This is a genomic window from Niveispirillum sp. KHB5.9, from assembly GCF_048066115.1.
Lineage (GTDB): Bacteria > Pseudomonadota > Alphaproteobacteria > Azospirillales > Azospirillaceae > Niveispirillum.
This window is the reverse complement of the sequence record NZ_JBLTYX010000001.1, coordinates 745,408-803,078: the sequence shown is the minus strand read 5'-3', so window position 1 is coordinate 803,078 and position 57,671 is coordinate 745,408. Positions and strand designations below refer to the sequence as shown.

General features: G+C 67.0%; 46 protein-coding genes (2 of these 46 only partly in view). 20 read left to right on the top strand and 26 right to left on the bottom strand.

Annotated features, from left to right (window positions below):
* Positions 1–1,397, top strand: partial view of a beta-glucosidase gene (locus ACM9HJ_RS03185; protein WP_416570231.1) — the 3' portion only. Its footprint begins 793 nt before the window's first position; only the last 1,397 of its 2,190 coding nucleotides appear in the window; its start codon lies off the left edge, out of view; its stop codon occupies positions 1,395–1,397.
* A gap of 65 nt (positions 1,398–1,462) precedes the next feature.
* On the opposite strand, the gene ACM9HJ_RS03180 is transcribed toward ACM9HJ_RS03185, so the two are convergent.
* The 7 genes from ACM9HJ_RS03180 to ACM9HJ_RS03150 form a co-directional block, all read right to left on the bottom strand.
* Positions 1,463–2,092: an isochorismatase family protein gene (locus ACM9HJ_RS03180; protein WP_416570230.1), complete on the bottom strand. Its 630-nt coding sequence runs from the start codon at positions 2,090–2,092 to the stop codon at positions 1,463–1,465.
* Positions 2,093–2,182: 90 nt separating this feature from the next.
* Positions 2,183–3,355 (bottom strand): alpha/beta hydrolase, encoded by a 1,173-nt coding sequence (locus ACM9HJ_RS03175; RefSeq protein ID WP_416570229.1) that lies wholly within the window; start codon positions 3,353–3,355, stop codon positions 2,183–2,185.
* Between the two features lie 61 nt (positions 3,356–3,416).
* Complete coding sequence (locus ACM9HJ_RS03170) at positions 3,417–5,897, bottom strand: TonB-dependent receptor (RefSeq protein WP_416570228.1); 2,481 nt, start codon at positions 5,895–5,897, stop codon at positions 3,417–3,419.
* Positions 5,898–6,154: 257 nt separating this feature from the next.
* The gene (locus ACM9HJ_RS03165) at positions 6,155–7,465 is read right to left on the bottom strand and encodes an amidase (protein WP_416570227.1); all 1,311 of its coding nucleotides are present in this window, start codon (positions 7,463–7,465) and stop codon (positions 6,155–6,157) included.
* Complete coding sequence (locus ACM9HJ_RS03160; protein WP_416570226.1) at positions 7,462–8,865, bottom strand: phenylacetate--CoA ligase family protein; 1,404 nt, start codon at positions 8,863–8,865, stop codon at positions 7,462–7,464. The genes ACM9HJ_RS03165 and ACM9HJ_RS03160 overlap by 4 nt, the downstream gene beginning before the upstream one ends.
* 22 nt (positions 8,866–8,887) lie before the next feature.
* Positions 8,888–10,258, bottom strand: a complete 1,371-nt coding sequence (locus tag ACM9HJ_RS03155; protein ID WP_416570225.1) for an MmgE/PrpD family protein — start codon at positions 10,256–10,258, stop codon at positions 8,888–8,890.
* Positions 10,255–11,625, bottom strand: coding sequence for an MmgE/PrpD family protein (locus ACM9HJ_RS03150; protein WP_416570224.1), 1,371 nt, complete (start codon positions 11,623–11,625; stop codon positions 10,255–10,257). The genes ACM9HJ_RS03155 and ACM9HJ_RS03150 overlap by 4 nt, the downstream gene beginning before the upstream one ends.
* A 172-nt stretch (positions 11,626–11,797) precedes the next feature.
* Between ACM9HJ_RS03150 and ACM9HJ_RS03145 the strand changes: the two genes are divergently transcribed.
* Complete coding sequence (locus tag ACM9HJ_RS03145; RefSeq protein ID WP_416570223.1) at positions 11,798–12,514, top strand: GntR family transcriptional regulator; 717 nt, start codon at positions 11,798–11,800, stop codon at positions 12,512–12,514.
* Positions 12,515–12,516: 2 nt separating this feature from the next.
* On the opposite strand, the gene ACM9HJ_RS03140 is transcribed toward ACM9HJ_RS03145, so the two are convergent.
* The 3 genes from ACM9HJ_RS03140 to ACM9HJ_RS03130 are packed head-to-tail and all read right to left on the bottom strand — an operon-like array spanning position 12,517 to position 14,273.
* Entirely contained in the window at positions 12,517–13,299 is a 783-nt protein-coding gene (locus ACM9HJ_RS03140) for an enoyl-CoA hydratase/isomerase family protein (RefSeq protein ID WP_416570222.1), read from the bottom strand.
* A gap of 7 nt (positions 13,300–13,306) precedes the next feature.
* On the bottom strand, positions 13,307–14,101 hold the full coding sequence (locus ACM9HJ_RS03135; protein ID WP_416570221.1) for a GntR family transcriptional regulator: 795 nt from the start codon (positions 14,099–14,101) through the stop codon (positions 13,307–13,309).
* Between the two features lie 40 nt (positions 14,102–14,141).
* The gene (locus ACM9HJ_RS03130; RefSeq protein WP_416570220.1) at positions 14,142–14,273 is read right to left on the bottom strand and encodes a hypothetical protein; all 132 of its coding nucleotides are present in this window, start codon (positions 14,271–14,273) and stop codon (positions 14,142–14,144) included.
* Between the two features lie 367 nt (positions 14,274–14,640).
* Here ACM9HJ_RS03130 and ACM9HJ_RS03125 point away from each other — a divergent pair, with 367 nt between their 5' ends.
* On the top strand, positions 14,641–15,879 hold the full coding sequence (locus ACM9HJ_RS03125) for an MFS transporter (RefSeq protein WP_416570219.1): 1,239 nt from the start codon (positions 14,641–14,643) through the stop codon (positions 15,877–15,879).
* 191 nt (positions 15,880–16,070) lie between these two features.
* Here ACM9HJ_RS03125 and ACM9HJ_RS03120 read toward each other — a convergent pair whose 3' ends face one another.
* From ACM9HJ_RS03120 to ACM9HJ_RS03095, 6 genes are all read right to left on the bottom strand, one after another.
* Positions 16,071–19,574, bottom strand: coding sequence for an ABC transporter permease/M1 family aminopeptidase (locus ACM9HJ_RS03120; protein ID WP_416570218.1), 3,504 nt, complete (start codon positions 19,572–19,574; stop codon positions 16,071–16,073).
* Positions 19,575–19,578: 4 nt separating this feature from the next.
* Entirely contained in the window at positions 19,579–20,451 is an 873-nt protein-coding gene (locus tag ACM9HJ_RS03115; protein ID WP_416570217.1) for an ABC transporter ATP-binding protein, read from the bottom strand.
* A gap of 21 nt (positions 20,452–20,472) precedes the next feature.
* On the bottom strand, positions 20,473–21,177 hold the full coding sequence (locus ACM9HJ_RS03110; RefSeq protein WP_416570216.1) for a hypothetical protein: 705 nt from the start codon (positions 21,175–21,177) through the stop codon (positions 20,473–20,475).
* Positions 21,174–22,076: an ATP-binding cassette domain-containing protein gene (locus ACM9HJ_RS03105; protein ID WP_416570215.1), complete on the bottom strand. Its 903-nt coding sequence runs from the start codon at positions 22,074–22,076 to the stop codon at positions 21,174–21,176. Before ACM9HJ_RS03105 ends, ACM9HJ_RS03110 begins: the two co-directional genes overlap by 4 nt.
* Positions 22,073–22,468, bottom strand: coding sequence for a GntR family transcriptional regulator (locus tag ACM9HJ_RS03100; RefSeq protein ID WP_416570214.1), 396 nt, complete (start codon positions 22,466–22,468; stop codon positions 22,073–22,075). Before ACM9HJ_RS03100 ends, ACM9HJ_RS03105 begins: the two co-directional genes overlap by 4 nt.
* A gap of 89 nt (positions 22,469–22,557) precedes the next feature.
* A complete protein-coding gene (locus ACM9HJ_RS03095; protein ID WP_416570213.1) occupies positions 22,558–23,514 on the bottom strand; it encodes an alpha/beta fold hydrolase in 957 nt (318 codons plus the stop codon).
* Between the two features lie 228 nt (positions 23,515–23,742).
* Between ACM9HJ_RS03095 and ACM9HJ_RS03090 the strand changes: the two genes are divergently transcribed.
* From ACM9HJ_RS03090 to ACM9HJ_RS03060, 7 genes are read left to right on the top strand one after another with little or no spacing between them, the layout of a single operon-like run.
* Positions 23,743–26,376, top strand: a complete 2,634-nt coding sequence (locus ACM9HJ_RS03090; protein ID WP_416570212.1) for a TonB-dependent receptor domain-containing protein — start codon at positions 23,743–23,745, stop codon at positions 26,374–26,376.
* A gap of 11 nt (positions 26,377–26,387) precedes the next feature.
* Positions 26,388–29,621, top strand: a complete 3,234-nt coding sequence (locus ACM9HJ_RS03085) for a family 78 glycoside hydrolase catalytic domain (RefSeq protein WP_416570211.1) — start codon at positions 26,388–26,390, stop codon at positions 29,619–29,621.
* Positions 29,618–31,105 carry a carboxylesterase/lipase family protein gene (locus ACM9HJ_RS03080; RefSeq protein ID WP_416570210.1) on the top strand — a complete coding sequence of 496 codons (1,488 nt, stop codon included), beginning with the start codon at positions 29,618–29,620 and terminating at the stop codon, positions 31,103–31,105. The genes ACM9HJ_RS03085 and ACM9HJ_RS03080 overlap by 4 nt, the downstream gene beginning before the upstream one ends.
* Positions 31,102–31,992 (top strand): alpha/beta hydrolase, encoded by an 891-nt coding sequence (locus tag ACM9HJ_RS03075; protein WP_416570209.1) that lies wholly within the window; start codon positions 31,102–31,104, stop codon positions 31,990–31,992. Before ACM9HJ_RS03080 ends, ACM9HJ_RS03075 begins: the two co-directional genes overlap by 4 nt.
* Entirely contained in the window at positions 31,989–33,608 is a 1,620-nt protein-coding gene (locus ACM9HJ_RS03070; protein WP_416570208.1) for a tannase/feruloyl esterase family alpha/beta hydrolase, read from the top strand. Before ACM9HJ_RS03075 ends, ACM9HJ_RS03070 begins: the two co-directional genes overlap by 4 nt.
* Positions 33,605–33,922 (top strand): hypothetical protein, encoded by a 318-nt coding sequence (locus tag ACM9HJ_RS03065; protein WP_416570207.1) that lies wholly within the window; start codon positions 33,605–33,607, stop codon positions 33,920–33,922. Before ACM9HJ_RS03070 ends, ACM9HJ_RS03065 begins: the two co-directional genes overlap by 4 nt.
* 8 nt (positions 33,923–33,930) lie before the next feature.
* Complete coding sequence (locus ACM9HJ_RS03060) at positions 33,931–36,453, top strand: glycoside hydrolase family 3 protein (protein WP_416570206.1); 2,523 nt, start codon at positions 33,931–33,933, stop codon at positions 36,451–36,453.
* A gap of 196 nt (positions 36,454–36,649) precedes the next feature.
* Here ACM9HJ_RS03060 and ACM9HJ_RS03055 read toward each other — a convergent pair whose 3' ends face one another.
* Positions 36,650–37,255 carry a TetR/AcrR family transcriptional regulator gene (locus ACM9HJ_RS03055; RefSeq protein WP_416570205.1) on the bottom strand — a complete coding sequence of 202 codons (606 nt, stop codon included), beginning with the start codon at positions 37,253–37,255 and terminating at the stop codon, positions 36,650–36,652.
* Positions 37,256–37,374: 119 nt separating this feature from the next.
* On the opposite strand from ACM9HJ_RS03055, the gene ACM9HJ_RS03050 reads away from it, so the two are divergent.
* The 3 genes from ACM9HJ_RS03050 (at position 37,375) to ACM9HJ_RS03040 (ending at position 40,734) form a co-directional block, all read left to right on the top strand.
* Positions 37,375–38,856, top strand: a complete 1,482-nt coding sequence (locus ACM9HJ_RS03050) for a flavin-containing monooxygenase (protein WP_416570204.1) — start codon at positions 37,375–37,377, stop codon at positions 38,854–38,856.
* On the top strand, positions 38,853–39,665 hold the full coding sequence (locus ACM9HJ_RS03045; RefSeq protein WP_416570203.1) for an SDR family NAD(P)-dependent oxidoreductase: 813 nt from the start codon (positions 38,853–38,855) through the stop codon (positions 39,663–39,665). Before ACM9HJ_RS03050 ends, ACM9HJ_RS03045 begins: the two co-directional genes overlap by 4 nt.
* Positions 39,666–39,750: 85 nt before the next feature.
* The gene (locus tag ACM9HJ_RS03040; RefSeq protein ID WP_416570202.1) at positions 39,751–40,734 is read left to right on the top strand and encodes an MBL fold metallo-hydrolase; all 984 of its coding nucleotides are present in this window, start codon (positions 39,751–39,753) and stop codon (positions 40,732–40,734) included.
* 11 nt (positions 40,735–40,745) lie between these two features.
* Here ACM9HJ_RS03040 and ACM9HJ_RS03035 read toward each other — a convergent pair whose 3' ends face one another.
* The 5 genes from ACM9HJ_RS03035 to ACM9HJ_RS03015 all read right to left on the bottom strand — a co-directional run bounded on the left by ACM9HJ_RS03035 (position 40,746) and on the right by ACM9HJ_RS03015 (position 44,568).
* A complete protein-coding gene (locus ACM9HJ_RS03035) occupies positions 40,746–42,194 on the bottom strand; it encodes an ATP-binding protein (protein ID WP_416570201.1) in 1,449 nt (482 codons plus the stop codon).
* An 86-nt stretch (positions 42,195–42,280) separates the two neighbouring features.
* Positions 42,281–43,174 (bottom strand): hypothetical protein, encoded by an 894-nt coding sequence (locus tag ACM9HJ_RS03030; protein ID WP_416570200.1) that lies wholly within the window; start codon positions 43,172–43,174, stop codon positions 42,281–42,283.
* 200 nt (positions 43,175–43,374) lie between these two features.
* A complete protein-coding gene (locus ACM9HJ_RS03025; RefSeq protein WP_416570199.1) occupies positions 43,375–43,620 on the bottom strand; it encodes a type II toxin-antitoxin system mRNA interferase toxin, RelE/StbE family in 246 nt (81 codons plus the stop codon).
* Positions 43,592–43,765: a hypothetical protein gene (locus ACM9HJ_RS03020; protein ID WP_416570198.1), complete on the bottom strand. Its 174-nt coding sequence runs from the start codon at positions 43,763–43,765 to the stop codon at positions 43,592–43,594. Before ACM9HJ_RS03020 ends, ACM9HJ_RS03025 begins: the two co-directional genes overlap by 29 nt.
* 71 nt (positions 43,766–43,836) lie before the next feature.
* Positions 43,837–44,568: a response regulator gene (locus ACM9HJ_RS03015; protein WP_416570197.1), complete on the bottom strand. Its 732-nt coding sequence runs from the start codon at positions 44,566–44,568 to the stop codon at positions 43,837–43,839.
* 224 nt (positions 44,569–44,792) lie between these two features.
* Between ACM9HJ_RS03015 and ACM9HJ_RS03010 the strand changes: the two genes are divergently transcribed.
* Genes ACM9HJ_RS03010 through ACM9HJ_RS02980 form a run of 7 tightly spaced genes read left to right on the top strand, consistent with a single transcriptional unit; the run spans position 44,793 to position 51,752 of the window.
* Positions 44,793–45,110, top strand: coding sequence for a TrbC/VirB2 family protein (locus tag ACM9HJ_RS03010; RefSeq protein ID WP_416570196.1), 318 nt, complete (start codon positions 44,793–44,795; stop codon positions 45,108–45,110).
* Positions 45,110–45,388, top strand: coding sequence for a type IV secretion system protein VirB3 (locus ACM9HJ_RS03005; protein WP_416570195.1), 279 nt, complete (start codon positions 45,110–45,112; stop codon positions 45,386–45,388). The genes ACM9HJ_RS03010 and ACM9HJ_RS03005 overlap by 1 nt, the downstream gene beginning before the upstream one ends.
* A gap of 11 nt (positions 45,389–45,399) precedes the next feature.
* Positions 45,400–47,796 carry a VirB4 family type IV secretion/conjugal transfer ATPase gene (locus ACM9HJ_RS03000; protein ID WP_416570194.1) on the top strand — a complete coding sequence of 799 codons (2,397 nt, stop codon included), beginning with the start codon at positions 45,400–45,402 and terminating at the stop codon, positions 47,794–47,796.
* The gene (locus ACM9HJ_RS02995) at positions 47,793–48,992 is read left to right on the top strand and encodes a type IV secretion system protein (RefSeq protein WP_416570193.1); all 1,200 of its coding nucleotides are present in this window, start codon (positions 47,793–47,795) and stop codon (positions 48,990–48,992) included. Before ACM9HJ_RS03000 ends, ACM9HJ_RS02995 begins: the two co-directional genes overlap by 4 nt.
* Complete coding sequence (locus tag ACM9HJ_RS02990; protein ID WP_416570192.1) at positions 48,989–49,726, top strand: TrbG/VirB9 family P-type conjugative transfer protein; 738 nt, start codon at positions 48,989–48,991, stop codon at positions 49,724–49,726. Before ACM9HJ_RS02995 ends, ACM9HJ_RS02990 begins: the two co-directional genes overlap by 4 nt.
* On the top strand, positions 49,726–50,796 hold the full coding sequence (locus tag ACM9HJ_RS02985) for a TrbI/VirB10 family protein (protein WP_416570191.1): 1,071 nt from the start codon (positions 49,726–49,728) through the stop codon (positions 50,794–50,796). The genes ACM9HJ_RS02990 and ACM9HJ_RS02985 overlap by 1 nt, the downstream gene beginning before the upstream one ends.
* Positions 50,793–51,752 carry an ATPase, T2SS/T4P/T4SS family gene (locus tag ACM9HJ_RS02980; RefSeq protein WP_416570190.1) on the top strand — a complete coding sequence of 320 codons (960 nt, stop codon included), beginning with the start codon at positions 50,793–50,795 and terminating at the stop codon, positions 51,750–51,752. Before ACM9HJ_RS02985 ends, ACM9HJ_RS02980 begins: the two co-directional genes overlap by 4 nt.
* On the opposite strand, the gene ACM9HJ_RS02975 is transcribed toward ACM9HJ_RS02980, so the two are convergent.
* The 4 genes in view from ACM9HJ_RS02975 to ACM9HJ_RS02960 are tightly spaced (at most 60 nt apart) and all read right to left on the bottom strand, a layout consistent with a single transcriptional unit that may run on beyond the window.
* Positions 51,753–53,039, bottom strand: a complete 1,287-nt coding sequence (locus ACM9HJ_RS02975) for an MFS transporter (protein WP_416570189.1) — start codon at positions 53,037–53,039, stop codon at positions 51,753–51,755.
* Positions 53,036–54,589, bottom strand: coding sequence for a serine hydrolase domain-containing protein (locus ACM9HJ_RS02970; RefSeq protein ID WP_416570188.1), 1,554 nt, complete (start codon positions 54,587–54,589; stop codon positions 53,036–53,038). The genes ACM9HJ_RS02975 and ACM9HJ_RS02970 overlap by 4 nt, the downstream gene beginning before the upstream one ends.
* 31 nt (positions 54,590–54,620) lie before the next feature.
* A complete protein-coding gene (locus tag ACM9HJ_RS02965) occupies positions 54,621–55,724 on the bottom strand; it encodes a dipeptidase (protein WP_416570187.1) in 1,104 nt (367 codons plus the stop codon).
* Between the two features lie 60 nt (positions 55,725–55,784).
* Positions 55,785–57,671 carry the 3' portion of a TonB-dependent receptor gene (locus ACM9HJ_RS02960; protein ID WP_416570186.1) on the bottom strand. 351 nt of this gene lie beyond the right edge of the window, so 1,887 of the gene's 2,238 nt are visible here — the last part of the coding sequence; its start codon lies off the right edge, out of view; the stop codon is at positions 55,785–55,787.

The window sequence follows — 57,671 nt, the reverse complement described above, 5'->3', positions numbered from 1 at the left end:
GGGATTGGGGCTACAAGGGCTGGGTCATGTCGGATTGGGGGGCCGTGCATGCCACCGACTATGCGCTGAAGGGCCTGGACCAGCAGTCGGGTGAACAGCTTGACCAGCAAGTGTGGTTCGGGGAGTTGCTGAAGCAGGCCTCGGTCGCCGGGACCGTGCCGGCCGCGCGCCTGTCCGACATGTCGCGGCGCATCCTGCGCTCCATGTTCGTGGCCGGCCTGTTCGATGGCAAACCCTCCAAGCCGCAGATCGACGCCGCCGCCCATGCCGCGATTGCCAAGAGCGTGGCCGATGAAGGCATCGTGCTGCTGGCCAACAAGGGCGTGCTGCCGCTGGCGGCGGGCAAGAAGGTCGTGGTGATCGGCAACCAGGCCGATGCCGGCGTGCTGTCGGGGGCGGGTTCGTCGCAGGTGACGGGCATCGGCGGCAATGCCCGGGTCGTGCCCATCGGTGGCGACGGCCCGATGGCCATGTGGGGCCGCCAGGTGTTCCACGCCTCCTCGCCGCTGAAGGCCCTGCGTGCCGCCATGCCCGGTGCCACGATCACCTTCGCCGACGGCCGCTATCCGGCGGAAGCAGCAGCGGCAGCCAAGGCGGCCGACATCGCCATCGTCTTCGCCACGCAATGGATGGCGGAAGCGGTTGATGCCTACGACCTGTCGCTGCCGCAGGGCCAGGACGAGCTGATCCGGGCGGTGACGGCGGCCAATCCCAACAACATTGTCGTGCTGCAGACGGGCGGGCCGGTGCTGATGCCCTGGCTGGATCAGGCCGGTGCCGTGGTGTCCGCCTGGTACAGCGGCCAGAAGGGGGGCGAGGCCATTGCCGATGTGCTGACCGGCAAGACCAATCCGTCCGGCCGCCTGCCGGTGACCTTCCCGGCCAGCCTGGACCAGTATCCCCGCCGCGACCTGCCGGGCTGGGGCCTGCCCAAGAAGCAGCAGTTCGACGTGGTCTATGATGAAGGGGCCGATGTCGGCTATCGCCGCTTCGCCGCACTGGGCATGAAGCCCCTGTTCCCGTTCGGCCATGGCCTGTCCTACACGACCTTCGCCTATGACAAGCTGCGGGTGAAGGGCGGCGATACGCTGACCGTCAGTTTCCAGGTGACCAATACCGGCAAGCTGGCGGGCAAGGACGCGCCGCAGGTCTATCTGACCGGAGCAGGGGGCCAGAAGCTGCAACGCCTGATCGGGTTCGACAAGGTGGATCTGAAGCCGGGAGAAAGCCGCACCGTGACCGTGAAGGCCGACCCACGCCTGCTGGCCAATTTCGATGAGGCCGGGCGGCAGTGGCGTGTTGCCGGCGGCACCTATCAGGTGACGGTCGGTGCTTCGGCGGAAAGTGTGACCCTGTCCGGTCAGGCCAAGGTGTCCAAGCAGACGCTGAAGCCGTAACCGACATTCAGTCGATTACGCGAAAGGGCCGGTGGAGATTTCCGCCGGCCCTTTTCATTTCAAGATCAGCGGCCCAGGTGGGTGAGCGCTTCGTCCAACCCGATCACATCGGCATATTTGGCGTTCAGGTCGAACAGGTTGGCCTCATGCACGCGGGTATCACGGTCGCCGACCGCGTCGCGCACCACCAGCGGCACGAACCCGTGCTGGCAGGCATCCAGGGCCGAGGCGCGAACGCAGCCGGACGTGGACAGCCCGGCGATCAGCAGCGTGTCGATGCCGCTCGATGCCAGGGTGGAGGCCAGCGAGGTGCCGAAGAAGGCGCTGGCATATTGCTTGGTGATCACCGGTTCGTGGGGCAGGGGTTCCAGCCCTTCGGCGAAGGCGGCCCATTGCGGGTGCTTGTCGCGCTCGAAGCAGGACAGCGCCTTGACCTTGCGGAAGAACACGCCGCCATCCACGCCGCCGGGCGTATAGACGACATTGGTGTGGATCACCGGGATGCCGGCCGCACGGGCCGCCTGCAGAAGAACCTCCGCTGCATCGCGTGTCTTCTCCACCCCGGCATAAAGCGGGCAATCCTTTTCCAGATACGCCTTCACGAAATCGATGATCAGCAGGGCAGGGCGCTTGCCCCAGCCCAGGCGGTTGCCGAAGCCGGCCTGTGCGTAATCGGCATTCAGGTCCGTGGCCATAGTCGGTGATCTCCCCGGTTCAAAAGCAAACGGCCTTCCCCGATACGCTGCGGGGAAGGCCGTGACGTGTCCGTTCAGTGACGTTGTCCGTCAGTTGAACAGCAGCGGCGCGATCTGTTCCAGATATGCGCGCCAATTGATCCAGGTGTGGCCGCCACCGGTCTCCACGTTGGTGTATTTGATCCCGTGATCCTCCAGGATCTTACGGAAGGGGGGCGCCATGGTGATGACGAAATCCTCCTTGCCGATGGCATAGAAGACCAGCCCGCCAGCCTTTGCACGGGCCTTCAGGGCGGCTTCGTTCACCTTGCGGTACTTGGCCGTCTGCTCCTCGCTCATCATGCCGATGGAGAACACGCCGATGGAGCCGAACACGTCGGGACGCGGCAGGCCGAACATGATCGTGTGGGCCCCGCCCATCGACAGCCCGACCATGGCGCGGGTCTTTACTGCCGCCTTGGTACGGAAATGCTTGTCGATATAGGGGATCAGGTCCTTGTGCAGGTCGTTGCCGAAATCGGTGTTCTCCATCCCCTGCACACCCTCGCGGGCCGGGGTATGGCCTTGGGGCATGACGATGATCATCGGCTTGGCCTTGCCGGCCGCGATCAGGTTGTCGAGGATGTAGTTGGCATTGCCCTTCATGGTCCAGGCGTCGTCGCTGTCGCTGTAGCCATGGACGAGATAGAGGACCGGATAGGTTTCCTTGCCGCCTGCCTCGTACCCCGGCGGGGTATAGACATGGGCGCGACGGGTGATGCCGCCCAGGCTGGTCGAGGGATATTCCACCACCGACACCAGGCCGTGCGGCACATCGGCCTTGTAGAACTGGTTGGCCGTGGCGGCACCGGGAAGCTGGAAAATCGATTGCACGCCGCCGAAGGCCTCGGCGAAGCGGGTGCCGCGCGGATCGGCAATGCGCAGCCCATCGACCTTGAAATTATAGGTATAGACGCCCGGATCGACGGCGCCGGCCGTGGTGGCCACCCAATAGCCTTCCCCATCCTTGGTCATGGGCAGGCCCGGCGGCTTGCCATCCATGCCGGTGGGAACGGTCTTCATCTCCTGCGGCAGGGCCACGACGTCGCGCGCATCCTTGGCGCACAGGCGGAAGATGACGCGGCCATCGGCCAGGACCTCGACGGAGGTATATTCCAGCGGCGGCTGGAAGAAGGTGCGCTCCTCACACGGGGCGGCATTGGCGGTGACGGCACCCAAGACCAGGGGCAGGGCCGTCAGGGCCGGAAGAATGAACTGGCGCATGTTCGCTCCTGAAAGGCGGATGCCCCGGGGGCAGCGTTGTCCCCCGGGGCATGGCAAAGGATCAGAACTTGTACTTGGCCTGGACACCCAGGGTACGGCCCTCACGCAGGCCGACATTCACCGTGGAATAGGTGAAGGAGGGTGCGGGCGTGAACAGGATGTTGTCGTTCACCGTGGTGTAGCGGCGAGTGTCGAACAGGTTGTTGGCGAACACATCCACCGATACCGCGCCCACGGTCACGCCGGCACGGGCGTTGAACACATGGGTCTCCTGGGTCTTCAGGACATTGCCCACGTCGGACCAGACGCCGGACTTGTAATTATAGTCCAGACGCGCGAACCAGGCCGCATCGTCCCAGGTCGCGACATAGCCGTTCAGCAGAATGCCACCGGCGGCCGAGTATTTGGACGTCGCCGGCAGCTCATTGCCGGAGAAGTCGTTGGTGCCGACCAGGAAGGTGACCAGCGGTGCGTTGTAATCCTTGATCTTGCTGTCATTCAGCGCACCGGCCGCCGTCAGCGTGACCATGTTGGTCAGGCGGAAGCTGCCGTCGAATTCCAGACCCTTCATGTCGGAATTGCCGCTGTTGATCGTGCCGAACACGCTGCCGAAGCCGCCGGTGGGGGTCACAAAGGTCTGGATGACTTGGTTCAGCTGGTCACGCCACTGCGAGTAATAGGCGGCCAGGGCATAACGCAGGCGATTATTCATCGCCGTGCCCTTCAGGCCGATTTCATAGGTGGTGACCTTTTCCGGCTTCACGAACAGGTCGATGCCCAGGCCCTTGGCGATGGTGGCTGCCTGGCCAGTATAGGAAACGACGCCGGCATTCAGCGAGGCGGGGTTCACGCCCTTGGCCACCGACGCATAGGTCATGACCTCATCGGTCCACTGGTACTGGGCGATCAGGCGGGGCAGGAAGTTCTTGTACTTCTGCTGGCCCAGCTTGGACCCGGCCTGGTAGGTGCCGACCGGCACGAAGGTCGGGTCGGTCACCACCACATTGGTGATGGGCGAGATATAGGCGTAGAGCTTGTCGATCTGGTAGCGGCCCTCGACGCTGGTCGTCAGCTTGTCGGTGATGTCGTAGGTGACACCGAAGAAGCCGCCCAGCGTCTTGGATTCCGTCTTGCCGGACGGGGTGACCTGCTTGTTCAGGATCATGTTGTCCAGCGTGTCGACCGTGCGGCGGCCATTGGCGCTCAGGTATGACAGGCCGGCCACGAAGCGCAGCGCCTCGCCATCATCGTAGCTGGTGCGCAGCTCCTGGGAGAAGTCCTCGGAGATATTCTCCACCAGATAGGCCGAGCTGAAATAGGAGCGCAGGCCGTTGGTCGCGGTATAGGCCGGGTTGGCGATGCCGGTGCTGTCGTAGTTGCCGATATCCGACAGCGAGCCCCATTCCTCGTGATTGTAGCCGGTCAGCGAGCTGACGGTGAAATTCGTGTCCGGAATCTCGTAATCGACAACCAGATGGGCATGGCGGTAATCACGCACCAGGCCATATGCGTCAACGCTGTCATCCTGGTCGATCAGACGGTTGGTGGTCACCGCCAGCGCATTGCGCACGAAGCTGTCGACCGTGTAATTGCCGGCCGGCGTGGTGGCCGGCAGTGACGGAACCGTGCCGCACATGAAGGGATTGAAGCCGGCCAGGGTACAATTCTGCTGCGCCGGCACGACGACGCGGCCGGTGCTGTCGGTGACCGCACGCGCGCTGATCAGGCCCAGCGGCGCCGGGCCATCATCATCGTGGGAGATCAGGCCGAAGGCCTTGATCGTCAGGTTCTCGTTGGGCGTCGCCACGATCAGCAGGTTGCCGTTGGTGGAGGACTGGTCACCCAGCGTCTGCGACGGGTTCGCGCGGTTCTTATAAGTGCCGTCCTTGGAGGTGTGGTCGCCGGCGATGCGGAAGGACAGCTTGTCCTCCATCAGCGGGCCTTCCAGCTCGCCCTGGATGCGGCGGTTATTGTGGGTGCCGATCATCGTGGTCAGGCTGCCGCCGAAATCGTTGCCCGGCTCCTTGTTCACCACGTTCAGCGCGCCGGCGAAGGTGTTGCGGCCGAAATAGGCCGACTGCGGCCCGCGCAGCAGCTCGATCCGCTCCGGGTTCGACACGCTCATCACCGCGGTGGGGGAGGAGACGGGAACGCCGTCGATGAAGGTGGCGACGGGCGTGCTGTCGGTCGTGGCCGGGGTGAAACCGCGCAGGATCAACTGCTGGAACGACCGGTCGCCACGGCCGGAGCTGTTATTGTTGATGTTGAAGCCCGGCGTCTGTTCCGACAGGTTCTGGACGGACGTGATGCCGCGCTGTTCAACCTCTTCCGATGTGACGGCGGTGACGGATACCGGCGTCTTCAGGATGTTTTCCGACCGCTTGCGGGCGGTGACGATGATTTCCTCAAGCTGCAGCGGCGCGTCGTCGGATTTGGATGCTTCCTGTGCGATGGCGGGGCCGGCGGACATGGTCATGCCGAGCGTGATCATCAGGGCCAGACGGGACGTGCCCAGCTGGCTGGCGGACTTTACTTCCTTCATTATCGTCTCCCAGTTCAAAAAGTATCCCACGGTGATTTCACGCGGCTTGATTTTCGCGTGTCATGTCCACAGCTCCGCCGGCGCGGGGAATTTCTCATTCCACACGGTTTCATTGCTTCACATGCCTGTCGGAGTTCTGGATATTTTTAGTTAATTCGATGATGGGTTCTGGTTGCAAACCGCTCAAGATATTGTCCGGACTTATCCACCACGTGGTCAGGCGCGCAGCCTTTCGGGGGCTGCCTGCCATGCATGGCTCAGCCCAGGGAAGCCGCCACGCCCAGCACGATGGACGGGTCTTTCCCGATCACCTGCACCGACAGTGGCAGGCCGTCCGGTGACCGGCCGAAGGGCACGGCGACGGCGGGACAGCCGATGAAATCGGCCAGGGCGGTGAAATCCGCCTGGTTGGCGGGTACCGGCTGGCCGAAGGGAAAGGCGGTTTGCGGGGCGGTGGGCAGCAGCACGGCATCGACCTGTTCCAGCCAGGCCATGCCGGCGCACCGGATCGCGTCCAGCCCCTGATAGGCGGCCGCTATCCTTGTGGCCGGCTGCCGTCCGCCCCAACGCAGCAGGCCCAGGAATTCGGGGGAGAACCCATCCTCGCTGCGCGCCAACTGTGCCTCATGGGCATTCAGCCCCTCCACCTCCGACACCAGCAGGCCCAGGCGGCGGGCCTGGCCGGACTGGTAAGCGTCCAGATCGGCGCTCACCCGCTGCATGCCGGCCAGCAGCAGCAAGGTCGCGGCCTCATCGCGTGCCTTCCAGATGAAATCGGGAGCCTCCACACGGGCCCGCCAGTTGGGTACGGCCAGCCGCAGCCCTTGCAGGCTGGGCGAGGTTGCGGCGCCGGCACCGGCATGGGCGGCAATCAGGGCGCAGTCGATGACGGTCCAGCCATGAACGCCGACATGGTCCAGACTGGTCGATAGCGGAATGACCCCGTCCAGGCTGATGACATGACGGGCAGGCTTGTATCCGGCCAGCCCGCAATAGGCGCTGGGGATGCGCACCGATCCCATCGTGTCCGACCCCAGCGCCGCCGCCGCCAGCCCGGCGGCCACGGCGGCGGCCGACCCGCCGCTGGACCCGCCGGCCGTATAGCCGTCGCGCAATGGATTCTGCGTGCGCCCGAACCAGACATTGTCGGTGGTCGCACCCAGGGCGCCCTCATGCATGTTGGCCACACCCAGGATCACCGCACCCGCCGCCCGCAGCCGGGCCACGCAATCGGCATCCTGCTGGGCGATACGAGTGCGATAGGCGCCGATACCGGCGTGCCAGAAGGCCCCGGCGACGGCGATATTGGCCTTCACCGCGATGGGGGCGCCGTCGATTTCCGACAACGGCTTGCCGGCCCGCCGGCGGGCAGCGGAGGCGGAGGCATCGACCATAGCCTGTTCCGCCAGCACCTGATTATAGGCCCCGACCGTGCCATCCAGCGCCGCGATACGGTCCAGATAGAACCGCGTCACGGCCAGGGGATCGCTGTCACCCCGCCGGTACAGGCCGGCCAAGCCAGCCACCCCGGCGGCGATGACCGGGTGCTGCTGGCGCGCGTCGGTCATTTGAACCGCTCGTCGATCAGGCGGATAGGCTTCTGGCGGACATCGATCTGGGTCAGGGATGCGGTGGCGCGGTGGTCGACCAGTTCCACCGCCACCTCGATCCCGATCTTCTGTTTCAGCACGGCGCGGCTGCGTTCGGCCACGTCCTGGCGGTCATCGCCGCTGGCGCTGGTTTCGGCGACCACCACGAACTCGTCCCGGCCGGCCCCGTCGCGCACCGCCTTGCAGATATATTCGCCGGTGATCCCCGCCACGCCGTTCAGCATGGGGCCGATGGCCTGGGGGAAGATATTGATGCCGCGGATCTTCACCATATTGTCCGACCGGCCCAGGAAGCCCTCGATCCGCTTGAACTCCACATCGATGGAGGATCGGCCGGCGCGGACCTGGGTCACGTCATGGGTGTTGAAGCGGATGATGGGGTGGACATCATCCTTGTAGAGGCAGGTGACGACCATGTCGCCCAGCGCCCCGTCGGGCACGGCGGCACCGGTGTCGATATCGCACACCTCCAGATATTGCGCGTCCTCCATGACATAGAGACCGTCACGGTCCGGTCCCTCGCCGGCGATGCAGCCGGTGTCGCCCACGCCGTACCAGTCGAAGCACTCCGCCCCGCCCCAGGCGCGGGACAGGCTATCCTTGTCCTCCTTGCCCAGATGGCCGGAGATCATGCGGATATTCAGGTCGCGGACGGGGTCGATGCCCTGTTCGCGCGCCACCTCCGCCAGTTTCTTGATGTAGTCGGAGAAGCCGACGATCACCGTCGCCCCAAATTCCTTCATCAACTGCACCTGCTGGGCGGATCGGGTTTCCACGCCGGTGCCGGCCGACATGAAGACCGACGAGGTCCAGTGCAGCACGCTCTCGCGCACATAATGGCCGCCATTGATCATGCCGTGGCCATAGACGGAATGGACCACGTCGTCGGGCCGCATGCCCTGGAACCGGTAGAGCCGGCCCAGCAGCAGGTTCTGCGCCTCGCGCCCCTTGGCACCGAACAGCAGTACCTGGGGCTTGCCGGTGGTGCCGCTGGTGGTGTGGAAGACCACGGGCGGGCGCTCGCCGGGCGGATAGCTGGAAAAGGCGGAGAAATCGCCGAAGGGCGGGGCGATTTCCAGGCTGGCCATGATGTCCGCCTTGTCGAACATCGGCAGGCGGGGCAGGTCGGCGATGGAGCGGATATCGCCTTTCTCGATCCCGGCCTTGCCCCACAGGCGCTGATAAAAGGGGGTCGCCCAGGCGCGGGCCACGCAGCGCATGAACAGACGGTTCTGATGCGCCGTCAGCTCATCCCGGCTGGTCTTCGTGGCGAAGCGCACGAAATCCGCACCGATGGGATGATCCTTCTGCAAGGCATCCCAGTCCACGGCGTTGAAATAGGTCCTGTGCCCGTCCATGGGTACCCGTCTCCCGTTTTCTTCAATCCGGCAGGCCGGCGGCACTGCGCAGCAGGCGGGCCATGTCGGTCTGGTGTTCAAGCCTGTCGATGGCGTCGATCAGCGGATCGGCAAGGTCTGTGGCGCCGGCGAATTCCAGACAGGCGCGGAACTTGCGCAGATGCTGTTCGCGGCTGAGCGGTGTCGTCGGGCTGCCCAACTGGCTGTCGATGCGGGCCTGCACCATGCGACCATCGGTCAGCACCGCTTCCGCCAGGGCCGGGGTGAAGGCCGCCGGGTCGGGATTGGCATCCGCGACGACACGGATGCGCGATCCCAGCGCGTGCAACGCCGGGTCGGACAGGCGGCCGGGCACGAAATCCGCCAGCCCTACCGTACCGCGCGTCAGCACCACCGCCCCCAGCCAGGCGAAGCACAGCCGGGCGTAATTGGCCGTCAGCGCCGCCGGGTAGACGGGCAGGGGGCGTCCCACCAGCCGGTGGATCAGGGGCGGGGCGGTATAGGTCAGGCTTTCCAGATTGGCTGCGGTGACGCCATGGTCGCGCATCAGGCTCTGCAGCGCCACGATGGCGCCATGGGCGGCACGGCCGGTGGGGAAGGGCTTGTGGCTGACCTCGGCGATCCGCCAGTCCTTGCCCAGCATGGGCAACAGGGGCGTGAGGTCGCTCTCGGTTTCGAACATCGTGAGATAGCCGAAGGGACCATCAATGCTGCCGATGGTGCCGGGAACGCCGGCCAGGGCCAGATCAATGGCCATCAGGCTGGCCTGCGCCGCATGGGCCACCTGGATGGGCAGACCGGGCTTGCCCTCCACATGCGCCTGCATGGTGCCAGACGCAAAGGCCAGGGCATGGCCGAAGGCGCTTTGCGTTGTCGCCACATCCAGCCGGCGCAGCCGCGCCATGGCGGCGACGCAGCCGAAGATGCCGGCCGTGGCCGGGCGGAAGAATTTCACCCCGGTTTTGGCCGCCACCCCAAGTGTGGCGGCGATATCGACGCCGGCGGCCATGGCGGCGCCGAATTCCGCACCGGTGACGGGCAGCGGCTGGCGCGCGGTATCGGCCATCAGGGCCGCCAGCACCGTGGCCAGCGGATGCACCACCGCCGGCTCATGCACGCAGTCGAACTCCTGGGCATGGATCTGGTAGGCGTTGATGAAGGCCGCCTGCGGGGCCGACAGGATGGCGGCGCGGCCCAGCACGGGTGCCGGCCCGCCATTGCCCCAGCCCTGGGTCACGGCCCCGATCTGGGCCGCGAACGGCGCCCTGGCGCCGGCGATGCCGACCCCCAGCGTATCCAGCAGGAAGATGCGGACCGCATCCTGCGCCCCCGCCGGCAGGGCCGCCCATTCCACCGACAGCGCGTGCCGCGCCAGAACCTCAGATGCACTCACGCCTCACCCCTTTCCACATGGACCGGCCATCCGGTCGGCAGGGGGCGGCCTTCGGCCAGTTCCAGGCATTCCGTGATCAGGATGCCGATGGCCGTCGCCTCCATGCCCGCGGCCTGCATCAGATTGCGCGCCTTGTCGATGGCACGGTCGATGGACAGCGGGTTCTCCGGATCGCCCAGGGCGTCCGGCTGCTCATGGACCAGCAGATCGCCATTGGTCAGGTTGACGACCAGCCGGGCCCCGAAATGGTTCGGATAGGCCCGGGCATAAGGTTCGCCAACCGTGACCTTCACCCGCGACCGCAGCGTGGCGACGAACGGATCGGTGATCATGTCCGGATCGAAGGCGGCCAGCGGCGGCGGCCCGCCCAGCAGGGTCACGGCCACGGCATGCTGAAGGGAGAATTTCGCCTCGATCACGCTGCGCGGGGTCGGGCGGTCGCAGAAGCGCAGCGCATCGCCATAGGTCTGGATGGCGATGCCCGCCACCGCATGCGCTTCCAGCCGGTCGCGACCCGCCTTGGCCAGCAGGGCCAGGGCCGCATCGATGACCGGATGGGCATGGCGGCAGGCGGGCCAGGGTTTCAGGCTGACATCGGCGATGCACCATCCGGCCGGGCTGGTACCCGCCAGCAGGGCACCGGGATCGGCACCGGGGGCCGCGGTGGCGGCGAACAGCCCTTCCGTTCCCTCCAGAATGCGGCCGGGACCCCGCAGGCCGGCGGCGGCCATACGGGCTGCCAGCAGCCCGTCGCCGGCCGCCTGGGCATTGTGGATCTGCTTGGCGTTGGATTGCGGATCGTTGCGGGTTTCCCACAGGCCGCCGGTCCGGGTGGCGGCCAGCGCCATGGCCTGGGCCATGCCGTGGCGATCCAGGCACAGGATGTCGGCGCAGGCCGCTGCCGCCCCCACCGTGCCGGCACTGGCCGTGGGATGCCAGTAACGGTAATGCCCGTCGCCCAGCGCCCGGCCCAGGCGGATCGCCGCCTCGTACCCGCGGGTGATGGCGTCCAGCAGCCGGGTTGAATCGGCCCCCGTCTCCTGCGCCAGGGCCAGGGCGGCGGGGATGATGACGGGACCGGGATGCAGCCGGGCGCGCTTGTCGACGTCGTCCATCTCATAGATGTTGCCCAGCACGCCATTATAGCGCGCCGCCGCCTCCGCCCCGGCACCGCCCGCCCTGCCGACAAGGGTGCAAGGCCCGCCCCGGTCATCCAGGAAAACGCCGGCCAGCGCACCGGCGACGGGTGCCGTCGCCCCGATCACCGCGCAGCCCGCCCAGTCAAGCAGGTGCAGGGCGGCGCGGCGCCGCATCACGGTCGGTACCGGGCGGCAAAGATGGTCGGCGAAATGGGCGATCAGCGTCATGGCGTCCCTTTTGTCCGGACATAATTGCATCTATCACGCTGCCCAGGCCGCGGCGGGACGACTTTCGGTGCGGCCATCCACCAGGTGGTGTCGCGGGGGATACAGGTGGTTGACGGCATGGTTGGCGCATGGCCTTGATCGTTGAACGACCAGTCGATCAGGGAAATGCGCCTTGGCTGCCGCCCCCCTTTATCAGCAGATCGCGCAGTTGCTGCGGGCGGCCATCGCCAGCGGCACCTACAAGGTGGGTGACCTGCTGCCGACGGAGCAGGAACTGTGCGCCATCCACAACATTTCCCGCCACACGGCCCGTGACGCGCTGCGCCTGCTGACGGAAGCGGGGCTGGTGGCGCGCCGGCGGCGGGCGGGTACGGTGGTGACGGCGCCGACCGAACCGGCCCTGTTCGTGCAGCCCCTGGGCGGATTTCAGGACCTTCTGCAATATGCGCGTGATGCCCGGCTGACCATCCTGGCCTATGAGCCGGCGCCGCCCGACGGCATGGTCCTGGGGATGGGGCTGGATCCGGCCGGCTGGCTGGAACTGCGTGGGCAGCGATGGGATGGCACCACCATTGTCGGCATCACCCGCGTGCTGATCCGCCGCGACTGCGCCCCCACAAGGGCGGAGATCGAGGCCCACCGCACCATCGCCGACGCGATCGAGGCGCTGTTCGGCATTTCCGCGATCCGCATCGACCAGCAGATCAAGGCCATGATCCTGGACGCGTTCCTGGCCCCCCTGGCGGGGTGCGAGCCGGGTACGGCGGCCTTGCGCACGCGTCGTACCTATCACGATGCCAAGGGCGAGCTGTTCTTGGCCAGCGAGAGCGCCCATCCCGCCGACCGGTTTGTCTATTCGATGAGCTTCAATCGGGAGCGCAGCGAGTAGCCTTATCCGAAGGTGAAGTTCGCCGGGCGCTTCTGGCGGAAGGCATCGCGCCCCTCGATAAAATCCTCGCCTTCGATCGCGTCCAGGAATTCCGCCACCGTTTCCGGCGTGTCGGTGACCTGTCCGCCCAGGACGCGGTTGATCATGCGCTTGGTGGCGCGGGCGGAATATTGGCTGGCTTGGGTGATCTGGCCGGCATAGGCCAGCGCGGCCGCTTCCACCGCATCCGGTGCCGCCACCCGGTTGACCAGCCCCATGACAAGCGCCTCGTCCGCACCCAGCAGCCGGCCGGTGAACAGCAGGTCCTTGGCGTGGCTGGGGCCGACGGCCTGGACCAGGCGCTTGGTGTCACCCAGCGGATAGACCAGGCCCAGCTTGCCCGGCGTGATGCCCATGCGGGCATCGCTTGCCGCGAACCGCAGGTCGCAGGCAAGCGCCAGGCCCAACCCGCCGCCGACACAGGCGCCCTGGATCAGGGCGATGGTCGGCTTCACGAAATCGGCCAGGCCATCCATGGCCCCGGCGATGGCCCCGGCATAAGCGGCCGTGCTGTCGCGGGTGGCATAGGCCGCCTCGAATTCGGAAATGTCGGCCCCGGCGGCGAAGGTGCCGCCCTCTCCCTGTACCACCAGCACGCGGATGGCGGGATCGGCGGCCGCTTCGGCCAGACGCACGGGCACCAGTTCCCACATCTCCCGCGACAGGGCGTTGCGCTTGGCGGGCTGGTTCAGGATCAGGCGGCCGATACCGTCGGCATCGCGGCGCAGGATGACCTTGTCGGACATGTCGGGATTATCCTTCGGTGCGCCAGTTGCTGGCGCCCTTGCGGTTGGAACGCATATGGTATTTGAACCGGTCGGGCCGGTAATGGGCATGGATCAGCTGTACCGCCCGGCCGGCCTTGTCCCGCATCACCCGCTCGATCCGCAGCAAAGGCGAGCCGGAACCCAGGTCCAGGGCCACCGCGATATGCGGTTCGGCGGCCACCGCGGTGATCCATTGTTCCGCCTCGTACGGGACGACACCGGCGCGTTCCAGCAGCACCAGCATGGGCACGCTTTCCAGATCATCGCGCCCGATGCGCGCGGCGATGTCGGCCGGCATATACTGGATCAGATAGCTGAACGGCTCCCCCGCCAGTTTGCGCAGGCGCACGGCACGTTGCACCGGCGCGCCCGGCTCCAGGTCCAGCAGTGCCGCCACGGCGGGCGGGGCCGGCAGGTCGGACAGTTCCAGTACCTGCACCTGGGTTTCCAGCCCCAGGGTCTTCAGGCTGTCGATCAGATTGTCGAAGCTGCCATGGACCTGCGGCAGCGCAGCGGACGCGGTGACCACGGTGCCGCGCCCGCGATGGCGGCTGACCAGATCATGGGCCGCCAGTTCATTCAGCGCCCGCTTCACCGTGATGCGCGACACGTCGAACAGGCGCGACAGTTCCTGTTCCCCCGGCATCACGCTGTCGGCCGGGAATTCCCCGCTGCGAATCTTCTCCCGCAGCACCAGATAGATCTGGTGATAGAGCGGGGTGGGGGCGGTGGGGTCCAACTGCTCCGGGCTCAGTCCTGCTTGGCTCAAGGGGCGGTCCATGGAACTCCGTCCGGAAGGCGGGGTGATGATGCTCTCCGTCTTATCGGCAACTCAGCGCCGCCACAAGGTCGGCCGGCGTGACGGCCCTCGCTTCGGCCCGATCCAGCACACCCTTCAGACTGTCACCCAGGGCCTTCACCCGATAGGGCAGGCTGCTGACATAGGGGCGCACTGTCAGGGTTCAGCCATACCCGCTTGTAATTCAAGCGCATCACCAATCCAAACCGGAAAGGGCCGGATTATCCTGCTTAGTTTTTATCTCATTCATCCCTTTTTCATCCCATTCATCCCAATGAAAGTTCCAGTTTTTTAGAAGCCGTCCACTGCATGGTCACCGCCCTGTACCTTGCTTCGGGCCGACATCTCCCGCCCTTAGCATGCGGGCCGTGGAACTGTGCGATCTGGAATAGGCCTCCCTCTCTGTCCGCCGAGTGGACGGAGAATTGAAACTTTCCGCATCGCCCGCTTTCCCGTTTGCCGGTCGCCACTCACGTTGTGATAATGACCTATCATTATATCATTTTGACCCGGGGGCGCAGATGTCGGTCGATCGGTCGGAGTTCAGGCAGGGATGGAAGGTGGTCGCCGCCTCCGCGCTGGGGATCGGGACGGGGCTGTCGCCCATTCCCTTCTACACGACGGGCGTGTTCGTGGCGCCGCTGACGGCGGAATTCGGCTGGGGTGTGGACCAGATCATGCTGGCCCTGGTGATCATGACCCTGGGCGCCATGGTCATGGGGCCGCTGGCCGGCATGGCCGCCGACCGGTTCGGTGTGCGCCGGGTGGTGCTGATCTCCGTGGCCCTGTTCGGGGTGACGCTGGCCGGGTTCGCGCTATCCAACGGGTCGCTGACCCTGTTCTACATCAACTGGATGCTGCTGGCCGCACTCGGTTCCGGCACCTTGCCCATCACCTGGACGCGGGCGGTCAATAACTGGTTCAACACCCATCGCGGGCTGGCCCTGGGCCTGTCGCTGCTGGGCACGGGCCTGTTCGGGGCGGCCGCCAAGCTTTACGCCAATTTCCTGATCGGGGAGGTGGGCTGGCGCCTGGCCTATGTCGGGCTGGCGCTGCTGCCCCTGTTGCTGTCGCTGCCCACCGCCTTTTTCCTGTTCCGCGATGTCACGGACAAGGGTGTGACGGAAGCGCCGGCCCGTCAGGCGCATCGCGGCTTCACCCTGCGTCAGGCGTTGGGCACCTACCGGTTCTGGGTGCTGGCCATCGCCTTCGTGCCCATCTCGTTTGCCGTAGGCGGACCCATTCCCAACCTGGAAAAAATCCTGGGCACCAAGGGCATGGATGTGCAGCAGGCCGTGCAGATCGCCAGCCTGATCGGCCCCTCGGTCATTGCCGGGCGGTTGCTGGGCGGCTGGCTGATCGACCGGTTCTGGGCGCCGGGCGTGGCGTTCGTGCTGCTGGCATTGCCGGCCGGTGCCTGTCTGCTGCTGACCGGCGACGGGGTGACGCCCGCATCCTCCATGGGGGCCGTGCTGCTGATCGGCTTCGCGGCGGGCGTGGAATATGACATCCTGGCCTTCCTGGTCAGCCGCTATTACGGCATGCGGGCCTATGGCGCCATCTACGGCACCATGTACGGGTTTTTCGCGCTGGGGGCGGGCTTCGGTCCCTTCATCTTCGGCCGCATCTTCGTCAATACCGGCAGCTATGATCTGGGCCTGATCTATGGATCGGCGGCCCTACTGGCCGGGGCGGCGCTGCTGCTGACCATGGGGCGTTATCCCAGCCCCGACAGCCTGCCCGAGGATGATGCCGCATGAGCGCACGGGAACGACGGCCCTGAAGGGCCTGGCCAATGCGCTGGCGCCACCTCCGCCAATCCGATCATGTCGGCATATTTGGCGTTGAGGGCGAACAGGTTCACCTCATGCACACAAGCCCGACCACCCTGCTGGTCTTCGATACCTGGGGCGGGGCAACGGCGCGTCCGGCGCTGCCTCCCACCCATTCGTCACAGGTCCCGCGCATTGTCGGACGGGTTGCGGTCGAGCATCATGCCGTCGGGGTCGACCGCGATGCGGCCGGGGCGTGCCTTGACCTGCAGCCTGATCACCTGTTCGCCGGTGGTCAGCCAATGCTTGCCCGTGAGCAAGGGTCGGGCATCCTTGTCATAGACCGTGATGTCGAAGGGTGCGTGCAGGGGCGCATCGGTTTCCAGCCCCTCGTCATCCGCATGGATCTTGCGTCCCGCCACATTGATCGTCACCTCGTAACCTTCGGCCACCCTGTGGCTTTCGGCTGCGGTCACTGCGATGTCGTAGAAGGTTGTCTTCTCGAACAGGTCGGTGATCAGCGGCTGGTAGTCGGGACCAGCGGCGGCCCGCAGTTCGGCGACCAGTTCCCGCGTCGTCGGGAAGGGTGGCGGGCGGTTGCCGTATTTGGCCAGGAAGCCGCGCAGGGCGCCGTTCACGGCTGCCGCCCCGATGACATCGTGCAGCGTGTAGAGCGCCAGGCTGGCCTTGCCATAGGCGTCCAGGGTGGATTGCGCCCGGATCACGGGCCGGGCCAGCGGCACCACGCGGCTATAGGCGTCCAGATACTGGTCGCGCGTGACGGCGACATAGGGCAGGGCGGCCTCGCGTCCCTGCATATGTTCGATCAGCATGAAGGAGGCAAAGGTGGCCAGCCCTTCATTGATGACCTGCTGACCTTCGAGGCGGGGGCTGCGGACCTGCCCACCCCACCACATATGGGCAAGCTCATGGGCGGTGACGATGTCGGTCTGGCCGGGCTGGAAGGCCAGGGTGAAGCCGGCGGCCTCGTTGTAGGAGACGGCACCCGCCATGGCATGGACACGGGTGGAATAGCGCGGATATTCGAATATCTTGAAATTATCCAGGAAGTAGGGGGCGTATTCCCGGCTGTAATAGTCCAGGCCGTGCTTCATCGTGTCCATGATGGTGCGGGCCGATGCACCATGCCCCCGGTCATGGAACAGTTCCAGCGTCACCCCATCCACGACCTCGCGCATCACCTGGTATCGGGCCGAGGCGAAGGCCAGATAGAGGGGGAAAGTACCCTCGTACCGGAAATAGCGGCGGCCGCCAGCGGCCCATTCCCCTGTCAGCCTGCCCGACGTCAGTGCCGTCTGATCCCCGGACGTGCCCAGCACGGCGCGGAAACGGACGGGCGCGAACGGGTCCGTCAGGTCGTTGCGGACCGCCGGATCATCAAGCGCGGGCAGCGGCCGCGCCGGTGGCAGGCCCTGGCGGCGGCGGGCATCGGGGTCGTCAAGCGCGCGCCCGGCCCGGTATCCCGGCATCGGCAGGATATCCCCGCCTTCGATATTGCTGCCATTCCCGGCGATGGCATTGTCGGAGGCCGCGTTGGTGAAGCCGTCGTTGCGCCAGGAGAAATGCCATCTGCCGGCAACCGTGGCACTGGCGGCAAGGGGGGCGGCTAACCGATAGCGCCGGACGCCCAGTATCTGGTCGCTTTCGACCAGTTGCGCGCCGTCCAATTCCAGCAACTCCACCCTCAGTGCCGGGTTGAGGGTGAAGAACAGGTCGGATACCGGTTCCGCCGACCGGTTCTGGAGATGCAATGTTCCCCGGCTTTCCACCCTTCGCTCGGCGGGGAAGAAATCCACCGCGACATCCATGGCCGCCACGGCTGGTGACCGCAGGTCGGCATATTGCTGGTACCGGCGCTCATACTCGGCGGCGCGGGCCTCAAGGTCGGCACTGGTCACATAGGCGTTGCGGATGTGGGTGTTGTAAAAGATCCAGCCACCGCTGGCGGCGGTACCCGTCACGGCCAGGATCGCCGCCAGCCGCAGGGGCGGCGTCAGCCGTGCCCTGGCATCGTGGAACGGCGTGCTTTGATGTCCGCGCGGGGCGGCCATCACCGCGACAAGTGCCAGCAACGCCATGATCGCGGTCCAATAGATCATCAGCCAGACATGCCGACCGCTGAAATGCCCGAACCCGTTCATGTCCGAATAGGGCGGGGATGCCAGCCGCGGATTGTAGAGAATGTCCTCCAGCCCCAGGGGGCGCAGGGAAAAGCCCGCCACCACCGTCAGCAGGAACAGCAGCATCCCCAGCCAGCGGTTGGGCACCAGCAGGTGGACCAGCAGCGCCGGCACGATCAGCGCATAATGGTTGAAGCCATAGATGAACAGGCCGCGCAGATAGAGGCCCGGTTCCAGATCATCGAACCCCTGCGCCAGTTGCAGCACCATGAAGGTGCCGATCGCCAGGGCCAGCAGGGCGGTGACCATCAGGACCAGGGCCGCCAGCTGGGCGAATACCGGGTTGAAGCTGCGCACGGGTGAGGCGTCGATGATGTCCGCGACCCGGGCCTGGCGTGCGCGATGCGTCAACGCGCCGGCATAATAGGCGATGGCCAGGATCATCTGCAGGGCCAGGCCGACATCCAACACCCCGACCAGACGGCTGGTCAAAGGTAACTGGGGCGTGTTGTAGGCGAAGGCGGCGCGTGTTTCGAACGCATCGACGCAGCCCGCGATGACCAGCAGCGCCACCGCATGGAAAGGGGCCGACCACCAGATCGCGCGCATATCCATGCGCAGCTGCGACAGGAACTGCGACCAGGTTCCGGCGGCATCGAAACGCCGGACGATGGGTAGCCCTTGCATCGCCGGTGGCGCCATGCGCCGGGGAATGACGGCCCGCCGGCGGTGCCGCCCGTCCAGCTGGAAGCGGAAACGCCAAACCGCCGCTGCCAGGACGCTCCCGGCCAGAGCCAGCCATAGCAGCCGGTTCAGCCAGAAATCATCCCCCGGAAGCCGGGTGACCAGTTCCTGTCGCGACCAGAAGCGGGTGACATCCATGACGGAAACGGCACCGAACGGATCGATCAGCCCCAGCCACCCCCCGCCCTGTCCAAGATGGGGCATGGCCATGACCGGGATCAGCGGCAGGGCCAGGGCCACGCAATAGGCGGCCGCGATCGACCGCGCGGCCAAGGCCGCCGCACAGGCCAGCGCGCCGGTGATCAGCATGTTGGGAATGGCGATGGCGAATAGCGCGTAAAGGAACGGGGCGGCGGAGAAGGGCAGGAGGTGCATGGTATCCACACCCGGCAACGCCAGGCCGGCCAGCGCACCCGACAGGCCCGCCAGGACCGTGAGCAGCGCCAGCGCCATGCCGCCCGCGAAGCGGCCGCAGGCATAGGTGGCGGGATGGATGGGCTTTGTATGGAAAAGCGGTGCGGTCCGGCGCTCGCCATCCCGCGTCACGGCACCTGCGACCAGGGCGATGGAAGGAAAGGCGGAGAACAAGCTCAGGATCAGCGCGTTCTGGATGATGGAAAGCGCCGAATTATATTCCAGACCGGCCGCATCCTTCGCCGCCCCTAGGCCGATATCGATCCCCCATTTACGGGCCGCGCAGAAATGGATGAAGGCGGTGATGACGACCAGGGCCGCGAACAGGGCGGAGCGTGCCTGGACCCGTGCTTCGAAGCGGAAGGTTTCAAGAAAGGCGCGCATGGGCCTACTCCGCCTGGATGTCGATGCCATGGTCGATCAGCGTCTGGAAATAGACATCCTCCAATGTCGGCACCGCCGCGGTGAAGCCCGGCGGCGACTGTTCGGCCAGGATGCGCATCTCCGTCCGTCCGGCCAGCCGGCGCGTGGAGATGATCTGCGGAGGTGCTGCCACCGCACCCTTGTCGACCATGCCGCTCCACAGACGCCCCTGGAGTTCCGCCGCCAGGTCGTGCGGATCGCCCTGTTTCAGGATGCGGCCGGCGGCCATGATGGCGACGCGGGGGCAGAGGGCCGCCACATCTTCCACGATATGCGTGGACAGGATGACCACCACATCCTCCCCCACCGCCGACAGCAGGTTCTGGAAGCGGCGGCGTTCGACCGGGTCCAGCCCGGCCGTCGGCTCATCCACGATCAGCAGGTCCGGATCGCCCAGCAGCGCCTGGGCGATGCCGAACCGCTGGCGCATGCCGCCGGAAAAGGTATCGACGCTACGCGTCCGCGCATCCCAGAGATTGGTGCGGACCAGCAATTCATCGACGGCGGCCCGGTTGCCGGCGCCGTGAATGCCCTTCAGGGCGGCGAAATGGCGGAGCATCTCCTGCGCCGATACGCGGGGATAGGTGCCGAATTCCTGGGGCAGATAGCCCAGGCGGCGCTGCAGGGCCATGCGGTCCCTGACAATGTCGATCCCGTCGAACCGGATCGTGCCGGCATCGGCATCCTGCAAGGTGGCGATGGTGCGCATCAGCGTGGACTTGCCGGCGCCGTTGGGGCCTAGCAGGCCGAACAGGCCCTTCGGGATTTCGATGTCGATGCCATCGAGCGCACGCACGCCTCCGGCATAGGTCTTGGTCAGACCCGTGATGCTAAGCATGGGATCGTTCCGTTCTGGGGGTCAGAGTGAGGAGGCGAAGCCTATCTGGACGAGTATCGCCATCAGCGCGGTGCCCCCGAAGGCGACCCGCGCAGCGCGGGTTCGTCGCGGCACATATTGCAGCCAGAGGACCAGGGTGCTTCCCGCGATGGCCAGGATGGCCAGGGTGTGGGTCATGTGCTGGATGGCTTCTTCATCCATGGAATCGGCGGCATGACCCATGAAGGGCAGGGCCACGGACAGGACGACCGCATTGACTGCGGCAGCGCCCAAGAACAGGACGGCGGTGCTGATGAGCCGCGTCGTCAAGGCGGCAGCGGCCATGACCGGCAGTGCCGGAACCAGTGTCATGAAAACAGCTGTGGAGGAAGAAGGCAGTATCATGGCGGGCGGGATATCCATGGCCAGGCCGTGCACGAGCCCGCCCGCCATGGACGGCAGCAACAGGGCAATCAACAGGAAAGCCAGCTTCTCCGCCAACAGGGCCGTGGGCGCAATGGGTCGCGTCAGCCAGTCCAGATGCAGGCTGGACGGCGCGTCGAGGTGGATGACCGCGACGATCAGGATCAGGTTCGCTATTGTTGACAATGTCCCGGCGAGTTGGCCGCTCTCCCCGGGCAGCAAGGCGCGCGCCAGGAACAACGATGTGCAGAGCAGGATGAACGGCCAGAGCAACCGCACATCCTTGATGAAGACGGCACGCATGGCGGTGAATTGACTGTTCATGGCCGTGCCTCCCCACGCTGTACACGCATCAATGTGGCTGTAATCTCCCGCAACGAAAGCGGGCGGATGTCCAGCCCGGCGACCTTGAGGCCGCCTGCCGCCAACTGGTCCCGCAGCGCCGCCTCCGACACGAAGCGACTGTCAGTGAAACCGAATGTGCGGCCGGAAAGGGTGGGGGCCAGCCAGCTTTCCGGCGGGTCGCGTGGCACTTCGCAGGCCGCATCCAACTGGACATGCACATCGCGCATCCGCGTGGCGAGGTCGCCCGTCTCCTCCTGGAACAGCAGCCGTCCGCCATCCATGAAGGCGATGTGGGTGGCGAACCGCTCGATCTCCGCGATCTCATGCGTCGCCATCAGGATGGTGGTGTCGCCGGCACGGTCGACCAGCCCGTCCAGAACCTGATCGCGCACGTCCGGGTCAAGCCCGCCCAGCGGTTCGTCAAGGATCAGCAGCGCTGGGCGGAAGGCCAGTGCGGCGGTCAGTTTCAGCTTCATGCGCGCACCATGGGACAGACGGTCGATCCGCTGTTCCGGAACCAGATCGAACCGGCGGCGCAGTTGGTCTTCCAGTCCCCGGTCCCAGCCATCGTAAAGCGGGCGCAGATAGTCGAAAAAGGCCAACACGGTGAGGCGTGCCGGCAGCATCTGGCTTTCCCCGGCATAGCCGATCCGCTGGAAATCAACCGGTCCCAGGTGTCGGCTGTCACGGCCGAACAGATGCGCGCTGCCCGATGACGGGCGCAGGATATTCAGCAACAGCCGCAGCAGGGTGGTTTTGCCCGCACCATTGGCGCCCAGCAGCACCATCGCGGCACCTTCGGGCAGGCGCAGGTCGACATCGCGGACCACCTGATGCCGGCCGAACCGGTGTGACAGGGAATTCGTCTGCACGATCATCGGCCGACCTCCGTCTTGTCCAATGCCGCCCATCGCTCGGCGATCGCATTCTGCAGCTCCTCCAGCGAAAGGCCGGTGCTCCTGGCGTCGACCACCAGCGGATCGACCTTGTCATCCAGCAGCCGCTGCCGCCCGTCCTTGCCCGGCACGGCGCGGTCGGCGACGATGGTGCCGATGCCGGGATGCACCTCCAGCCAGCCGTCGCGGATCAGCGCCTGCACCGCCTTGTGCGCGGTGTTGGGATGGATGCGCAGGTCGGCCGCCAGGGCACGTACCGACGGGAAGGCGTCCCCCGGCCTGATCTGGCCGCTGACAAACGCCCGGGTCGCGGCGAACACGACCTGATCGACGATGGGCTGGCCCGGCTGGAACTGGATCTGGAAAGGTGTCATACGATTAATGTGACACATGTGACACTGGAGTCAACGGCCTGGAATCGGCCCGGCTGGACCACCGGCGACACGACCGGCAGGTCCACTTCTCAGGGGTGGGGGGCGGATATCCCGGCCTGGCATTGGTCCAGCCAGGCGGCGGTGGCGGCGGGTGCGGTCAAGGGCAGCATATGGCCGCCATCGGTCAGGGTGAGGGTGGCGCCGGGTAGCAGCGCCTGTGCCGTCTCGCCATGATGACGCCAGTCCAGCACCCGGTCATCGCGGCCATAGAGGATGGAGATCGGCAGGCGCAGGCCGCCATACCGTGCCTCCAGGTCCGCCATCGCCGCACCGGCGGCCATCAGGTCGGCAGAGGCCGAGCGGAAGGCCACGGGCCGCAACCCCAGCAAGGCGCCGCCCGCCAGGGCGAAATCGGCCGGCACCGGGTCGGGCCCGAAGACCGCACCCAGGACGCGGTCGCGGTGAAGAATGGACATGGGCGTGGCCAGGGTCCAGGAGATCAGCCAGCGCATGGTGGATGACGGGATGATCAATCCCTTGAAGGTGGGGGGCACGCTGTCCTGCGCACGGGTCAGGGGGGCGATGAGGGCCAGGGCCCCGGCGCAGTCCGGATGGTCGAGCGCCAGCGCCAGCGCCACGGCCCCGCCCAGCGAATGGCCAACCACCAGCGGCCGATCCAGGCCCAGCGCCCTGATCAGGCCGGCAATGGCGGCCGCCTGTGCACCGGGGCTGGCATCGGCGTCGTGGGCCCGTGTGGAATGGCCGGAACCCGGCCGGTCCACCAGGATCACGCGGTAACGGTCGGTCAGGTGCGCCAGCAGACCATGGCTGAAATGGCGCATCTGTCCGCCCAGCCCATGGATCATCACCAGGGGCGTTCCGCTGCCGACATCCAGATAATGCAGACGCTGTCCATCCACCTCCAGGAACTTGCCCTGCGCCGGCAGCGCGCGTTCCACCCGCCGCGCCGTCAGGCCGCTGAAGGCGACCAGACCGCCCGTCCAGGCCCCGGCCAGCGCCATGCCCACACCCAGCATCCCGATCATCGCCGATCCCTCCAGTGGCTGTTTCCCAGGGGTTTGCGTACCATTGCCCAACAATATTGACAACGATGTAAATTATTCATTGACCCAATCCACCAACATACATAATGATCAGCAACGAAGGACGACAGGTATCTCAACATACCGGTCCTGACAGGGGTAGGGCCCCTGCGCAAATCAAGAAAGATCCGGCTGCTGCCACCGGGTGGCGCGGCCCCGGGGAGGACATCGATGAGCGGTTTTGATCCGATCTGGCGTCGGACGTGCACCCGCACGGCCCGGCTGACCCTGACTGTTTCCTTTTTGGCGCTGTGCGCGACGACAGCCCATGCCCAGGCGGCCTCCGATGAGGTGCTGCTGGAGGAGATCATCGTCACCGGCACGATGATCCGCAATGTCGGCCCCATCGGCACCAATGCCATCGCCGTGCAGCGCGAGGATGTGGTGGCATCCGGTGCCGCCTCCAGCAACGATCTGCTGGCCCAGATCCCGCAGGTCGGCAATTTCGGCACCGTCCCGCGTGCCGAGGGCAGCTATGGCCTGCCCATCGTGCGGCCCAATATCCGCAATCTGGCGGCGTCCGGCGGGGCCAGCACCCTGGTCCTGCTGAACGGCAACCGGCTGGTGGGGGCCGGCATCCTGCAGACCAGCGTCGATCCCTCCATCATCCCGCCCGACGCCATTGAGCGGGTGGAGGTGATACCCGATGGCGGTTCGTCGATCTACGGGTCCGACGCCATCGGCGGCGTGATCAATTTCATCACCCGGCCGCGTTTCAACGGTGTGGCCGCCAATGCCCGCTATGGAAGGGCGGCCGATTACCAGAGTGCCGAAGCCAACCTGATCGGCGGCAATGATTGGGGATCGGGGTCGGCGTGGCTGTCTTATTCCTATGCCTGGCATGACAATGTCCTGGGCATCGACCGCGATTTCGTCACCGCCGACCTGACGGCGCAGGGTGGCAGCGATTTCCGGGGCACGGCCTGCACGCCGGGCAATATCCTGCTGGGCGGCGTGCCGTTCGCCCTGCCGAACCGCACGGCCGGCTCCGTCAATCGCTGCGACCAGACCGACTATGCCGACCTTTATCCGCGTGAGGAGCGGCACAGCTTCTTCGGCGGGCTGGTGCAGGAGATTACCGACGGCGTGGATTTCTCCGCCACCGGTTACTGGTCGTCGCGCGACACCGTCACCCGCACCTCACAATCGACCCTGAGCGGTACGGTTTCCCTTTTGAACCCGTATTTCCGGCCCATCGGCAATGAGACCTCCCATGACGTGGCGGTCAATTTCGACAGTGTCTTCGGGCCCAGCAATGTCGCCAACGGCTATTTCGAATCCTATGGCGTGACGCCGGAGCTGGATGTCGATCTGGGCGGGGAATGGCAATTGCGGCTGGTCGGCAATCTGGGAAGGTCGAAGAACCGCACCAGGGACGGCCAGATCAACAGCACGCTGGCTACCCAGGCGCTGAACGGCACGAGTACGGCCACGGCGCTGAACCCCTACAACCTTGCCGCCAGCAACCCGGCCTTGCTGGCCCTGATCGATGATTACGAGAATCTGGGCCGTGCCACGCAGCAACTGGCGGAAGTGCGCGCCGTGTTCGACGGGCCGCTGTTCAGCATCCCCGGTGGCGAGGTGCGGGCGGCGGCGGTGGCCGAATACCATTACGACGATATCGACAGCATGATCGGCAGCGGCCCGGCCGGTGCGCCCACCAGCATTTCGCGCGGCAAGGCCGACCGCAATGTGAAGTCGGTATTCGGTGAACTGCATGTGCCGCTGGTCGGCGCGCCCAACCGGGTCGACGGGGTCTATGGGCTGGAACTGTCCGGCTCCGTGCGCCACGATGATTACAGCGATGTCGGCGGCACCACCAATTCCAAGATCGCCATGAATTACCGGCCGGTGAAGGACCTGACAATCAGGGCCAATTACGGCACCTCGTTTCATGCGCCAAGTCTGGCCGATCTGGGCAATTCCGTGGACAGCCGGGTGCAGGTGGTTTTGTTTGCCCCCAACCGCAAGCCGGGCAGCCCCTTCACCGACCTGCTGCGCCCGACCATCGTGCTGGCTGGCGGCAATCAGAACCTGAAGCCGGAAACCGCCGATACCTGGTCGTTGGGTGCCGATTTCCAGCCTGACGGTCTGAAGGGCCTGCGGGTCAGCGCCACCTACTTCAACGTGAAATTCACCGATGCCATCGGTCTGGCGCCCGTCCTGACGCCGCAGATCTATTCCGATCCGAATTTCGCCAGCTATTTCATCCTGAACCCGACCCTGCAGCAGGCCCTGGCGGCGGCGGGCAGCCTGCGCATCGATGGGGTACCCAGCCTGCCGGCCTTGTACGCCTTCTCCTCGCCCTATGTGCTGTTCGACGCGCGGCGCAACAATCTGGGGGCCATCCATACGGACGGCCTGGATTTCGAGGTCGATTACCAGCACCGCACGGATTTCGGCGTGATCAGCGGGAAAGTTTCCGGCACCTATACGCTGAATCGCAAGACCCAGGCGGTGAAGGGTGGCGCCTTCAGCAACGACCTGAAGAACGGCACCGGGCGTCTGGCCCTGGTCGCCAGCCTGGGCGCGCAGGTGGGCGAGGTGACGGGGCGGGTGTCGTGGAACCACCGCGACAGCTATCCGATCCTGGGCGTGCCCAACCAGACCAGCATCGGTGCCTTCAATACTATCGACCTGTTCGCCGCCTATGACCTCTCCGCCCTGGCCGAGGGGGTGTCGGTGACCTTCAATGTCGAGAACCTGTTCGACAAGGACCCGCCCTATTTCAATGCCGTCCCCGGCTACACCAATGGCGGCACGTTGGGGCGGATGGCCTCCGTCGGCCTGCGGGCGAGCTTCTGAGGATGGCGGCGATGGGAGGATGGGCACACCGCGCCGGTTGCCTGATGATCCTGACGCTGGTGACCGGCTGTGCCGGGCCCGGCGTGCCGGACGGGATGCGGGTGGAATATGCCGCCCGCCCCCTGGGCCTGGACGAGGCGGCACCCCGTCTGGCCTGGCTGTCGCCCGTGGCGCGCCAGTCGGCCTATCGCATCCGGGCGGCGGAAAGTCCGGCTGCCCTGGAAGCGGGGCCGCTGGTCTGGGACAGCGGCAAGGTGACCGGCGATGGCAATGTCCAGATCGCCTATGCCGGCCCGGCCCTGGCATCGGCCAGGCGCTACTGGTGGCAGGTCATGGTCTGGGATGCGGCCGGGAAACCCGGCGGCTGGAGCCGGCCCGACTGGTGGGAGATGGGGCTGCTGTCGCCGGACCTCTGGGGGGCGTCCTGGATCGCCGGGCCGGAACAGGTGGTGCATGACTGGCGCGACCTGGAGCTGGAAATCGACCTGACCCTCAAGGGGCCGGCGCTGGACATCCTGTTCCGGGCGCAGGGGTCGGGGAAGAAATATGGCGACGCCTATGTCTGGACCCTGTCCGACAGCAAGGATGGCCCGGTCCTGATCCAGTCCGTGCGCCGCTATACCGACGGCAAGAGCGGGGGTATGAAAAGCACGGAGCTGGGCCGGGTTGCTCTGGCCGGCGGGCCGCTGAAGGACCAGCGGCGGCGCCTGGTTATCCGGGCGCAGGGGGCGCGCATCACCACTCTGCTGGACGGGGTGGAGGTGGCGTCGATCAGTGATGCGAGCCATGCCCATGGCACGGTGGGCTTCACCGCGAAGCAGGCCGAGGCCGCCATCATCCATCGCGTCAAGGTGACGGGCAGCGGGGCGCCGGGCGTGGAAACCGGGTTTACCGCCAATGACAATCCCTTCACCGGTGGTTCGGTGGGGACGGATGGCTTGCTGGTCGCGGCCGGAGTGCCGTCCATCGATATCGTCCTGTCCATGGAGGCGCCGGCCCCGCTGCTGCGCCGTGAATTCACCCTGCCGGCAAAGAAGATCGCCCGGGCTCGGCTTTATTGGGCCGGGGCCGGCATGCCGCTGCTGTCCCTGAACGGAGCGGCGGTGGGGGGCAGTGCCCTGGGCGTGGGTTTCACCGCCTATGACAAGCGGGTGCTGGCCCATGCGCTGGACATCACCGACCGGCTGAAGCCCGGTGCGAACGTTATGGGGGCGGAGCTGGGGCGCGGCTGGTACGGGGTCACCGATCCCAATGAATGGTATTTCCACAAGGCGCCCTGGCATGGCGATCCGGCGCTGAAGGCGCTGATCGAGGTGGAATTCGCCGATGGCAGCCGCCAGAAGATCGCCAGCGATGGCGAATGGCGCGCGCAGCCTGGCCCAACCCTGTCCGACAGCATCTATCGCGGTGAACGCTATGATGCCCGGCTGGTGCCCGAGGATTGGGACAAGGCGGGCGTGGTGCGGGTGGTGGACGGGCCGGCGGGGCGGATCGATTTCGCCAATGCCGAACCCATCGCACCCGTATCCAGCCTGAAGCCCGTGTCGGTCAAGGAAGTGCGGCCGGGCGTTCATGTCTATGATTTCGGGCGCATCATCGCCGGCTTGCCTGTGCTGTCCGCGTCGGGTCCGCGCGGGTCCACCATCTCCCTGGTCGCCAGTGAGAAGCTGGACAAGAACGGTGAGGTGGTGCCCGCCTCCGGCCTGATCAATGCCCAGCTTCAGACCTATCGCTATACGCTGGCGGGGATGGGCACGGAGCGCTGGACGCCACGTTTCTCCTATGCCGGGTTCCGCTATGTGCAGGTGGAGGGGCTGGCGGGCAGACCGGGGGCCGATACGCTGACGGCCGAGATCGTGCATTCGGACGTGGCCGATACGGGCAGCTTCGCCTGTGCCGATCCGCTGCTGGGCAAGATCGACGCGGCGGCACGCGCCACCATCCTGAACAATCTGCACGGCTTCCTGACCGATACGCCCACCTTCGAGAAGAATGGCTGGACCGGCGATGCCCAGGCATCGGCCGGGATGGCGGTGCGCAGCCTGGATGTGGCGCGGGTCTTCACCAAATGGCTGGCCGATTTCCGCGATGCCCAGGCCGAGAGTGGCGAATTGCCGGAGGTGGTGCCGACGACACCCTTCTATGGCTATCAGGACACGCCCGGTTGGAACCTGATCTGGGGGCCGACACCGCCCTGGGACGTGGCGGCGATGATCCTGCCCTGGGAGATGTACGAGGCCTATGGCGATACGGGCATCCTGGCGGAAAACCATGAGATGCAGAAGCGGTTGGTGGATTACACCGCGACCATCTTCAAGGCTCCGGATTATCGCGGGCGCATGGGGCTGTCGGAATGGAGCCCGCCCGGGCCGCTGGACATCCTGAATGCCCGTGGCGGGGGCATCGATGCCGTCACCGCCGCGTACTTCTTCCATGAGGCCGACCTGCTGTCGCGCAGTTCGGCGGTGATCGGCAAGGGGGAGGATGCGGAGCGGTATCGGGCGTTGGCCGAGGCGATCCGGGGCGCCTACAACAAGCGTTATTGGGACGCAGCCAATGGCTGGTACCGCACGGTGGATGCCAAGGGTGTGGCCGCCGGCCCCACCCAGATCCAGAATGTGCTGCCGCTGGCCTTCGGCATGGTGCCGGACGGGCGCGAAGCCGCCGTGGCCGCCACCATCGCCACGGATGCGGAGAAGAACGGGCTGCGCACCGGCGTGTTCGGCACCCGCTATCTGCTGCCGGTGCTGAGCGATCATGGCTATGCCGATCTGGCCTACCGGCTGGCGACGCGCCGGGACGAGCCGGGCTGGGGCTGGTGGATCGAGAATGGCCACCAGACCCTGTTCGAGAGCTGGAGCCTGGAGAGCCGGTCGCGCGACCATCATTATTTCTCGTCCATCGGCGACTGGATGCGCACGCGGCTGGCCGGGTTGCGGCCCGGCGGCCCCGGCTACAAGCAGGTGCTGGTCCGGCCGGAAATCCCCGACGGGCTGGAATGGGCGGAGGCCAGCATGCGCACCGTCCATGGCCTTGCCTCCAGCGCGTGGCGCGTGGCCAAGGGGGCGCTGTCCCTGACGGTGGAGATACCACCCAACACGGTGGGTGAGGTCTGGCTGCCCAACCGCTTCGGCCCCGTGCGCGACCTGCCCAAGGGGGCGGTGCGGGTGCGGGAGGAAGGTCGGTTCACGATCTACAGCGTCGGGCCGGGCAAGCATGTTTTCACCACGGGAGGCGGCACATGAGACGCCCTTTCTTCCTGGCCCTGGCGGCCCTTCTGCTGAGCACCGCATCGTTCGCGACCGAGGTGAAGGTGGAAAGCGGCCTGCTTCAGGGCGTGGCGGCCAATGGCATCACCGCGTTCAAGGGCATCCCCTATGCCGCCCCGCCGGTGGGGGAGTTGCGCTGGCGAGCACCGGTGCCGGCCGTATCGTGGCAGGGGGTGCGGCAGGCGGACAGGTTCGGTTCCGACTGCATGCAGAACCCGCTGCCGGGATCGAAATCGCCGGTCACGCCCAGCGAGGATTGCCTTTACCTGAATGTCTGGACGCCGGGCACGAAGGGTGCACCGGTCCTGGTCTGGATACCGGGCGGCGGCTTCGTCACCGACAGTGCGGCCAACCCGGTGATGGACGGGGCGGGGCTGGCGCGGCGCGGCGTGGTGGTCGTGACCTTCAATTACCGGCTGGGCCGGTTCGGCTTCTTCGCCCATCCCGACCTGACGCGCGAAAGCGGGGAGGGGCCGACGGGTAATTGGGGCTTCATGGACCAGATTGCTGCCCTGCAATGGGTCCGGCGCAATATCGCTTCGTTCGGTGGCGACCCGGCCAATGTCACCCTGATCGGGGAGTCTGCCGGGGGTGAGTCCGTTTCCCGCCTGATGACGGCGCTACCGGCACGCGGCCTGTTCCACAAGGCGGTGGTGATCTCTGGCGGTGGGCGCGACCGCTGGCCCGCCCTGGCCGAGGCGGAGGCCAAGGGGGTGGCCTTTGCCAAGGATGTGGGCGTCAAGGATGGGCTGGCGGGGCTGCGCGTCCTGCCGGCGGACAAGGTGCGCGGCGGCATCACCCTGCTGGACAAGGAGGAAAAGACCTGGTCCGGCCCACTGAACGACGGGCGCATCCTGCAGGGCGATCCGGTGCCGGCCTTCACGGCCGGTGCGGAGGCGAGGATACCCCTGATCATCGGGGCGAATGATGACGAGTTCAGCTTCGTGCCCTCGATCTTCCGCATGTTCCTGAACGGGCCGCATGAGAAGGCGGTGGAGCCGAACAAGGCGGCGGTGCGCGCCGCCTATGGCTCCGACAGCGCCATGCGCCGCGCCATCGCCAGCGATGTGGTGTTCGTGGAACCGTCCGTGGCCCTGGCCAAGCGCCATGCGGCCACCGGGGCGCCCACCTGGCTCTATCGTTTCGGCTATGTCGCCGAGGCCAAGCGGGAGGAGGGCAGCGGGGCCGGCCATGCCACCGACATGCCCTTCCATTTCGGCACGCTTGATCAGACCGACGTCAAGCCGACGCCAGCGGACCAAGCCGCCGCCGCGCTGATGGGCGATCTCTGGACCCGCTTCGCCAGGAATGGTGATCCCAATGGCGGCGGCCTGCCCACCTGGCCGCGCTATGCGGCGGGGGCACCGCAGATGCTGTCCATCGGGGTCGAGACCAGGACCGTTTCCGCCGCCGAACCGGTGATCGATACCATCGCCGCCGCACGGGATGCCACGCCATGAGGAACTTCTCCCGCCGCCTTGTCCTGATCGGCAGCCTGGGCCTGCTGCTGGCCGGCTGCGCCAAGACCGTCACCCTTTCCGACGGCACGTCCGTGCCGCTCTGGCCCCAGGGCGTGCCCGGCGCCATCGCCGACATGCCGCCGGAGGTGACGGAGGACCGGATACCGTTCGGCACCATCACCCGCAATGTCTCCACCCCGTCGCTGCTGGTCTTCCAGCCGGCCAAGCCCAACGGCACGTCGGTGATCGTGGCGCCGGGTGGCGGGTTCCACATGCTGTCCATCGAGAATGAGGGGATTGCGGTCGCCAAATGGCTGAACAGCCTGGGCGTCACCGCCTTCGTCCTGCGCTACCGCCTGATCCCCACGGGCGAGGATGTGGCGATCAAGCTGTTCCAGCGCATCGCCAAGCGCGACGAGATGGTGGCGGCATTGGCGCCGCTGCGCCCCCTGGTCATCGCCGACGGGCAGCAGGCGGTGCGCCATGTCCGGGAGAAGGCCGCGACATATGGGGTGAAGCCGGATCGGATCGGGCTGATGGGTTTTTCCGCCGGCGGGGCGCTGGCCGTCTGGTCGATCCTGAGCCAGGACAAGCCCAGCCGGCCGGATTTCGTCCTGGCGATCTATCCGGGCCTGCTGCCCGATCCGTTGCAGGCCCCGGCCGGTGCCCCGCCGCTTTTCACGGTCGTGGCGGGGGATGACACCATCTCCGTCAAGGATACCGACCGTCTGGCCGCGGCCTGGCGCGCGGCGGGGCTGGAGGTGGAACAGGCCACCTACCCCGCCGGGGGCCATGGGTTCGGCATGAAACAACAGGGCAAGCCGACCGACGCCTGGACGGCGCGCTTGCAGCAATGGCTCGACGCCAAGGGATTGTTGTCGAAATGAGAAACAGGACATCGAAGGCCACGCTGATTGGCCTTGGGGCGCTGACGGCTCTGATGGCGGGCTGTGCCCAACACAAGCCCGAACAGGCCCCACCGCCGCGCATCGCGCAATGCGAGGGGCTGACCGGCCTGACGCTGGCCGATGGCAAGGTCGAGACGGCCGCGTCCGTCGCCGCCGGCAAGATGGTGACGCCCGACGAGGGCAAGATGGGTCTGCCGGCACCCACCACCTTCTGCCGCGTGCAGGCACGCCTGACGCCGACACCGTCATCCTCCATCCGGGTGGAGGTCTGGCTGCCCGAGGCGGGTGCCTGGAACGGCAAGCTGCTGGGGGCCGGCAATGGCGGTTTCGGCAGCAATATGCAGGTGCCATCGCTGGTGATGCGCGGCGGTATCGCCAAGGGCTATGCGTCGGTGGGCAGCGACATGGGCCATGTCGGCAAGTCCGACGTGGATGCCAGCTGGGCGCCGGGCCAGCCGGAGAAGGTCCGCGACTATGGCTGGCGGGCCAACCATCTGGCCGCCGCCACGGCCAAGCGCGTCATCGCCGCCTATTACCCGTCCCCGCTGGATGCCAGCTATTTCCATGGCTGTTCCGATGGCGGGCGCGAGGCGCTGATGGAGGCGCAGCGCTTCCCCGAGGATTACGACGCCATCCTGGCCGGGGCGCCTGCCATCCCCTGGGCGCGGCTGGCCACGGCGATGGCGATGAATGACCGGGCGGCGTTCGCCAAGCCGGAAAGCAGCCTGCCCAATGCCAAGCTGCCCTTGCTGCAGAAGGCGGCCCTGGCCCGCTGCGATGCGCGCGACGGGGTGGTGGACGGGGTGATCGACGATCCGCGCAGCTGCGATTTCGATCCTGCTGTGCTGACCTGCCAGGCGGGTGACCAGCCGGATTGTCTGACGGCGGCGCAGGTGGAGGCCGTGCGGGCGATCTATCGCGGGCCGGTCGACGGCAAGGGCAAGCAATTCTATCCCGGATACATGCCGGGGATGGAGGCCACGCCCGGCGCCTGGGACCTGTGGCTGACCGGGCCGGCGGCGCAGCATGGCAAGTTCTCCACTGAATTCTACCGCCATTTCGTGCATGGCGATCCGAACTGGAGCACCAGGGATTTCCGCCTGGACAGCGATTTTGCCAAGGCCCTGGCCATGCAGGGCGAGATCAATGCCGATGATCCCGACCTGAAGCCCTTCTTCGCCAAGGGCGGCAAGCTGATCCTCTATCACGGCTATGGCGATGCCGCGATTCCGCCTCAGAACACCGTCGATTATTATCAACGGGTGCTGAAGGCGAGCGGGGCCAAGGCCGGCAAATCCGTGCGGCTGTTCATGATGCCGGGTGTGTCGCACTGCCTGGCGGGGCCGGGGCCGAACGTGTTCGACGGGGTCGGTGCCTTGGATGCCTGGCGCCAGGGCGGGCCGGCACCGGAGCGGATCAAGGCCACCAAGTTCGACAATGATTATCTGGGCTTCCTGGGCATGCCGGCCAGGACGGTCCGCACCCGCCCGCTCTGTGCCTATCCCAAGGTAGCGCGCTGGACCGGCAGCGGGTCGACCGACGACGAAGCCAACTTCACCTGCACCAACCCCACCCTTCAGGAGACGACACCATGAAGAGCATCCTTCCCCTGTTCGCTGCCATGGCCTTGCTGCTGTCGGTGCCCGTCCATGCCCAGGCGAACCAGAGCCCGCCGGCGCCGGTGGATGCCAATGCCGCCAAATTCTCCCTCGACACGCCGATAGAGGAACTGGCGGCCGATGAGGGAGCCAAGGCCGCCCTGACCAGCACCCTGCCGGGCCTGCTGGAAATCCCCCAGTATGAGATGATCAAGGGTCTCAGCCTGCGCCAGCTTCAGCCCTATTCCGGCGGCAAGCTGACGGATGAATTGCTGGCCCGGACCGAGACCGCGCTGGCGAGCGTGAAATGAGGCGGCGCATGTTTGGCCGGTTGGCGGTGGCCGGCGTGGCGCTGGCCCTGGCCGGGCAGTCCGTGGTGCAGGCCAAGGATACGGCACCGGACGTGACCGCGAAGGTGCAGGACCTGATCGGCCGGATGACACTGGACGAGAAGATCAGCCTTCTGGCCGGTGCCGGCATCATGGAGCTGAACGGCGTGCCCCGGCTGGGCGTGCCGGGCATCAAGGTCACCGACGGTCCCACCGGTGTGCGCTCCCATGATGACAAGCCGGCGACCGTGTTCCCCGTGGGCGTGGCCATGGCCGCGACCTGGAACACCGAGCTGGCGGGCAAGGTGGGGGCGGCCATCGCGGATGAAGCGCGGGCGCATGGCGCCTCGGTCCTGCTGGCGCCGACGGTCAACATCGTCCGCACCCCGCTCTGGGGTCGCAATTTCGAGACCTATTCGGAGGACCCGCATCTGGCGGCCCGCATGGGGCTTGGCTATGTGCAGGGCGTGCAGGGGCGGGGGATCGGCGTGTCCCTGAAGCATTTCGCCGCCAACAACCAGGAAACCAACCGTTTCTTCGTGGACAGCAAGGTGCCGGCCCGGCCGTTGCGCGAGGTCTATCTGCCGGCGTTCGAGACGGTGGTGAAGCAGGCCGATCCCTGGTCGGTGATGGCATCCTACAACAAGGTCAACGGCACCTATGCCACGCAGAACCGCTGGCTGCTGACCGACCTTCTGAAGAAGGAATGGGGTTATCCGGGCATGGTCGTGTCCGACTGGGGGGCGACCCATGCCACGGCGGCGGCGGCCAATGCCGGGTTGGACCTGGAAATGCCGGGCCCGCCGGCCAATTTCGGGGCCAAGCTGCGTCAGGCCGTGGACAAGGGCGATGTCAGCCCGGCCCAGATCGATGACAATGCCGGCCGCGTGCTGCGCCTGATCCTGCGGTCGACGGTCAAGGGTGGGGACGGCACCATCCCGGCCGCCATGAGGCAGGCCCATGCCGATCTGGCCCGCGCCGCGGCGCAGGAGGCGATCATCCTGTTGCAGAACAAGGATGTTCTGCCGCTGAAGGGGGATATACGCACCCTGGCGGTGATCGGCCCCAATGCCGATGTCATCCGCGTGCAGGGCGGCGGGTCGTCGGCCGTGGTGCCGTTCGACAGCATCCCCACGCCGCTGGCGGCCTTGGCGGAAGCGTTCCCTGGAGCCCGCATCATCCATGCGCAGGGCGTGGATAACGAGGAAACGCCGCCTTCGGCCGATCCGGCCCTGTTGAGCCCGGATGAGAAGCGGGGGCGCAAGGGGTTGCTGGCCGAATATTTCACCACGCCCGACCTATCCGGCCAGCCCAGCCGCAGCGAGGATGTGGCCAATTTCAGCAAGCGCATCGCCGGCAACCAGGCCAAGGCGGATGTGGTGGGCTATGCGGGGTTGCGCTGGTCGGGCTGGTTCTGGCCGGAACGCAGCGGGAAACACGAATTCAGCGTGCGCGGCACGGGCAAGGCCACCCTGTCGCTGGACGGTAAGGTGATCCTGGACCGGGCGGTGAAGGGCGTGCCCGATCCGCGCGACGTGATCGGCTTTCCCGTCCTGCGTCGCACCGTCAGCCTGGATATGGAAGCCGGGCGCGGTTACCGCATCCAGCTTGATTACGCCACGGGCCAGACGCCATACGAGGCGCTGGTCTTCGGCATCCGCCAGCCGGCCCCCGATTTCGATGCGGCGGTGGAAGCGGCGAAGGGGGCGGATGCGGCCATCGTTCTGGTCGGCTCCTCCTCCATGACCGAGGGTGAAGGGTACGACCGCACCACGTTGGCTTTGCCGGGCGAACAGGACCGGCTGGTCGCGGCCGTTGCCGCCGTCAACAAGCGTACGGTGGTGGTGGTCAATAGCGGGTCGGCCGTCACCATGCCCTGGAAGGACCAGGTCGGCGCCATCATGCAGCTTTGGCTGCCGGGGCAGGAGGGATCGCGGGCGCTGGGTGACTTGGCGGCAGGCAAGGCCAACCCGTCCGGGCGGCTGCCCGTCAGCTTCCCGGCCAAGGATGGCGACATCGACGTCGATCTGGCGGCGTTGGAGAGCAACTATGCCGAGGGGCTGCTGGTCGGGTATCGCGGGCTGGATGCCAAGGGGGTGGCGGCGCTGTTTCCCTTTGGACACGGCCTGTCCTATTCGACCTTCACCTATGGCAAGCCGAAGGTACCGGCCCGGATCAAGGGTGGCGAGGCGGTTAGCGTAACACTGGACCTGCGCAACAGCGCCGGGCCGGCGGGGCAGGAGGTGGCGCAGCTCTATATCGCCCCGGCCCGGAGGGATGCCGACGAGCCGCCCAAGCAGTTGAGCGCTTTCACCAAGGTCGCCCTGGCACCGGGGGAGAAGCGCCGGGTCACCCTGACGCTCGATCCGCGCGCTTTTACCGCCTGGGACGAGGCGACGGGGCAGTGGCGGGTGCGGCCGGGGGAGTACACGCTGCTGGTCGGCGCTTCGGCGGCGGACATCAGGCAGCGGGTCAATGTCAAGGTCGCGGGCGGGGCGGAGGTGGTGCCTTGAGGGGGCGCCTTTGCTGCCACTCTCACTACCGTCATCCCCGCAAAAGCGGGGATCCAGCGCAGAGCGGCGTCTGCCGCGATTGAGCCATATCGGCGCTAATCGCGCCTTACGCTGGGTTCCCGCTTTCGCGGGAATGACGGTGGAAAAGAGAGGAACCCCTACAGCCCAAACCGTACGGGAGCAACAAAGCCGCCCCCTAATAGAACGACGGCAGCAGCCGGGCGACCATCTTGCGGGTGGCGTCGGGTTCCCGGTCCAGGGCGTCGCGCATGAAGCTGCCGATCAGCGCGTCGGCGAAGGCGTTGTGGGCGATGAACAGGATGCTGGATTTCAGCCGGCCGATGGACAGTTCGCTGGTGGGCGGCAGCCGCTTCTCGATCTCGTTGACCAGCGCCTGGATGGACAGGCGGATCGGTTCGAACCTGTCCGTGTCGCCGCTGATCGCGATCCAGGCGGCCAGCTTGGCGGCCCCGCCCTGGCTGTAGGCGTCGAAGACGATATCGATCATCTCCCGCTGGGCCAGCGGATCGTCGGACAGGATGCGGGTGATGGCCTGGCCCAAAGCCTTGTTCAGGTCGGACAGGATCATCGCCATCAGGGCGGTCTGCAGCCCGGCGGCGGAACCGAAATGATGGATCAGGTTGACATGCGTCATGCCGATCCGGCGCCCCACCTCCTGCAGGGTGACGGCACCGGGACCGGATTCCACAAGGCAGGCGCGCGCCGCATCCAGGGCCAGACGGCGGACTTCGTCGGGGCTGCGGCGGGGGCGGCGGGCGGGCTTGGCGGGTTCTGTTGACATGCTTGTCAATATAGTGCGCCGACCACCGGCGGTCGAGGAAATCCCCCACCGGGAGCGAGAAAACGGCTTGTTCCTTGCCACACACATTGATATTTACATTTATGTAAATAAAGGAGGCGATGATGCCGCCCACCGATGTCGAATTCCTTGATGTCCTGATTGTCGGGGCCGGCCTGTCCGGCATCGATGCGGCCTGCCGGCTGACCATGCATTGTCCGGGGAAACGCTGGGCGATGGTGGATGCGCGGGACCGGATCGGCGGTACCTGGGACCTGTTCCGCTATCCCGGCATCCGGTCGGACAGCGACATGCACACGCTGGGTTTCCCCTTCCGCCCCTGGAAGGAGACGGATGTCATCGCCGACGGCCCGGCCATCCGCGACTATATCGAGGATACGGCCCGCGAATACGGGGTGCTGCCGCATATCCGCTTCGGCTGGCGCGTCACCGGGGCCGACTGGTCCGGTGCCGATCAGACCTGGACGGTGACACTGGAAACGCCCGACGGACAGCGGCGGCTGCGCTGCGGCTTCCTTTACATGTGCAGCGGCTATTACCGCTACGATCGCGGCCATATGCCGGATTTCGCCGGTAGCGGCGATTTCCGCGGCCCCATCATCCATCCCCAGCATTGGCCCGAAGACCTGAATGTCGCCGGACGCCGCGTGTTGGTGATCGGCAGCGGGGCCACGGCCGTGACCCTGGTGCCCGCACTCACCCGGCTGGGCGCGCGGGTGACCATGCTGCAGCGCTCCCCCACCTATATCGTCTCCCACCCCAGGCGCGACGGGCTGGCGGAACGGCTGTTCCGGTTGCTGCCGGAAAAGCTGGCCGGTCTGCTGGTACGCTGGAAGTATATCGGCTGGAGCCTGCTGACCTATCGCCTGTCGCGCCGTAAGCCCGATCTGGTACGGCGGCGGATCATCGACGCGGTGCGCGATGCCGTGGGGCCGACCGTGGATGTCGACCCGCATTTCACGCCCAGCTACGCGCCCTGGGACCAGCGTGTCTGCCTGGTGCCCGATGGCGACCTGTTCCGGGTGCTGAAAGCCGGCGATGCTGCGATCGTCACCGGCCGCATCGACAGTTTCCGGCCCACCGGCGTGCGGCTGGAGGATGGCCGGGAGATCGCGGCCGATATCATCGTCACCGCCACCGGCCTGGACATGCAGTTGCTGGGTGGTGCGACCCTGAGCCTGGATGGGGAGAAGGTCGATATCGCCGGCCGTCCGGTCTATCGCGGCATGATGCTGGCCGATGTGCCCAACCATGCCTTGGCCATCGGCTATGTGAACGCGTCCTGGACGCTGAAATGCGACCTGACGGCGCGCCAGGTCTGCCGGTTGCTGAACCATATGGACGAGCACGGTTATGCGGTCTGTGTCGCCCCCTCGGACGGGGCGGGGCCGGGACGCGTGCCGCTGCTGGGCCTGACCGCCGGCTATGTGCAGCGCGGGCGGGCGCACATGCCGGCCCAGGGGGAAAGCCCGCCCTGGCGGGTGCATCAGAACTATCTGGCCGATCTGGCCGGCTTCCTTTTTTCCAAGCCGGCGGATGGCACCCTTGCCTTCGAGCGTCGGCATGACGGGGACAAGAAATGACCAGAACCATGCAGTTGCGCGGCCGCACGGCCGTAATCACCGGCGCCGGCGGCGGCATCGGCCGGGCCATCGCCATGTCGCTGGCAAGGCGGGGCTGCCGGCTGATGCTGACCGATATCGACCTGTCGGCGGCCCAGGCCACGGCGCTTGCAGCCCAGGCCGATCACGGGGTGGAGGCGCTGGCCGCCCGGCTGGACGTGGCCGACCGTGTGGCGGTGGCCGCATTGCCGGCACAGGTGCAGGCTTCGTTCGGCGGTGTCGACCTGCTGATCAACAATGCCGGGGTGGCCCTGGGCGGCAGCTTCACCCAGGTGTCGGAGGCGGATTTCGACTGGCTGATGGGCATCAATTTCCAGGGCGTGGTCGCCATGACCCGCGCCTTCATCCCGCTGTTGTCGGCCAGCGACGATGCGCGGCTGGTCAATCTCTCCTCCATCTTCGGCATCGTCGCCCCGCCGGGCCAGTCGGCCTATGCCGCCGCCAAGTTTGCCGTGCGCGGGTTCAGCGAGGCGCTGCGCCATGAACTGGTGGGCAGCAATATCGGCGTCACCATCGTGCATCCGGGCGGGGTCGCCACCTCCATCGCCAGCAATGCCCGCCCACCCGCCGGCGTTAGCCCGGAACGGCTGGCCGAACAGAAGGCACGGGCCCAGCGCATGCTGACCATGCCGCCGGCCGAGGCCGGGGAGATCATCGTGCGCGGGGTCGAACAGTGCCGTTCCCGCGTGCTGGTGGGCCGCGACGCAAGGCTGGCCGACCTGATCCAGCGGCTGTTCCCGGAACGCTACTGGTCGATCATCGGGCGTTGACCTGTGCGCGCCGCCACTGCGCGCGGTGCGGGGATGCTTCACGCTACCCCTCGATGATTGTGATCGACCGGGATGCTTGAAGCCGATGACACGCCGTTCCACCCGCACCGCCACGCGCTATCCTGTCTCCGATCATTGCGACGGCAGGCGTTTCTTCAACCCGCATGTGGTGGGGCAGGAGAAGGGGTTGGGCGATCTGTGGCGCTGGATGACCGGGCGCAAGCCGATACCCTGGCCGGACCGGCTGGAAAACCAGTCCTGGCCCCGGCCGGAGCCGGTGGCGGCCGACGCCATTTCGGTCACCTTCATCGGCCATGCCTGCTTCCTGATCGGCATCGGCGGACGCTGGTTCATCACCGATCCCGTCTATGGCAACCGGGCCAGTCCCTTTGCCTTCGCCGGGCCGAAGCGGGTACGCGCCCCCGGCCTGGGCTTCGACGATCTGCCCGGCCTGGATGGCATCCTGGTGAGCCATAACCATTATGACCATCTGGATCTGGCCAGCCTGCGGGAACTGGATCGCCGCTTCCAGGCACCCGTGGTCACCAGCCTGGGCAATGCCGCGCTGATCGGTGGCGCCGGCCCGCGCGTGGTGACGGAACTGGACTGGTGGCAGTCCCACCATCTGGGCGGGGTGGAGATCACCTATGTGCCTGCCCAGCATTTCGCCGCCCGTGGCCTGTTCGACCGCAACGCCACGCTGTGGGGCGGCTTCGTGCTGCGTGCCAATGGCCGCAGCCTGTATTTCTGCGGCGACAGCGGCTATTGCCCGCATTTCAGGGAGATCGGGGAACGTTTTCCCGGCATCGACCTGTCGCTGCTGCCCATCGGCGCCTATGAGCCGCGCTGGTTCATGCACATCATGCACATGAACCCCGAAGAGGCGGTGCAGGCACATCTGGACCTTGGCAGCCGCCGCAGCATCGGCATGCACTACGGCACCTTCGCCGGCCTGACGGATGAAGGGATCGACGATCCCGTCACGGCACTGGCCGCCGCCCGCGCCGCGCATGGGCTGGGGCAGGGGGATTTCGGAACGCTGGCGGTGGGGCGGACGCTGGTGCTGTAGGTGCCATCCCCTCAGGCGGTATGATCATCGCCTCTCAAAGGCAAGGTCACCCGGGCCAGCAAGCCCCCCTGCGGACGGTTGGCGAGCGTCAGGTCGCCGCCATGTGCCCGGGCCACGGCCCGCGCGCTGGCCAATCCCAGGCCCGTGCCGCCCGTATGGCGGCTGCGTGACGGTTCCACGCGGAAAAACGGTTCGAACACCCGCTCCAGCAGGGCGTCGGGAATGCCCGGCCCTTCGTCCAGCACCTCGATCACCGCACTGTCCCCCTCCACCCGCAGGCAGACGGCCGCCGACTGTCCATAGGTGACGGCGTTGCCGATGAGATTGTCGAGCATCCGGGCGATGCCGGGCGGATCGCCCTCGATCCGGGCGGGTTGCATCGGGCCGTCACCGACCGATTCGCCCATCTGGCGGCTGGCCCGGGTCTGGCGCCGGACCAGGGCTTCCAGGTCGATGGCGCTGCGTGCGACGGGCTGGGACATGTCCTTCACGAAGGACAGGGTCGCCGCGATCATCTCCCGCATCTCGGCGATATCCTCCGCCGCCGCGTCGCGCACGGCGTCGGGCGCCTCCTCCAGGCGGAAGGCCAGGCGGGCCAGCGGCGTGCGCAGGTCGTGGGCGATGGCGGCCACCATCAGGGTCCGGTCATCCACGTAGCGGCGCAGCCTTTCCTGCATCTGGTTGAAGGCGGTGGCGGCGGCGCGCACCTCCGGCGGGCCGATGCTGGTGGACAGGGCCGGCGCGCCCGGATCGCGGCCCAGTCGTTCGGCGGCCCGCGCGAACATGGCGATGGGCCCCGCCAGCCAGCGCGCCAGCCACCAGGCCAGCGGCACCACCACGCCCAGCCCGGCGATCAGCCAGTACAGCATGCGCAGGTACCAGCCACGCAACCCGCCATCGGCCGGCTGCACGATGCGCCATTCCCCGCTGGGCAGTTTCAGGGCCGCCGCGAAGTCGCCCATGATGGCATCGTCGCGATAGGGGAAGCCGGGCTGGGGGCCTGCAAACCGTCCGTCCGGCGGGGGCGGTCGGTCGCCCTGCGGTGGCGGGGGGCGGCTTGCATCCCGTGGCGGCGGCGGGCCGTCGGGGCGGGGGCCGCCGTGAAAGTCACCGGGTCCCGGCCCCCGTCCGCCCTGGTCCCCCGGTCCGCGCAGTTCCAGGCGGATCAGGCTTTCATCCTCGCCCAGCGCCTTGACCAGCCATTGCCGGTTGCTGCGCAGCCGGTCCGGCGGGCCGGCATTGGGGGGCGGCTTGCTGGCGGTCGTGACCTCGAGCCCGGGGGCGGCGATGCCTGAGCGCAGGCTTTCCGCCACGCCGGCCAGCATATGCTGGCTGGGCGGCGGCATGGGGGCGGCCAGCAGCAGCAGGAAGTTCAGCACCTGGGCCAGCAGCACCCCCGCCAGCATCAGGGCGAAGATGCGGATGAACAGCGGCCGGCCGGCCAGGGGATTGCGGAACATCAACCGGACCACCGCGATGGGGAAGGAAGGGATACGATAGGCCGGCGGCCGGTGTCTCGGGAAGAGGCAAGCCGCCGGCCGGGGGGTTACACACCCACCGTGACGGTGGCGGCGTAACCGGCCGACACGCTGCCCGACACGGCCAGCGTCTGGGCCGCGATCTGCGCGGCTGTGTTATCGCCGAAGACATTGTCGCTGGCGATGGAGATGCCGGACAGGTTGCGGGCGGAATTGCCATAGCCGCCGGCCGCATAGACGGCGGAGCAGATGTCGCCCGGCACGATGAACTGCGAGATCAGGGATGCCGTGCGGCCCGTGCCGGCCGTGGCGGCGGTCTGGCTGGTGAACACCTCGAAATGGATGTGCGGATACCGGCCGGCATAGGTGCCGGGCACGATGGTGGTGAAGGTCACCTGACCGTTGCTGTCGGAGATCTGCATGCCGCGCAGATAGCTTTCGGTGGGCAGGTCGTAGAGCGAATATTGGCCGTTGGCGTCGCAGTGCCAGATATAGATGGCGTGGCCGGCCAGCGGCGTGCAGCCCGTGGAGTTCTGCAGCGTGATGGTCAGTGTCATGGCCACGCCCGAGGCCCGGGTCGTGGAACTGATGAAGCTGGACCTTATGTCGGAGCGGATGACACCGGAAGAGGTCAGGACGTTGGAGGTGGCACCGCTGGAGGTGTTGGTGCCGTCGGCGGGGTAGGGGCCGTTGGTCTCCGTCGCGTAGTCAACGCACGATCCGCCGGTGGTACCGCCGGTCGTGCCACCCGTGGTTCCGCCCGTGCTGCCCGTCGTGGTCCCGGTGCCGGTCGTGGTGCTGGTGCTGTCCGACCCGCCGCCGCCGCAGCCGGCCAGCAATGCCACCAGACCCGCACCGCCCAGCAGCGACAGCGCGCGGCGGCGTTCCAGGATCCGGCTGTTCAGGGTCTCCAGGTCGAAGAGCAGACCGCGGTCATGATCCTCAATGTGGTGTTCGCTCATCTCGTAATCTCCGTTGCGGGGGTGGCCGACGGGGGCACCGCCGTTCGCGGAACAAGGGATGGCGGGGCGATATTGCCCACGGATGTCAGGCATGTGTCAGCGGCCAGAACCCGGCCGTCATATTATGTCGCCTGATATATTATGACGATGGGCGGGGCGCCTGTTACCGGCGGGGTGTGGCGGCAATGCCGCAGGGTCATTCAGTGGCCGAAAAGTTCACTATGCGTCCCGGTGGCGGTGAAGACCAGCTTGTCCCCATCCAGCCGGCCCTTCAGCGGGTGATCCTTGAACTGCGGCGGCAAGGGGCCGTCATTCATGATCACCAGCATCATGACATGTTTCAGATGCGGCATGGGGAACCGGCCGCTCTTGTTCAGGCTGTCCCATTGCTGACGGAAGGTCCGGGTCAGCGTGAATTCAAGCGGAGGGTTCGCTCGCTTGCTCATGCGCCTTCATCTGGATCAGCAATGCATCGGTTTCCGCCATGGCGCGCAGCAACAGGGCGGACGGTTCCGGTGTGACGGATGGCGTCGGACGTCGCGAAGCATCGCGCACCCTGTCCTTCTCCGTTCGTTTTTGCGGGACCGACATCCATTCCACCGCGAGAAGATTGCAAGTTTCTATCGTAACCGCTTTTGACGGCGCCGAACAGTCCTATACCCCTACCGCGTCACGGCGGGGACGAACATGTAGCCTTCGTTGCGGACGGTGCGGATCAGTTCGGCGCTGTCGTCGGCGGCGGCCATTTTGCGGCGCAGGCGGCTGATCTGCACATCGATGGCGCGGTCGAAATGGTCGGCCCTTTCGCCATGGGCGAAATCCAGCAGCTGGTCGCGGGTCAGCACGCGGCGCGGATGGTCCACCAGGGCGCGCAGCAGCCGGAATTCGGCATCCGACAGGCTCACATCCTGGCCCGACGGGGCCGATACCATGCGGCTGTCGGGCTGCATGCGCCAGCCGGCGAAATTGATCCAGGGCTCCGCCGCGGCCGGGGGCGGGGCGGCAGTCGCTGCTTCCGCCGGCACCGATGCGCCCCGGCTGCGGCGCAGGGCGGTGCGGATACGGGCTAGCAGCTCGCGCGGATTGCATGGTTTTTCCATGTAATCCTCCGCCCCCATCTCCAGCCCGACGATGCGGTCGATGTCGCTGCCCACGGCCGACAGCATGATGACGGGCGGCCCGCCGCTGGCGGCCAGGCCCTTCAGGGCGGTCAACCCGTCCTCCTGCGGCATCATCACGTCCAGCACGATCAGGTCATAGCGTTCCACCGCCAGCTTCGCCCGCATTTCAATGGGGTTGGAGGCCGTGTCCGTGCGGTATCCGTGCCGGTCCAGGAAGGTGGAGATCAGGCCGCGCAGGCCCGGATCATCATCCACGATCAATATGCGGGTCATCAAATCCATATCCCGATTATGGCCTTGGGACCCTTTCTGTACGAGCCGAAAATCTCCCGCCCGTGTCGGATTGTTGCAGCATGTTGCAGCGGGTGAACCGTTATGCGGTCCATTGCAACGCCCCTGACACAAGATGGCGCACGGGCCCGTCGCCCCGACATATGCCGGCAAAGCCCGCGCCCTATCTCTTTCCCCATCACGCGATGCCAAGGGAGAGAACGAGCATGCGCAGCCTGAAACGGACCCTGGCGGCCCTGGCCCCCCTTCTGCTGTCGGCCCATGCCGCCCTGGCCCAGGGGACGGGTGGCGATCCGCAGGGGGCGGGCCCGATCGTGGCGGCCCTTTCCTGGATGCAGGGCACCCTGATGGGCAATGTCGCCACGGCGGTGGCGGTGATGGCGGTGGCGGCTGTCGGTTTCCTGATGCTGACGGGGCGGCTGAACTGGCGCTTCGGGGCAACGGTGGTGCTGGGCTGCTTCATCCTGTTCGGGGCCGGTGCCATCGTCACCGGCATCCAGGCGACGACGGCGGTTGCCCGCTGATGCTGAGCCGCACCCCCGTTTTCCGCGCCCTGACCCGGCCGCAGATGTTCGCCGGCGTGACCTATAATTTCTTCGTCATCAACCTGCTGGTGACGACGGAAGCGTTCCTAGTCACGCGTTCCTTCCTGGCGCTGCCGGTGGCGCTGCTGGTGCATGCGGCCGGATATCTGGCCTGCCTGCGGGAACCACGCATCTTCGACCTGTGGCTGACCAAGGTCACCAACTGCCCGCGCGTTCCCAACTGGAAGCGCTGGCGCTGCAACTCCTATAGGCCCTGAGGAGAGCCCCCATGCCGACATGGAAAGGTCCCGCATCCTGGGCCCGGCGGGAGGCCGGCGCCGGGGACCGGTTGCCCTACAAGGCGTTCCTGGACGATGGCAGCCTGCTGCTGCGCGACGGGTCGCTGCTGCGGACCATCCATGTGGCGGGATTGCCGTTCGAGACGGAGGATGGCGAGGCGCTGAACCACCGGCTGGCGGTACGGGAGGTGATGCTGCGTTCCGTCCTGGATGCGCGGCATGTGGTCTATCACCATGTCATCCGCCGCCGTATCCAGCCCGAACTGACCGCCGAATTCGACAGCCCGCTGGCCGGCCTGATCGACCGGCGCTGGCGGGATCGGCTGTCCGACCGGCACCTGTTCATCAATGAACAGTTCCTGACCATCCTGCGCCGCCCGGCGCGGGGCAAGGCGGGGCTGGTCGACCGCATCCTGTCGCGCGGCCGCTCCCCCCGCCGGCTGGAGGCCGACCGCCGTGCCCTGGACGCCGCCGTCGCCGCCCTGCTGGCCGGGCTGGAACCCTATGGCGCCCGCGCCCTGGGCATCTATGACACCGCATCGGGGCCCTGTTCGGAGGTGCTGGAGCTGTTGTCGGCGCTGTATAACGGGGAGATGCGGCCCGTCCTGCTGCCGCCCGAGGGCACCGACCTGGGGTTCCACATCCCCTATAGCCGCGCCAGTTTCGGCCTGGACGCGCTGGAACTGGCGGGGCCGCAGGGGCGGCATGTGGCGGCCGGCCTGTCGGTGAAGGAATATCCCGATGCCACGCGGGCGGGCCTGCTGGACGGTATCCTGCGCCTGCCGGTCGAACTGACCCTGACGGAAAGCTTCGCGCCCGTGGACCGGCAGACGGCGCGCGAGCGCATGGATCTGGCGCTGCGCCGCCACCGCGCCACGGATGAGGAGACGGGCACCGAACGGGCGGAGATGCTGGCGGCGCGCGATGCGCTGTCGGCAGGCCAGGTGGGGTTCGGCGACCATCATCTGGGCCTGCTGGTCCGCGCCCCCGACATGGCGGCCCTGGACGGCGCCGTCGCCCTGGCGGGTGCCGCCCTGGCCGATATCGGCGCCATCGCGGTGCGCGAGGATGTGAACCTGGAGCCCTTGTTCTGGGGACAGTTTCCCGGCAACGAGCGCTATCTGGTCCGCCGCGCCCTGATCAGCACCGCCAATGCCGCCGGCTTCCTGTCGCTGCACGGCTTCCCGCTGGGCAGCCCGGCCGGCAACCATTGGGGCGACGCGGTGGCGATGTTCGAGACGACAAGCGCCACCCCCTATTTCTTCAACTTCCATGAAGGCGACCTGGGCAATTTCACCATCATCGGCCCGTCGGGATCGGGCAAGACCGTGGTGCTGAACTTCCTGGCCGCCCAGGCACAGAAATTTCGCCCGCGCACGGTGTTCTTCGACAAGGATCGCGGCGCAGAGATTTTCCTGCGCGGCATCGGAGGCCATTACAGTCGGCTTCTGCCCGGCGAGGCGTCGGGCATGAACCCGCTGCAACTGCCCGACAGCCCCGTCAACCGCGCCTTCCTGCGCCTGTGGCTGGCCTGCCTGTTGAAGGCCGACGGGCCGGAGGAGGAAGCGGCGATCGCTGATGCCGTCGATGCCTGTTTCGATCACGCCCCGCATCTGCGCCGCCTGCGCCATTTCCGTGAATTGCTGGCCGGGGCCGCGCGGCCAGCACCGGGCGATCTGGCCAGCCGGCTGGCACCCTGGATCGGCGGGGGCGAGCATGCCTGGCTGTTCGACAATGCGGACGACCGGCTGGACCTGGAGGCCCGTGTCCTGGGCTTCGACATGACGGCACTGCTGGACATCCCGGCCCTGCGCACGCCGGCCATGATGTACCTGTTCCACCGCATCGATGAGCGGCTGGACGGCGACCCGTCGATGATCCTGATCGATGAGGGTTGGAAGGCGCTGGACGATCCCGTCTTCGCGGCGCGCATCCGCGACTGGCTGAAGACGCTGCGCAAGCGCAACGCCATTGTCGGCTTCGCCACGCAATCGGCGCGCGACGCGCTGGACAGCCGCATCGCCAGCGCCATCGTCGAACAGACATCCACCATGATCTTCATGCCCAACCCCAAGGCGCGGGAGGATGATTATTGCGCCGGGTTCGGCCTGTCGCCGCATGAGCTGGAGCTGATCCGCGGCCTGCCGGCGCATGGGCGCTGCTTCCTGGTCCGCCATGCCAGCCATTCCATCGTGCCGCGCCTGGATCTGGGCGGCATGGCCGACATCCTGACGGTGCTGTCGGGGCGGGAGGCGAATGTCCGCCGGCTGGACATGATCCGCGCCGGCACCGGCGACGATCCCGCCCGCTGGTACCCGCGCCTGACGGGCACGCCCTGGCCCGGTGCTGTGGAGAATGCCGGTCCGGAAAGGATGGCGGCGGAATGAGCGGGACCTGCCCCGGTTTCACCAGCCTGGACGGCAATGGCGGCGTGGCCGGTGCGCTGCGCGCCGTCGACTGCCTGGCCGCCCAGACCACCGAAAAGGCCTTCTCCACCCTGCTGGGGCCCGACGGCGCGCTGGGTCAGGCGCTGACCCTGACCCTGACGCTGTATGTGGCGCTGATGGCGGTCAGGATGCTGACGGGGCGGGCGGGTATCGGCCTGTCCAGCCTGACCCCGCGCATGATGGGGCTGGGCCTGGTCCTGTGTTTCGCCACCTCCTGGGCGGCCTATCATCAGGTGGTGTGGAACCTGCTGGTCGGGGCACCCGACCATCTGGCCTCGCTGCTGGCCGGCACGCGTGGATCGGCCCCGTCCTTGTTCGCCGACCGGCTGGACCAGCTGTTCCAGCTGGTGCTGGAGGCGGCAAGGCAGTCGGCCAGTACGGGCGGGGAGAAGCCGACAATGCTGGCCGGCATGCGGCCCGCTGACCTGCTGTGGCTGGCCTCGCTGCTGCTGCTGTTCGGCACGGTGGGGGTGCTGGTGGCATCGCGCATCGCGCTGGCGGCCTTGCTGGCGCTGGGGCCTGTCTTCATCCTGCTGGCCCTGTTCCGGGCGACCAGCGGCCTGTTCGAAGGCTGGCTGCGCGCGGCCGTCCTGTTCGCCATCGTGCCCTTGCTGACGGTGCTGGTGGGGACGGGTGCTTTGGGCCTGATCGCGCCGATGCTGTCCGACCTGGCCATGGCCGGTGGTGCGCCGACGCCGGAACTGGCCGTGTCGGTGCTGCTGGGGGCGGGGGTGTTCGCGCTGCTGATGCTGCTGGTCCTGCGGGTGGCCGCCGCCGTCACGGCCGGGTGGAAGCTGACCCTGCATGGCGGGGCGGAGATGCGGGGCAGGGCGGGGGGGGCGGCACAGGCCAGTGCCAGCGCTTCGGTCGCTCCCATCCTGTCATCCGCCCCGTCCCGGACCGCTGTCATGCCGCACGCATTGTCCATCCAGATGCCGTCCGGCAGTGCGGACGGGCGCATGGGCGGCATCCAGGCCGCCGCATCCCGGCCCACCGCCATGATGCATTCCGGGGCGACCGCACCCATGGGTGACGCCACCCGCCAGATGCCCGCCACAGCCAATCGACCTGCCAGGAACATCGCCGGCCTGGGCCAGCGTTTCCGCCGCCCCACCGTCAAAGGAACCGCCCCATGAACAAGCGCATGCTGATCCTGCCGCTGCTGGCGGCCCTGCTGTCCACGACCCCGTCCTTCGCCGACAGCCGCATCGTCTGGAAACAATATGACGAGGCGGCGGTGGTCACCGTGCCCGGCCGCACCGGCATCCAGACGACGATCCAGTTCGAACAGGGGGAGCGGATCGAGAATGTCGCCATCGGCGACAGTGCGGGCTGGCAGGTCACGCCCAACCGCCGGGCCGACCTGCTGTTCCTGAAGCCGATGCTGCCCGACAGCCGCACCAACATGACGGTGGTCACCGACCGCCGCACCTATCTGTTCGACCTGACGACGGGGGGCAAGGGCGGGCCGCTTTATGTCATGCGTTTCTCCTATCCCGTGCCTACACCTCCACCGGTCGCGACCGTGGCGGAGGCAGTCCCGCCGGAGATCACCGCCGACCCCGCGCCGGTACCGGAAGCCCCGATCCCAGCCGCGTTGAATTTCGCCTGGGCGAGCGAGGGGACGAAGCAGCTGCTGCCGGCTCAGGTCTTCGATGACGGGCAGACGACATATCTGCGGTGGGAAGCGGGGGCGGAGGTGCCGGCCATCCTGGTTCCCGGTCCCGACGGGGTGGATGGCCCCGCCAATTATGCCCTGCGCAACGATCTGATCGTGCTGGATGGCGTGCCGCGCCGCATCATCCTGCGCAATGGCAAGCGCGTGGCCAGCCTGACCCCGGCCACCCAGACCGCGCAAAGGATGCCGTGATGCGTACGATCACCGACCCCGTTCGCATCGGCGACGATCCGCGCCTGTCCATGTCGGCCGGTGCCCTGGTCCTGGCCGGCCGTCCCCAATATCCCACTGTCGCCGACTGGCGCGGCGGCGGGCTGGGCCTTGCCACCGGCATGGTCTGCGTCCTGGCGCTGGGCGGCCTGACCTTCTGGGGATTGAACCAGTCGCGCCAGCCGGTGGCCCCGGCCGCCGCCCCACCCGTCCCGCCGCCGGCACAAGTGGCCCCGATCCCGGCCCCGGTGCCGGTGGCGGCGACACCAGCGCCGCCCGTGCCGCAGGCGATGCGCACGCTTGACCCGCAGCGCCTGTCGGCCCCGGTCATGGTCTTCGACATGTCGGTTCCGGCCCCCGCCAGCGCCCCCGCACCTGCGACAGCCCCGGCGGTTCCGGCCACGAGCAGCCCAGGCCCAGCCGCCCCCGCCAGCCTGTCCGACAACGAGGCGTTCGCCCTGCGCGTCGGCAATGGCGGGGTGGATACGGCCAGTGCCGTCCATGCCATCGCGCCCTCGACCACGGTCGCGCAGGGTGCCTTGATCCCGGCCGTGCTGGAAACCGCCATCGACAGCGACCTGCCCGGCTTCGTCCGTGCCGTGGTCAGCCAGGATGTGCGCTCCTTCGACGGGACGCGCGTACTGGTGCCGCGCAGTTCCCGCCTGATCGGACAGTACAAGTCCGGGCTGCAGGCGGGGCAGAAACGGGTCTATGTGCTGTGGACGCGGCTGATCCGGCCCGATGGCGTGTCGGTGGCCCTGGCATCGCCCGCCATCAGCCAGGATGGCAAATCCGGCCTGTCGGGCGATGTGGACACGCATTTCGTGGAACGGTTCGGGTCGGCCACCCTGCTGTCGGTGGTGGGGGCCTTGTCGGCCATCGGCAATGCCGCCCTGGTCCTGTCGGGATCGCAATCGGCCGCCGGCGTGGCGGCTCAGCGCGACAGCCAGATCCCGCCCACCATCCGCGTCGACCAGGGCCAGCCGATCCGCGTCTTCGTGGCCCGCGACCTGGATTTCTCCCTGGTCGCCAATGACGGGGGGCGGTCATGAATGCTAGCGTCGCCATCCTGAACGATGCCGTCTATCTGGCTGAATATCTGGCCCCGTTCCACCCGTTCCTGGACGACAGGCTGGTGACGGAGATCATGGTGAACCGGCCGGGGGAGGTCTGGGCCGAACGGGCCGGTGAGGGCATGCTCCGCCACCTGGACAGCCGCATCGACGACCAGTTGCTGCGCCGTCTGGCCGAACAGGCGGCGCGCCTGTCGAACCAGGGGATCAACCGCAACCAGCCGCTGCTGTCCGGCCGCCTGCCCGACGGGGCGCGGGTGCAGTTTGTGGCTCCATCCGCCACGCGTGGCCATTGGGCCATGGCCATCCGCCGCCACCGGCTGGTCGATGTGCCGCTGTCGGCCTATGCGGCATTGCCCCCTGTCACGGATGATGGCTGGCGGGGGCGGGACCCGATGCAGGACCCGGCATCCTATCTGGCCGCCGCCATCAAGGCGCGGCGCACCATCCTGGTCAGCGGCGGCACCTCCACCGGCAAGACCACGTTCCTGAACGCGCTGCTGCGCCAGATGCCGGAGCAGGAGCGGCTGGTGGTGGTGGAGGATACGCCGGAGATCACCCTGTCCACCCCCAACGCCCTGGGCCTTGTCGCGGTTAAGGGGGAGATGGGGGAGGCGCGGGTAACCGCCAACGACCTGTTGCAGGCATCATTGCGCCTGCGGCCCGACCGGATCGTGCTGGGCGAATTGCGCGGGGAGGAGGCGGTGAGCTTCCTGCGCGCCGTCAATACCGGCCATCCCGGCTCCGTCAGCACCATCCACGCCAACAGCCCGCAGGGCGCCCTGCAGCAGTTGGCCCTGATGGTGATGCAGGCCGGGTTCAACCTGTCGGTCCAGGACACGATCGCCTATGCGCGCAGCGTCGTGGATGTGATCGTGCAACTGGACCGGCGCGACGGCGTGCGCGGGATCAGCGGCATCTGGGAAACAGGCTGATCACGCGCCGGCACGCCGGAAGAACCGGATCGACTGGTAAAAGGACAGGGCGGCACCGATGGCGCAGGGCGCGCACAGGACGGCGACGGCGATGCCCAGCCGGCTCTCGCCGCCCAGCGTGGAACTGACCAGGGCGATCAGCGGCGGGGCCGTGGCACTGGCGAAGATCGCCGTCAGCAGGGTGTTGGTGCCCAGTGCCAGTCCCCGCACCTCGTTCGGGATGTTCAGCGTGATGGCGATGACGCCCAATGTCGCCACGACGGCACCCGCGAAGATATGCGCCGTCAGCATCGCCGCGAATATCGGCACGCCCGGCGCCATGCCGAACAGCGACAAGGGTGCTATTGCCAGGGCCGCCACCACGGCCGGCACCAGCACCCCGGCCCGCCCGCCATGGCGCTGGCCCAGCTTGCCCAGCCAGCCGCTACCGCCGGCCCCGGCAATGCCGCCGACCAGCAGCACGGCACTCAACCAGCCGGCGAACTGTCCGGGCGTCAGGTGGTAATTGCGGATCAGCATGGGTGTGGCCCAGACCGATGCCGCCTGGATCGTCACCTGGCTCAGCAGCAAGGCGATGATCAGCGGTAGCAGGAAGCCGCGATATTGCCACAGCTCCCTGAGCGCCACCGACGTCTTGCCGCTCTGGTCATGCTGTTCCTGGCGCGCCGGCTCACGCACCGGGGCCAGCATCAGCAGGATGACCCCGCCCAGCATGGCGGCGGCCAGATAGAGCAGGCGCCAGGGCGGCAGCCCGGACAGCAGGCCGGGATCGGCACCATGCCAGCGGGTCAGCGCATCGAAAGCCAGGCCGCCGGCCAGGATGCCGATGCCCTGGCCGGCGGCCTGGCCCACCACCAGCAGGCTGGTCGCCACCGCCCGCCGGTCCGGCGGATAAAGATCGGCGGCCAGGGAAAAGGCGGCGGGCACCAGCAGGGCGGCATTGGCGCCCAGGATGACGCGGCCCACCACCAGCGACAGGAAGTTGGGCGCCAGGGCGGTGATGACCATGGCGATGATCCAGGACACCAGGCCCCAGAACAGCAGCCGCGTGCGGATCTTCCGGTCGATCAGCCGGCCACTGGGGATCGACGCGATGCCCAGCGCCAGTCCGAAGGCTGTGCCCTGCAACAGCCCGACCTGCAGGTCGGTCAGGGACATGTCACGCTTCATCGGCTCGATCAGCAGCGTGGTCAGTGTGATGTCCATGGACAAGAAGAAGCCCAGGATCGACAGGGCCAGCAGGGCATAGCGGGCCCGCGCCGGGGAGGGGAAACCGGGATGGCTCATGTGCGGCGCTCGAAGCCCAGGCGCTGGGTGCGGCCGGTGGTGAGAAGGAAGCCGTTGCCGGCGAATTCCAGGGTGGCGGCCAATGGCAGTGGTCCCGCGCCGCGCGCTTCCCAAAGATCGGGTGCCACAGGGGTGAGGTTGTAGATGAAGGACCCGACTTCATTGCGCAGGGTCAGGCGCGGCGCCTCTTCCCCGTTCCGGGCGATGCTGGCGGTGATGCCAGCGGCGGCGCTGTCATACTCGCCCAGGATCGTGGCGGCATCCTGCCCTTCGGTTGGGGTGACACGCAGCAGCAGCTCCTGCTGCCCGAACTCCGTCAGTTCCAGCGACGCCCCGTCGCTTGCCGGGCGCAGGCGCATGTCGGTGGGCACGATGGGCATGCTCAGCCAGCCCTGATCGTCACGTTTGGCCGGCAGGGTCATGCCGCCCAGGCGGATGGCCTGCCTGCCCTCATGCGCCACCAGGGTCAGCTTGCGGCCGGTGTCGCGGTTGTAATAATCGCCGGCCACGGGTTTGGCGGCAAAATCCTCCGGCAGGGGTGGCAATCCAGGCAGGCAGCGGTCGATGATGTCGTCGATCAGCTTGTACAGTTCCAGGCTGTTGCGGCCGTTGGACATGATGATGATATCCAGCTCAGGCCCCAGCACCTTGATCATCTGGCTGGAACCGCCGACGACCGCACCGGCATGGTGCACGGTGTCCAGCCCGCGATGCTTGGTCATGCTGAGACCCAGGCCGTAGCCATGGGTGGCGTGCGGGGTGCGCATCGCCGCCCATGTGGCCGCACTGCCGACCACCGGCGCGCTCATATGCTTCAGCCAGAGCAGCATGTCATTGACGGTGGAGACGATGCCGCCCTCCCCGCCGATGGGGGAGCCGAACACGCCGCGCACATAGCCGCCGGTGGGGCTGGGCACATGCAGAGTGGCGCTGTTGGGCACTAGGTCGGTGTCCAGCGCCCGCACCATCGTGTCATGCATGCCCACCGGTTCGAAGATGCGCTCGCGCAGGAAGGCACCGAACTCCTGCCCACCCAGCCGCGTCACGATTTCGGCCAGCAGGATATAGCCACCATTATTATAGCTCCAGCTGGCGCCGGGCACGAAATTGACGCTGTCCAGGGCCGCCAGCATCCGCAGCTGGAAATCGGCCGGCGTCACCATGCCTGGACCGGCACTGTGCAGCAGCAGGTCCAGGCTGTCGCGCATGCCGCTGGTATGGGCCATCAGCTGGCGCACGGTCATGATGTCGGCCCAGGCCGGCAGTTCCGGCAGGTGGCGGCGCACGCTGTCATCGATGGACAGCTTGCCTTCCTCCGCCAGCAGCATGACGGCCAGCACGCAGAAATGCTTGCTGGTGGACCCGATGCGCATGCGGATGCCGGGCGACAGGGTGACCGGCAGTTCGATGCTGGCCATGCCGACACCGCGCCGATAAACGGGCCTGCCCTGCAGCGCCACGCCCACGGCGAAACCCGGCGCGTTGGTGGTGTCATAGGGGGCCAGAAGCGCGTCGAGCGCCGCAGGCTCGATCCGGGCCTGGACTGTCATCTGTCTCTCCGTATCTTTGTCGAAAGCGCCGTCAGCCGGCTTCTGCCAGAACGCGCAACAGATTGCCGCTCCACAGCTTCTCCAGATCCGCCTCGTCGAAGCCGGCGGCCAGAAGCCGTTCGGTGACGCGGGGCAGGGCGGTCACGTCGCGGAAACCCTCGACCCCGCCGCCACCGTCCCAATCGGCACCAAAACAGACATGGTCGATACCGGCCACGCGGATCGTGTGCAGCAGGGCCTTCATGTAATCCTCGAAATCCGCCCGCCACATCGGCGCGGTGGCGTCCAGCGCGTTCCAGCGCCGGGCCAGGTCCAGCTGTTCGGATACCGACAGGTCGCCGATATGGCCCATGGTGCGGAACAGGCCGGCCCGTTCCGCCGACATGTGCATGGCGGACAGATAGATGGTGGTGAAGCCGATGACCCCGCCCCTGGCCGCCAGCGCCCGGATGCGGTCATCATCCAGGTTGCGCGGATGATCGTAGAAACCGCGCGTGCCGGAATGGGACAGGACCAGGGGCGCCTTGGACAGTTCCAGCATCCGGTCGAAGGCGGCGTCCGATGCGTGGCTGGCATCGATCACCATGCCCAGCCGGTTCATCTCCGCCACCCAGGCCTCGCCCAAGGGGCTCAACCCGTTCCAGCGGGGCATGTCGGTGGAACTGTCGGCCAGCTGGTTGGTGCGCACATGCACCGGTCCGGCCATGCGCACGCCATGGCCGTGGAATTCCGCCAGCAGGCCCAGATCCTCGCCGATCGGGTAGCAATTCTCGATGCTGCGGAACGCCACCATCCGGCCTTCACCATGCAGGCGCGTGGCATCGGCAACTGTGGTGGCCGGCCCGATCCGGTCGGCGAAGCGGGCCAGCGTCTCGTCGATCTCCCGCGACCGGCGGCGGGCCGATGCCAGGGCCGCCGCATAGGCCTCGTCCGTCAACGGTCCTTGCGCCGTATAGATGACGAAGAAGCCGCCGGACAGGTTGCCTTCCATACGCGGCATATCCAGCTGGGCGACATCATCGGCCAGTTCATGCCGCTCATCGAAATGCCAGCCCGGCCGTGCGAAATGGATGGGCGTGTCGAGATGGGCATCCAGCGTCAGCAGGCGGCGATGGAGGTCGGTGGCGTCGGGCATGCTGTCTCCTGCGGCGTGGATGGCGATCCTGGTTAAGGACCGCCATCCGCCGCGCCTACGTCAATAGCTTGTCGACAGGGTCAGCCCGAAGCTTTGCGGACGGATGATGCCGGTGGCCAGCGCCCCGCCCGGATTGACCGGCCCGCCATTGGCCATGCGTGAGCCGGTGGAGGTGCGGCCCTTGCTGTTGCCGATATTCTTGGCATAGGCATCCAGCGCGAAACTGCCGAAATCCAGCCCGGCCCGCAGGTCGATCACCTCATAGGACGGCAACTGCCGCTGATGGCCGTTGGCGGTGCGATAGGCGGCGTCGTAGCTGCCATATTGCTTGGACAGGAAACGTACCGACCCGCCCACCGACGCGGTGATGTCGCCCGTCAGGTCCCAGCTGTAATCACCATTCAGCGCCGCGGTGAATTTCGGCGTGAAGGGCAGGCGGTCACCGTCCAGGCCGCCGATGACCGGTGTGGTGTCGTCACGCAGCTTGGCGTCGGTATAGGCGGCGTTGGCCGACAGTTCCAGGCCCCGCATGGGTCGGAAGGTCACGGTACCTTCGGCACCATTGCTCTTGGCCTTGCCGCCATTGATGTTGATGCCATACTCGTCAACCACGGCGATCAGCTGGATGTCGCGCCAGTCCAGATGGAAGACCGACAGTTCGGCGCTGACCATGCCGTCCGGCGACTGCATCTTGGCGCCGGCTTCGTAGCTGATCAGCGTATCGCTGTCGAACTGGCGCAGCGCATCGGCCGGTGCCGTCGGCGGCAGCGGGTTGGGCCCGCCGGGGCGATAGCCCTTGGCGACGCGGACATAGAGCGACGCATTCTCCGAAATCTTGTATTTCGGGGCGGCGGAGAAGGTGAAGACGTTTTCCGACGACCGGATGTCGGGATATGCCGACGCACCACCGGCCAGGACGCCGTCGGTGGTCTGGCTGGCCGATTGCCGGTTATGGCTGTAGCGGGCGCCGAAATCGACGTCGACCTGTTCGTTCAGATGCACGGTGGCATTGGCGAAGCCGGCGAATTCCTCGTACTTGGAGGGCAACTGCACATCGGCCAGCAGCGGCAGGCTGGTGACCGGGTTCAGCGTGCCGGGCTGCACGGCGAAATAGCCCTGCCGGATCAACGCCTTCTCATGCACGTAATAGCCGCCGACCAGCCATTCGAACGGCCCCGCCTCCGACGAGGTCAGGCGCAGTTCCTGGGTGAATTTTTCGACATTGGTGTCCTGGCCCAGATAAATCTCGTTGGGCGTGCCGAAGACGCCGTTGATCAGGCCCGACAGGTTATGGGTCAGGTCGGTGCGGCTGGCCTGCTTCTGTGAGGAGAAGCTGGTGGAGGAAAGGATATCGGCGAACCCCGCCTCGTACTTGGCCGTGCCGTTATAGACGCGGTATTTTATATCGCGGAAGGACGGGATGAACTGCGAGAAGGTGGGGCGGCCATAGAGCATGGCGATGGTTTCGTGATCGCTCTCCACCGTGCTGGGCGCGTCGGCCTTGATGTCCTGCAACAGGGCGGTCAGCCGCAGCGAGAAGCCGTTGTCCGGGGCATAGAGGGCCGAGACCCGGCCGCCATAGCTCTGGCTGTCATTGATGTTGTTTTCCCGGTCCGACCCGGCCGTGCCGATACTGTCGATGAAGCCGCCGGTCTTGCGGTAATAGCCGGATGCGCGCACGGCGAAATCCTGGCCCATCGGCATATTGACCAGCGTATTGCCGGAATAGGACAGGTCGCCGCCCTTCGTGGTCTCTACACCTACCCGCGAACGGCTTTCCACCCCGTCCGTGTCGGGTTCGTTGGTGATGTATTTCAGCACACCACCCAGCGAGCTGGCGCCATAGAGCGTGCCCTGGGGTCCGCGCAGCACCTCCACCCGGGCGATGTCGAACGTGTCGAAATCGCCGGCCAGGATGGCGCCATTGGCCAGGGCGGTGGAGGAGCC

Coding starts and splice junctions, on each gene's coding strand:
- ACM9HJ_RS03085 (WP_416570211.1), top strand. CDS start 26,388: ATGGGAGGATGGGCACACCGCGCCGGTTGCCTGATGATCCTGACGCTG.
- ACM9HJ_RS03100 (WP_416570214.1), bottom strand. CDS start 22,468: ATGACACCTTTCCAGATCCAGTTCCAGCCGGGCCAGCCCATCGTCGAT.
- ACM9HJ_RS03080 (WP_416570210.1), top strand. CDS start 29,618: ATGAGACGCCCTTTCTTCCTGGCCCTGGCGGCCCTTCTGCTGAGCACC.
- ACM9HJ_RS03030 (WP_416570200.1), bottom strand. CDS start 43,174: ATGAGCGAACACCACATTGAGGATCATGACCGCGGTCTGCTCTTCGAC.
- ACM9HJ_RS03015 (WP_416570197.1), bottom strand. CDS start 44,568: ATGACCCGCATATTGATCGTGGATGATGATCCGGGCCTGCGCGGCCTG.
- ACM9HJ_RS02985 (WP_416570191.1), top strand. CDS start 49,726: ATGCGTACGATCACCGACCCCGTTCGCATCGGCGACGATCCGCGCCTG.
- ACM9HJ_RS03000 (WP_416570194.1), top strand. CDS start 45,400: ATGCCGACATGGAAAGGTCCCGCATCCTGGGCCCGGCGGGAGGCCGGC.
- ACM9HJ_RS03040 (WP_416570202.1), top strand. CDS start 39,751: ATGACACGCCGTTCCACCCGCACCGCCACGCGCTATCCTGTCTCCGAT.
- ACM9HJ_RS02980 (WP_416570190.1), top strand. CDS start 50,793: ATGAATGCTAGCGTCGCCATCCTGAACGATGCCGTCTATCTGGCTGAA.
- ACM9HJ_RS03025 (WP_416570199.1), bottom strand. CDS start 43,620: ATGAGCAAGCGAGCGAACCCTCCGCTTGAATTCACGCTGACCCGGACC.
- ACM9HJ_RS03175 (WP_416570229.1), bottom strand. CDS start 3,355: ATGCGCCAGTTCATTCTTCCGGCCCTGACGGCCCTGCCCCTGGTCTTG.
- ACM9HJ_RS02970 (WP_416570188.1), bottom strand. CDS start 54,589: ATGACAGTCCAGGCCCGGATCGAGCCTGCGGCGCTCGACGCGCTTCTG.
- ACM9HJ_RS03115 (WP_416570217.1), bottom strand. CDS start 20,451: ATGCTTAGCATCACGGGTCTGACCAAGACCTATGCCGGAGGCGTGCGT.
- ACM9HJ_RS02990 (WP_416570192.1), top strand. CDS start 48,989: ATGAACAAGCGCATGCTGATCCTGCCGCTGCTGGCGGCCCTGCTGTCC.
- ACM9HJ_RS03010 (WP_416570196.1), top strand. CDS start 44,793: ATGCGCAGCCTGAAACGGACCCTGGCGGCCCTGGCCCCCCTTCTGCTG.
- ACM9HJ_RS03035 (WP_416570201.1), bottom strand. CDS start 42,194: ATGTTCCGCAATCCCCTGGCCGGCCGGCCGCTGTTCATCCGCATCTTC.
- ACM9HJ_RS03005 (WP_416570195.1), top strand. CDS start 45,110: ATGCTGAGCCGCACCCCCGTTTTCCGCGCCCTGACCCGGCCGCAGATG.
- ACM9HJ_RS03090 (WP_416570212.1), top strand. CDS start 23,743: ATGAGCGGTTTTGATCCGATCTGGCGTCGGACGTGCACCCGCACGGCC.
- ACM9HJ_RS03140 (WP_416570222.1), bottom strand. CDS start 13,299: ATGTCCGACAAGGTCATCCTGCGCCGCGATGCCGACGGTATCGGCCGC.
- ACM9HJ_RS03125 (WP_416570219.1), top strand. CDS start 14,641: ATGTCGGTCGATCGGTCGGAGTTCAGGCAGGGATGGAAGGTGGTCGCC.
- ACM9HJ_RS03075 (WP_416570209.1), top strand. CDS start 31,102: ATGAGGAACTTCTCCCGCCGCCTTGTCCTGATCGGCAGCCTGGGCCTG.
- ACM9HJ_RS03065 (WP_416570207.1), top strand. CDS start 33,605: ATGAAGAGCATCCTTCCCCTGTTCGCTGCCATGGCCTTGCTGCTGTCG.
- ACM9HJ_RS03180 (WP_416570230.1), bottom strand. CDS start 2,092: ATGGCCACGGACCTGAATGCCGATTACGCACAGGCCGGCTTCGGCAAC.
- ACM9HJ_RS03105 (WP_416570215.1), bottom strand. CDS start 22,076: ATGATCGTGCAGACGAATTCCCTGTCACACCGGTTCGGCCGGCATCAG.
- ACM9HJ_RS03170 (WP_416570228.1), bottom strand. CDS start 5,897: ATGAAGGAAGTAAAGTCCGCCAGCCAGCTGGGCACGTCCCGTCTGGCC.
- ACM9HJ_RS03070 (WP_416570208.1), top strand. CDS start 31,989: ATGAGAAACAGGACATCGAAGGCCACGCTGATTGGCCTTGGGGCGCTG.
- ACM9HJ_RS03050 (WP_416570204.1), top strand. CDS start 37,375: ATGATGCCGCCCACCGATGTCGAATTCCTTGATGTCCTGATTGTCGGG.
- ACM9HJ_RS03060 (WP_416570206.1), top strand. CDS start 33,931: ATGTTTGGCCGGTTGGCGGTGGCCGGCGTGGCGCTGGCCCTGGCCGGG.
- ACM9HJ_RS02975 (WP_416570189.1), bottom strand. CDS start 53,039: ATGAGCCATCCCGGTTTCCCCTCCCCGGCGCGGGCCCGCTATGCCCTG.
- ACM9HJ_RS03110 (WP_416570216.1), bottom strand. CDS start 21,177: ATGAACAGTCAATTCACCGCCATGCGTGCCGTCTTCATCAAGGATGTG.
- ACM9HJ_RS03020 (WP_416570198.1), bottom strand. CDS start 43,765: ATGTCGGTCCCGCAAAAACGAACGGAGAAGGACAGGGTGCGCGATGCT.
- ACM9HJ_RS02995 (WP_416570193.1), top strand. CDS start 47,793: ATGAGCGGGACCTGCCCCGGTTTCACCAGCCTGGACGGCAATGGCGGC.
- ACM9HJ_RS03095 (WP_416570213.1), bottom strand. CDS start 23,514: ATGATCGGGATGCTGGGTGTGGGCATGGCGCTGGCCGGGGCCTGGACG.
- ACM9HJ_RS03055 (WP_416570205.1), bottom strand. CDS start 37,255: ATGTCAACAGAACCCGCCAAGCCCGCCCGCCGCCCCCGCCGCAGCCCC.
- ACM9HJ_RS03045 (WP_416570203.1), top strand. CDS start 38,853: ATGACCAGAACCATGCAGTTGCGCGGCCGCACGGCCGTAATCACCGGC.
- ACM9HJ_RS03120 (WP_416570218.1), bottom strand. CDS start 19,574: ATGCGCGCCTTTCTTGAAACCTTCCGCTTCGAAGCACGGGTCCAGGCA.
- ACM9HJ_RS03135 (WP_416570221.1), bottom strand. CDS start 14,101: ATGGACCGCCCCTTGAGCCAAGCAGGACTGAGCCCGGAGCAGTTGGAC.
- ACM9HJ_RS02965 (WP_416570187.1), bottom strand. CDS start 55,724: ATGCCCGACGCCACCGACCTCCATCGCCGCCTGCTGACGCTGGATGCC.
- ACM9HJ_RS03160 (WP_416570226.1), bottom strand. CDS start 8,865: ATGGACGGGCACAGGACCTATTTCAACGCCGTGGACTGGGATGCCTTG.
- ACM9HJ_RS03150 (WP_416570224.1), bottom strand. CDS start 11,625: ATGACGCTGATCGCCCATTTCGCCGACCATCTTTGCCGCCCGGTACCG.
- ACM9HJ_RS03165 (WP_416570227.1), bottom strand. CDS start 7,465: ATGACCGACGCGCGCCAGCAGCACCCGGTCATCGCCGCCGGGGTGGCT.